The following is a 56,795-nucleotide window of genomic DNA, read 5'->3' on the forward strand; positions in this document are numbered from 1 at the left end:
GCGCGTCGTCCGAGGACGTCCGAAGGCGGCCGCAAACGGTCTGATTTTACGGGATCCGACCAGCCACAACCGCCATGGACGAGACTGCAAAACCCGTATTCGGCGGTTCGAATCCGCCCGGTGCCTCCAAAATCCCCAAAACCTTGTGTTATCTGGGGCCCTCTTCCGAATCTGGAAGGGGGCTTCCGTCATTACTGGCCTATCATCGACCCCCAGCCTCGGAGGGATCGGCCGGCACGCTCATCGTACGGGGCTCCAGGCCCAGGTTTCGGGGTTCCAGCGGGCGTCCACCTCGGCGCCCAGCACCGGGTCGAGGAACGCGCGGGCCGCCGCGGCGACGTCGGCGAGGGTGTGCCAGGGGAGCTCGTCCTCGACGGCGATGCGGGCGTATTTCGGGATCCACTCCTCCGGCGGATCCGGGACGGACCGCGGGACCGGGTGGGTATTTCTGAACGTGAAGGTCTGGTCGAGCGCAGCGCGGAGGCGGCGCGCCTCCCGGGTGCCGGTCAGGCCGAGCAGCGCCAGGTCCGGGAGATCCTTTACCCGCGAGTTCGGCGTCGGCCGCGGCATCGTGTAGGCGTGGAGCTTCTCGGCGATGTGCGACTCGACCGGGTAGACGCGCAGCTCGGGTGCGGTGATCCCGGCGAACTCGAGGAGGTCGTCACCACGCATGATCTCCGGCTCGCCGAGGATGGGATCGCCCATGCCCACGTCTACGCCGAAGGGATCGCCGAAGCGCTTGCCGGCGATGCGGCACTCGGCGCGAAATCGCTGGCCGTCGTACCGCGCCGCGTCCCCCGTGATGCCCGGATGCTCCGGATCGAGCGCGATCTCGAACGACATGAAGTCGCCCAGGTCCAGCCGGCCTGCCTCCTGGAGACGGAGCAGCAGGTCTTCCGGCGACCCGACGATTCGAAGATCGACGTCCTTGGTCGTCCGCGCGCGCTCGAGCCGCAGCTCGAGCACGAGCCCGCCCTTCAGCGTGACGGCGTTCCCCAGGACGCGCACGACGCGCGCGAGATACCGATCGAACACGAGGAGCTGCCGGCGCCGCGAGATGCCGATCGCCGGCTCCGCCGCATTCCGGAGGCGCTGGTCCAGAGCGGCCTTGAAAGCGGCCGGCGTGGAATAGATGCGCGGCTTCATCCGGGCACCCCGAAGACGCCCGCGGCGCGCGAGATCTCGTCGAGCCGCGCGGGCGCGAGCAGTCCGCGCGACCTCGCCTGGCGGAACGCCTGGGCGAGCAGGTCGGGCGAGAGATGGGCCTGGGCGCAGTCGAGGAGGGTGCGGCCCGGCTCGGTCACCGGCACGGGCCCGACCCACGCCCGCTCCTCGGGATGGATGGTGCCGTGGTGCAGGACCACCCCGCGTGGGACCGCCAGGCGCCGGCGCTTCCAGTCGGCGGGAACGGTGAGGTGAACGCGCTTCGGGAGGACGTCCGAGAGGCCGTGCAGCGAGAGCGCCGTCTCGTGCGAGAACACGCCTTTTTCCTTGGACCAGAGCCACAGCTCGGACAGCTCCTCGTGCTCGCCCGGGGGATAGTGGACGATGCGGTAGATGCCGCGCCGGACCCGCCTCACCCGACCGGATTCCAAGTAGCGGCGGAGGAGCTGCCGGTAGTAACCGGCCGCCGCCGCCTGGGACGCCGTGAACAGGCCTTCCTGGCCAGATGCCACCTCGAAGAGCTCGTCCCAGCTCGGTTTCTTCGTCTGCCCCATCGCGCACGAATGTAAACGTTACGTTGTCTTTTCTGCAAGCGCCGCGGCCGGGCTCCGGGTCATGCTTCTGGAACTTCGCCGGCGGAAGTGGCAATCACCTCCTCGCCCGGACGCTCGAGGGGATCCTCGGCGAGAAGGTGTCCAGCTCGAATGTGTCGGTCGGGTTCCGGGAAGGGGCCGCGAAGAGCGAGATCGCGATCCGGCAGGCCCTGGCTCGCCTCGCCTCCGAGGGGCAGGCCGGACGCGCGGGACGCGATCGCCTACGCCGCCGGCCTCGAGAACGTCCGCCTCTCGAGGATGTACTTCCCGTTTCCGAGCGCGAGCTTGCGGTGGTTCTCCTCGGAGTTCATTCCGGCGTCGCCCACGAACATGCAGCGTCCGAGGCGCCAGTCGCGCAGGTCCTCTTTCACCTTCTCCACCGTGGTCACGTCGGCCGTGTCGCCGGAGAAGACCCACGAGCGTACTGGCAGGCCCTCGCGCGTCACGGCGAGGCCGACCACGATCTGCGGCGCATCCTCGCGTCCGTTCTTCGAGTAGCCACGCTTGCGCAGCGGCCCGTACTCACGGTCATCGCGCTTCCGCGCGATCTCGTCCTCCTCGTCCACCTCGAAGTGCAGCGAGGTGGTGTCGTAGAAGATGAGGTCCACGGGTGAAGGCCCAAGCCTCGCTTCCAGCCGAGGACTCCGCCCTCGTGAATGTCCGCTAAATAAGACAGTCATCCGTTATCCGCTTGATCGGAGAAACATCCGTGAACTAGGATGCTCGCCGTGGCCGCACCCGCGGCTTCGGAAGGCACCATGTCTGTCGCGCTTCGGACGCTGGACACCCGTACGACGGCACCTCCCCACGAGCCGGCCTCGACTGCACGGCCGGAGAGCGCCGTCTCCTTCGCGGGGGTCACGAAACGTTTTCGCATCGCTGGCGGCGGCCCGGTGGTCGCCCTCGAGGAGGTGTCACTCGAGGTTCGTCCGCATGAGTTCGTCTGCCTCCTAGGGCCGTCGGGTTGCGGGAAGTCGACGCTCCTGAGGATGGTCGCCGGGCTGGAGCGCCCCTGCGCGGGTCAGGTCACGGTGGGGGGCGTCGCCGTCTCCGGGCCGCACTCCAGCCGCGCGATGGTGTTCCAGGATCACGCGCTCTTCCCCTGGCTCGACGTCGCCCGGAACGTCGCGTTCGGGCTCGAGATGAATGGTACGCCTGGGCCGGAGATCCGGCGGCGGGTGGCTCACTTCATCCACCTCACCGGGCTCGGAGGCTTCGAGCGCGCCTACCCGCACCAGCTCTCGGGAGGGATGAAGCAGCGGGTAGGGATCGCGCGGGTCCTCGCGCTCGCACCCGAGGTGCTGCTCATGGACGAGCCCTTCGGCGCCCTCGACGCGTTCACGCGGATGGAGCTCCAGGGCGAGCTGGTCTCGCTATGGCAACGGGAGCCCTTCACGACGCTTTTCGTCACGCACGACGTGGACGAGGCCGTGTTCCTCGCGGACCGGGTGGTCGTGATGAGCCGTCGGCCCGGCCGAGCGAAGGCCGTCCTGTCCGTCAACCTCCCGCGGCCGCGCCGGCGCACGGACCCGGCCTTCGCCGCGCTGCGCACGCGCGTGCTCGCGCAGTTCGACGCGGCCCCGGCCCTCGAGGACTGGTCGATCTGATGGGCGCCCGGACCACCACCCTTGGCGCGCTCCTCGCGGAGGCGGCGGAGCAGCGCCCCGACCTCGCGTTCCTGACCTCGCCGGACGCGGGTGTGCTCACGCTCGCCCGGGTCCACGCGGCGGCGAGGTCGGTCGCGGACGCCCTCCGGCGCGCAGGGGCCCGCCGCGGCGATCGGGTCGCCGTCGCCCTCGGGAACGGACCGAATCTCGTCGTCACGCTCTTCGGGGCCAGTGTCGCCGGGATCGTGGCGGTCCCGTGCGATCCCCGGCTGACCACCGAGGAGACCGAACGCGTCATGGAAGCGGCGGACGCGGCTCTCCTCGTCTCGGAGCGCCATCACCCCCTCGCCGTCTCGGGCAGCGCGATTGTCCGTCCGCTGGGCGGGCCGGACGTCGAGCCGAGTGGCCCGCTCGTCACGGTTGTCAGGCAGACGGCGATCGAGGCAAGGGGGGCTCCGAGCGCAGACCAGGAGCGGCTCGCCGGGCCGGACGACGTGGCCCTCATCCTCTTCACCTCCGGGACCACCGGCCGTCCCAAGGGCGTCCCGCTCACGCACCGCAACCTGCTTGCGGACGCCCGCGCTGTCGCGGAGGCCCACGCGCTGACGCCGCGGGACGTCGCGCTCTGCGTGCTCCCGGCGTTTCACATCAACGGCCTGGTCGTGACGGTCCTGGCGCCACTGGTCAGCGGCGGTCGCGTGGTGATGCCCCGTCGCTTCGACGCCGAGCGCTTCTGGGGCTGGGCCACCACCCACTGCGCCACGTGGTTCAGCGCCGTGCCGACGATCCTGTCGCTGCTCCTCTCGCGGCCGGCGCCTCCGCGTGCGGCGGCCTCGCTCCGGTTCGCCCGCTCGGCGTCTGCGCCGCTCCCGGTCGCGGTGCTCGAGGCCTTCGAGGAGCGCTTCGGGATCCCGGTCATCGAATCGCTGGGCATGAGCGAGGCGGGCGGACAGGTGACCTCGAACCCGCTCCCTCCCGCTCGCCGGAAGCCCGGCTCGGTCGGGATCGCGTTCGGGAACGAGCTCCGCGTAGTGGACGCGAGCGGGGCGCCGGTCGCCCTCGGCGAAGTGGGGGAGGTCGCGATCCGCGGCGAAAACGTCTTCGGCGGCTACCTCGGCCGTTCGGCGGGCGATCCGGACGGGCCGCGCGACGGCTGGTTTCGATCCGGGGACCTCGGCCGGCTCGACGCCGACGGCTATCTCTACCTCACGGGCCGCAAGAGCGAGCTCATCAACCGCGCCGGCGAGAAGATCGCTCCGCGCGAGGTGGAGGAGGTACTCCACCGGGCGGCGGGCGTCGAGGTCGCCTGTGTCGTCGGAGTGCCGGATGCGCTCTACGGCGAGGCGGTGGCGGCGTTCGTGAAGCTCAGGCCTGGAGCGACGACGACGGAACCCGCACTCGCCGCGCACTGCCGAGAGCACCTCGCCCGGTTCAAGATGCCGAGCCGGATCGTCCTAGTCGACGACTTTCCGCGCGGCCCGAACGGCAAGCTGCAGCGTCGGGGTCTCGTGGACGTCTACCGCAGCATCACCCGCAACGAAGGGGCCCCCCCGTGATCACCAGACGACTCCTCCTCCTCGCGGCGCTCGCCGCGCTCGTTCCCGCGACCGGCCTCCGCGCCGCCGAGCCCGCGCAGGTCGTCATCCGCGTGGGCACGAACCGCGCGCTCGGAACCGTGACGCCGTACGTGGGCCGCGCCCGGGGCCTCTTCCAAGCGCGGGGGATCACGCTGGAGTTGGTGGACTTCCAGGACGGCTCCACTCTGATGGAGGCGTTCGCGGCCGGGCGGCTCGACGTGGCGCTGCAGGGCATCGCCCCCGCGGCGATCTGGCACGGCAAGGGCGTGCCGCTGAAGGTCGTCGCCGCCGCGAACGGAGGCGGGCACGTGCTGCTCACCCGGGAGGACACGAAGATCGCGGACGTCCGTGGATTGCGGGGGAAGAAGGTCGGGACGCCGAAACCCGGCACGGTCGTCGACACGCTCTTCCGCGCTCACATCGCGAAGGAGCTGGCGAAACTCGATCCCGAAAGGGACCTCACCATCGTGCCGGGGTTGGCGCCCGCGGACATGCCCGCCGCGCTCTTCATCGCGCGTGAGGTGGACGCCGTCATCATGTGGGAGCCCTTCGCGTCGCAGGCCCAGGCCAGGTTCCCCGCCGCGCGGGTGCTCTTCGACGCGGCCGCGGCGTGGCGCAAGGAGCACCCCACGGGCCCGCTCTATCCCGTGAACGTGGTGGTCGCGCGGCAGGACTTCATCGACCATCGTCCGGAGGACCTCCGCCGCTTCCTGTCGGCGTACGAGGAGGCGATCCGATTCATCAACCAGAGGCCGGACGAGGCGAATGCCGTCATCGCGTCGGAGCTGAAGCTCGACCCGTCCGTCATCGCGGCGGCGCGCAAGCGCATCGACTACGCGTCGGTCGTGGACCCGAAGGCGGCCCTCCGGACACTCGGGTGGTCGAGGCAGCTCGGCTATCTGAAGGAGCTCCCCACCGAGGGCGCCCTGTTCGACCTGCGCTTCCTGCCGCCCGCGACCGGAAAGGCGAAGCGATGAGGAAGAGGGACGCGCTCGTCGGCCTCGCGGCGCTCGCCGCGTTCGCGGGCCTGTGGCACCTGGCGTCCACGACCGGGCTGTTCGGGCGCGTCCCGGCCGCCTATGCCGAGTTGCTGCTCCCCCCGCCCGCGGCGGTCGCTCGGGCGGCGTGGGAGTCGGCGCGAACCGGCGAGCTGTGGGGGCAGGTGTCGGTGAGCCTGGTGCGGGTCGCGATCGGGTTCGGCATCGCGGTGGCGGTCGGGATCCCGCTCGGCGTCGTCTCGGCGATGTCGCGCGCCGCGAACGCCGTCCTCGAGCCGTTCGTGCGCCTGTTCTCCCCGATCCCCGGCGTCGCCTGGGTGCCGCTCGCCATCCTCTGGTTCGGCCTCGGCGACGGCGCGGCGATCTTCATCATCACCATCGGCTCCGTGTTTCCGGTCATGCTCGCCACCGCCCAGGGGGCGCGGGCCGTGGACGGCCGCCTCGTCGAGGCGGCGCGCACGCTCGGCGCGCGGACCCCGGCGCTCCTGCGGCGCGTCTACCTGCCGAGCCTCGTTCCGTTCCTCGTCACCGGGTTCAGGCTCGGCCTGGGCTTCGCGTGGCGGGTGGTCATCGCCGCGGAGATGGTGGGGGTGCCGAAGGGCATCGGCTACATGCTCAACATGGGGCGCTCGACGGGCCGGACCGAGGTGACGCTCCTCACGATGGTCATGCTCGGCGCGCTCATGGTCGTGGCGGAGGAGCTCGTCTTCGCCCCGCTCGAGCGCCACACGCGCGCGTGGCGCGCGGTGGAGGCCGCGTGAGGCGCGTCTTCGACACGGGAAACGCCGCGATCACCGAGGCGGCGATCGTCGCGGGCTGCCGCGTGTTCGCGGGCTATCCGATCACGCCGGCGACAGAGATCGCCGAGAACATGGCGCGGCGGCTGCCGGAGGTCGGGGGCTACTACGTCCAGGCGGAGGACGAGTGCGCGGCGCTACACCTGTGCAACGGCGCCTCCCTCGGCGGGCTCAAGGCGATGACGGCGACGTCCGGGCCCGGCTTCATCCTCTTCGCGGATCCCTTCGGGTGGGCGGTCTCCGCCGAGATCCCGGTCGTGATCGTCGACGCGCAGCGCGTCGGGCCGGTGTCGGGCATCACGGGCGCGCCGGGCCAGGGCGAGCTGTACCTGTCCCGCTATCTCGCCCACGGCGGGAACTACGAGACGATCGTACTCGCTCCCTCGTCGGTCCAGGAGGCCTTCCGGCTCACGGTCCGGGCCTTCGCCCTCGCCGAACGGTTCAGGACCCCTGTGACGCTGCTCGCGGATCAGATGGTGACGGACGGGTGGGAGGCCCTCGCGATCCCGGAGACGTCCGACGAGCGAGCCGCCATGGGGCTCGAGGTCGTCCCGCGTCGAGCCCACCCCGGCCCCGACTTCTACCCGGCCAGCGACGCGATCGACGTGCCGCCGGTCGTGCTCGGGCGCGGAGCGGGCGGCGCCTGCTCCGACTGGACCCCCACCGAGCGCGGGCACGACACCGAGGAGGTGGAGGCGCAGCACAAGCACGCGCACCGGCTCATCCACAAGATCCGCCGCCATCGGCACCTCATCGATGAGCACGAGGCGTGGGGGCTGGAGGACGACCCGGAGGTCATCCTCGTCTCCTACGGCACGCCTTCGCGGGTCGTGAAGAGCGCGGTGGCCAGGGCTCGCGCGGAGGGGCTCCGGGTCGGCGGGCTGCGCCTCGTCTCGCTCTGGCCGTTCCCCGATCACCTCTTCGCGCGGCGCGCCCGATACCTCTCGGTCGAGCTCAACTGGGACGGCCAGCTCGTCCGCGAAATCCAGCGCGCGATGTCGCCCGGCTCGTCCGCCCACTTCTTCGGGCGCTGCGGGGAGCTGCCGCGCGTCGCGGAGCTCTGCGAGGCGAGCCGCGCCCTGCTTCGGGGCGAGCGGCTCGCGCGACGGGGCTGGGAACTGGAGGCGTACTGATGGACCCTCTCGCTGGAAAGTACCTTCGGCCGGAGAAGTGGCCGGGCACCGCGTGCCCCGGCTGCGGCCTCCGCCTCCTCCACCGCGAGGTGCTGACCGCGATCGACGCGCTCGGACTCGGCCCGTCGGACCTCGTGTGGGGGACGGCGATCGGATGCACCGGCCGGCAGACCTACGCCACGTGGAGAGGCGATACGTTCGCCGGGACGCACGGCAGGGTATACGCCCTCGCGACCGGGCTCCGGCTCGCGCTCCCGCGGGAGAAGCGGATCCTGCTCACCGTCGGCGACGGCGACGCCTTCACCATCGGCCTGCCGCACCTCCTCGCCGCCGCGCGACGCAACGTCGATCTCACCGTCGTGGTGGGCGACAACCTGGGGTACCAGTCGACCGGCGGACAGTACGGCGTGACGACGCCCGCCGGCTCGCGAACCGACTCGTCGCCCTACGGCACCTGGGAGCCCGGCTGGTCCGATGGGGGACTGGACGTCCTCGGCATCGTGCGAGAGGCGGGCGCGTCCTTCCTTGCGCGCCACACCGTCCTGCAGCGAGACGCGGTCGTGGAGAGCGTGAAGGCCGCGCTCGGCACCCGGGGCTTCTCCCTCGTCCAGGTGGTGTACGGCTGCCACGTCCACTACGGCGCACAGGCCCTCGGCGACGGCACCGTCGGCGCCATCCAGGGCTGGATCCGCGCCCGCACGGTGCCCCTCGAGCCCGGCCCGGCGCCGGAGGTCGCCCCGGCGGGGTTCCGCACGGGAGTGTTCCACGACGCGCGCGGCGCCCGGCCGGAGTTCACCGAGCGCCTCCGGGACCACGTCGCCGCGGTCCGGGCGAGGGCCGGGAGGACGTCATGAGCGATCGGATAGAGATCCTCCTCTCCGGCCACGGAGGGCAGGGCGTGGTCAGGCTCGGGCAGGTGCTGGGGCTGGCTGGTTCGCGACAGGGACTCGGCGCGACGATGCTCGTGTCGCACGGGACGGAGACGCGCGGCGGGTACGTGCGCAGCCAGGTGGTCCTCGCATCCGGCGAGGTGGACAGCCCCGTCGTCGAGCGGGCGGACTGCTTCTGCGCGATGACCGCGTCCGCCTACGAGCGGTTCCATCCCCTGGTGCGCGGCACCCTGCTGTACGACCCGGCCGTCGTCGCCCCGGGAGCCGACCGCGCCGCCCGCCGCGTCGCGGTCCCGGCCTCGGCGACCGCCGCCGGCGAACTCGGGAAACCGCTTCTCGCGAACGTCATCTTCCTCGGCGCCGTGTCGCGCATCCTTGCGGCAACGCTCGACCGCACCGCGGTGGTCGCAGCGCTCCGGGACCGGATCCCCAGGTACCCCGAGGAGAACGCGCGCGCGTTCGAGCTCGGCTGGGAGCTGGCGGGCTGAATACCCGGCACATGAGCACCACGCGGTAGAGGGTGTCTCCCGCAGTGATCCGTGATCCGCGCGGGGCCTCCCCGCGAGCCCATCGTCGAGACGCGGAGAACGAGGTAGCCTCGGGCGTTCCGCGGCATTCGCGACAGCCCGTCATGGCGCACAGAACGTCACGGTCCGTCTACGACCGGCTCACGGAGCGGCTCAACCGCTGCTCCCAGGGGGCGCCGCCCTCCGAGAGCCTCTTCCAGATCCTGCAGATCCTGTTCAGCGAGCGAGAGGCCGCGCTCGTCTCGGTGCTCCCCCTCAAGCCGTTCGACGCCGCGATGGCGGCGTCCATCTGGAAGACCAGCGAGGCGGACGCGCGCAAGGTCCTCGACCAGCTCGCCTCGCGGGCGCTCCTCGTCGACGTGGAGACCGAGGACGGCACCGAGTACGTCCTGCCCCCGCCCATGGCCGGGTTCTTCGAGTTCTCGATGATGCGGGTCCGCGAGGACGTCGACCAGAAGGCGCTCGCCGAGCTCTTCTATCAGTACCTGAACGTCGAGGAGGACTTCGTCCGCGCCCTCTTCGCGGGCGGGGAGACGCAGCTCGGCCGCACCTTCGTCCACGAGCCGGCCCTCTCCGAGGAGAACGCCCTCCACGTCCTCGACTTCGAGCGCGCCAGCGAGGTGATCCGGACGGCGACCCACCGCGGCGTCGGTCTCTGCTACTGCCGGCACAAGATGGAGCACCTGGGGCGCGCCTGCGACGCGCCGCGGGAAATCTGCATGACCTTCAACACGTCCGCCGGGTCGCTCATCCGGCACGGGCACGCGCGGGAGGTGGACGTCGTCGAGGGGCTCGAGCTCCTGCACCAGGCCCACGAGCGGAACCTCGTGCAGTTCGGCGAGAACGTGCGGGAGGGCGTGAACTTCATCTGCAACTGCTGCGGCTGCTGCTGCGAGGCGATGATCGCCGCCCGGCGCTTCGCCGCCGCGCACCCGGTCCACACCACCCACTTCCTCCCGGTGGTGGACGCGGAGGCGTGCAGCGGCTGCGAGCGGTGCGTGCGGGTCTGCCCGGTGGAGGCGATGAGCGCCGTCTCGGCCCACGATCCGCGGCGCCCCCGGCGCGGCGTCGCGCGGCTCGACGAGGCACGCTGCCTCGGGTGCGGCGTCTGCGTGCGGACCTGCGCGGAGAAGGCGCTCTCGCTCCGGGAGCGCGGTCCGCGCCGGCTCACCCCTCTGGACGGCGCTCACCGGGCCGTGCTCATGGCCCTCGAGCGGGGCAAGCTCCAGGACCTGCTCTTCGACAACCGGCTCCTCTGGAGCCACCGGGCGCTCGCCGCCTTCTTCGGCGCGATCCTGAAGCTCCCGCCGGCGCGGCGCCTCCTCGCGACCGAGCAGGTCCGCTCGCGCTACCTCGAGGCGCTCGTCCGGCGCTTCGCGTAGCGAGAAGCGCTCGCTCGCGCCCGACGCCAGCGTCCTCGGTCCGCGCGTTCCGGCGATCCGTCGCACTTCACCGGACGAACCCCGTTGCCCTGCTCGTGTCCCGTCGCCTCGGTGCACACTACAGGGCAAGAGGAAGCGGTCGCGAAGGAGGTCGTCATGCTGTGGACCATTGCCGTCGTCCTTCTCGTCCTCTGGGCGCTCGGTCTCGTGAGCTCGTACACCCTGGGCGGATTCATCCACCTCTTGCTGGTGCTGGCTGTCATCGCGCTGGTGGTGGGCCTCGTCCGGCGCCAGCGGGTCGCCTGAATCGCACAGAGAGGGGAAGCCATGAAGCCCAGCACGAAGGACCAGGCGAAGGGCAAGTTCGGGAACCTGAAGGGCAAGATCAAGGAGGCCGTCGGGATCATCACCGGGCAGCGCAAGCTGGAGGCCGAGGGGAAGGACCAGAAGCTCGCCGGCAAGGCTCGGGAGAAGCTCGGCCAGGTCAAGAAGGTCCTCGGGAAGTAGAGCGAAGCGTCGAGCAGGGGGTGGAGGTCCCGCCGCCACCCCTTCTCCGATCGCATCTGCTTCAGGTCGAGCCGGTCGCGCGATGGCGCCGGGACGGCTGCCGCCTGGAGGGGACCGGGAGCGGTCGTCGTCAGCGCGCGGGCGCGGGTGGCGCGTCACCTGGCGCGGATTCGCGGCGACGGTCAGCGTGAGGAATGGCACGAGCGAGAGCAGCGCGTCGTACCCGACGCCGCCCGCCAGCAGGATGCCCCGGTTCCTCGAACGCCTGGCTACTGGTTCGTCCCTGGCGGCGGCGTCGGCGCTGGAGGAGACGCCCCTTCGCTCGAGCTGCCCGTCCCGGTCGAAGGCGCCGTCGTGTCGGTCGCGCCCGAGCCCATCGCGGAGCCCGAGGCGCCAGCCGAAGGGTTCACCGCCACCGTCACCGCCGTCGGCCCGTTAGCAGACGGCTCGTAGACGACGCGTGCTTCGGCGCCCTCGCGGATCTGGTCCGCCGCCCCGCGCTGGCCGCTGATCTCGACCTGCGTCCGATCGTTCAGCTTGAAGCGCATGGCGTCGCCGGAGGGAAGCTGCAGCACGAGCTCGTCGGAGCGGACCTGCGTCACCACGCCCGCGGCGAGCTGCTGGCCGCGCACGCTGCGCTGCGTCTGCTGGGCGAGCCCGCTCGCGGCCGCCTGCTGCTGCCTCTTCGTCTCCTGCGTTGCCCGCGCGGTCTCCTGCTGCGCCAGCGCCTGGAGCTGCTCGGCCTTCAACTGCTCCTGCCGGGCCTTCGCCTGGTCCCGCTCCAGCTTCGCCTGGTCCTCCCGAACCTGCGCCTCCGCCGCGGCGGTCCTCTTCGCCTGATCGGCCGCGGCGTTTTGCGCGTCCTGCGCTCGCTTCAACGCCGCCTGGGATTGCTCCTGCGCCGACGCGACCTCCCGCGTCGCCGGATTCGGGCTCTCGTTGGCCTGCCGTGTACTCGCACAGCCCGCCCCGGTCAGCAACAACGCCGTGCCCGCTACCACGTAGCTCACCGCGCTCATGGCTCTGTGCCCCTGAGCACAAAGATGTGGCCTGCAACGGCGACGGTGAGCACCACGCGAGGGGCGCCCTGGCCCCGGCACGGCTCGCAAGGAACCGGGCGAGCGTCCGCTGGGCGGGCAATCAGCGCCCCACACGATCAGCACGAACGAGCTCCCGTCGGCGGGAGCCGCAATCTAGCTCGCCCCGTCCCCGGGGTCGTCCGGCACGGCCCGCGCCGCCGGCGTGACCCATGCCGGTCGCGCCTCGGCGCGCGCCCTGGGCCGACGATCCCGGGCGATGAGCACGTAGATGGCGGGCAGGAAGTAGAGCGTGAAGAGCGTACCGATGGTCATCCCGGCGACGAGCACCAGGCCGATGCTGTTCCGCGCCTTGGCGCCGGGGCCGGACACGAGCGTGAGGGGGAAGTGGCCGAACACCGTGGCCACGCTGGTCATCAGGATGGGCCGGAGGCGCGTCGCCGCCGCGTTCCGGACCGCCTCGAGCTTCGCCTGCCCCTGCTCCTGCAGCGTGTTCGCGAACTGCACGATGAGGATGCCGTTCTTCGACACGAGCCCCACGAGCGTGACGAGCCCCACCTGCGAGTACACGTTGAGCGTCGTCGTCCAGCCGTCGGTGAAGAAGTGGAGGTTCGGGTTCGGCATCTTGAGGAAGACCACGACGAGCGCGCCGAACATGCCGAGCGGCACCGACCCGGCGAGGATGACGAACGGATCCCGGAAGCTGTTGAACTGGGCGGCGAGGACCAGGAAGATCAGCACGACGGAGAGGAGGAACGCCGGCAGGAACCTGTTCCCCTCGCTCCGGAGCTGGCGCGACTCGCCGGTGTAGTCGAGGGTGTAGCCCCGCGGGAGGATCTTCGCGGCCTCGGCCTCGAGATAGCTCAGGGCCTGGTCCAGCGGCCGCATCGGCACGCCGGTGATCTTCACGGCGTTGAGCTGCTGGAACCGGTTGAGCGAGCGCGGCGTGACGGTGTTCTCGAGCCGCGCGATGGACGCGAGGGCGACGAGCTGGCCGCCGGGGCCGGTGACGTGCACGTCCGCGAGCTGCTCCGGGTTCAGGCGCTCGGAGCGCACGAGCTGCGGGATGACCTTGTAGCTGCGGCCGGCGATGCTGAAGCGGTTGACGAAGTTCCCGCCCGTCGCCGCCGCGAGGTCCTGGCCCACCGTCTGGAGGTTCAGCCCGAGCTCCGCCACCTTGTCGCGGTCGAGCACGATCTCCGACGACGGCTGGTCCAGCTTCACGTCGACGAGCGGCGGGAACGCGAAGATCTTGCTGGCGGTCGCCTTCTCCTGGATCCGCCGCGCGAAGTCGAGGACCTCCGCGGTCTCCGCGGTGGAGCCGATGACGAGCTCCACCGGGAACTGGCCGCCGCCGGGGAGCGCCGGGGGCAGGATCGGGAAGGTCTGGATGCCGGGGATGGCCCCGACCCGGGCCTGCACCTCGGGCAGGATCTGGAACGCCGTCCGACTTCGCTGCTGCCACGGCTTCAGGCCGACGCCCCAGAACCCCTCGTTCGGGAAGGTGATCTGGAACGTGAACTCGGACTCCGGCATCGCCATCACGGCCCGGTTCAGCTCGCGCGCGAACGGGGTGAGCTGGTCGAGCGTCGAGTTGGAGGGCGTGTTCACGACGCCGAAGACGACCCCCTGGTCCTCGAGGGGGGCGAGCTCCCGGGGCGCCTGCGTGAACATGACGATCGCGAGGACGCTCACGCCGATCCACGCTGCGTAGATGGCCGGGCGGGCGCGGAGGACGCGCTCGAGCTGCCGCGCGTAGGCCGCCCGGATCCGCTCGAAGCCGCGATCGACCCGCCGCGCGAGGCCGCGCTCCTCGTGGCGGAGGAGGTACGCGGACATCACCGGCGAGAGGGTCAGCGCGACGACACCGGAGAGGGTGACGGCCCCGGCGAGGGTGAGCGCGAACTCGCGGAAGAGCGAGCCGGTGAGCCCGCCCTGGAAGGCGATGGGCGTGTACACCGCCGCGAGCGTGATCGTCATCGCGACGATCGGGCCGACGAGCTCGCGCACGCCGCGCAGCGCCGCGTCCACCGGCCTCATGCCCTCCCTCAGGTGGCGCTCGGCGTTCTCGACGACCACGATGGCGTCGTCCACCACCAGCCCGACCGAGAGCACGATCGCGAGGAGCGTCAACAAGTTCACGGTGAACCCGAAGACCTGCATCAGGAACACGGCGCCGATCAGCGAGACCGGGATGGCGACGACCGGGACCAGCACCGACCGCAGCGACCCGAGGAACAGGAAGATGACGACCACGACGATGAGGAGCGTCTCGGCGAGGGTGGTCTCCACCTCGGAGATGGCGTCCCGGATGTACTCGGTGGCGTCGTAGGCGACCCGGGCCTGGAGCTGCTCCGGGAGCTCCTTCTGGAGGGCGTCGAGCTCGGTGCGCATCCGCGCGATGACGTCGAGCGCGTTCGCGTTCGGGAGGGCCCAGACGCCGACGAAGACCGCGGTCTGACCGGTGAAGCTCACGTTCGCGTCGTAGTCTTCCGCGCCGAGCGCCACGTCGGCCACGTCGCCGAGCCGGACGAGGGCGCCCTCCCTCTGGCGGATCACGAGCTGCTGGAACTCCTTCGGGGAGCGCAGGTCGGTGTTGGCGGTGAGGTTCACCTGCACGAGCGACCCCTTCGTCTGTCCCACCGCGGCGAGGTAGTTGTTCGCCGTGAGCGCCTGGCGGACCTGCGCCGGGCTCACGTCGAGGGCCGCCATGCGGTCGGGCTTGAGCCAGATCCGCATGGCGAAGGTGCGGGCGCCGAGGATGTCGGCCCGCTGCACCCCCGGGATCGCCGACAGCTTGGGCTGGACCACGCGGACCAGGTAGTCCGTGATCTCGTTCTGCGCGAGGAAGCCGGACGAGAAGCTCAGGTACGCCGAGGCGAACTGGCTGTCGGCGGACTCGACCGTGAGGATCGGGATCTCCGCGTCGGGAGGGAGATCGCGGCGGACCTGGTCGATCTTCGAGCCGATCTCCGCGAGGGCCTTGGTCGAGTCGTAGTCGAGGCGCAGCCGGGCCGTGATGATCGAGACGCCCTGCTTGCTCTGCGACTCGAGGTAGTCGATGCCGTCGGCCGCGGCGATCACGCGCTCGAGCGGCGTGGTGACGAAGCCGCGCACGAGCTCGGCGCTCGCCCCCACGTAGCGGGTCGTGACGATGATCTGGGCGTTCTCGCTGCGCGGGTACTGGCGGGCGTTGAGCGTGCGGATCGCCTGCACCCCGGCGATGACGATGACGAGGTTGACGACCACGGCGACGACCGGCCGGCGGATGAAGATCTCGGTGAGCGTCATCGGAGGCCCGGTCGGTCACTGCTCGGTCGGGGTCGGGGCGAGCTGCGGCCTCGGCGCGAGCGCGTTGTCCACCCGGACCGTGGCCCCGTTGCGCAGCTTGAAGGCGCCGGTGCTCACCACGGTCTCCCCCGCCCGGAGCCCGGCCTCCACCGCGACCAGGTCCCCCCGCCGCTCTCCCGTCCGGACGAACTTCTGGTGGGCGACGGTGACACTCCGCCCGCCGTCCGTCTTCTCCTCCAGGGCGAACACCGAGTCGCCGTAGGGCGCGAAGACGACCGCGGTCGCGGGGATGGTCAGGACCGGGCGGGTCTCCGACGAGAGCACCTCCACGTTGGCGAACATCCCGGGGCGGAGGCGGCCGTCGGGGTTCGGGAAGGTGGCCCGGACGCGGACGTTGCGCGTGGCGGGATCGACCTCCGGGTTGACGGTGGTGATCGCGCCGTCCCAGGCGGCGCCCCGGAACGTGTCCACGCGCATGCGCGCGCGCTGGCCGACGGCGAGCTCCGCGAGGGCCTGCTGCGGGAGCCAGAAGTCCGCGTGGATCGGGCTGACCGTCTGGAGCGAGGCGATGGGGCTCCCGGGGGACAGGATCTGCCCGAGCTCGATCTGCCGGATCGAGATGCGTCCGTCGAACGGGGCGCGGACGGTCTTCTTCGCGATCGTCGCCCGGAGGTTCGCGACCGTCGCGTTCGCCTGCTTCGCCCGCGCCTCGGCCGCGTCCAGGTCCGCCTGGGCGATCGCCTCCTCGCGGCGTAGCCTCCTCGTCCGCTCGAGGTTGAGCCGCGCGAGCGCCGCGTCCGCCTGCGCGGCGGCGAGCTGCGCCTCCTCGGCCGAGGTGTCGAGGCGGGCGAGCACCGCGCCGCGCCTCACCGTCGTCCCGGACTCGAACGCGATCTCGCGCACCAGGCCCGGGAGCTCCGCGCCGAGGGTCACCCCGCGGACGGCGACGAGGGACCCGATCGCGGCCCGCGTCGATGTCCACCGCGTCGCGACGACCCGCGCCGAGGTGACGACCTCCGGCGGTGGCACGAACGACTCGTTCGCCCGGACCATCCGGACGATCTGGGCGGCCTTCACCCCGGCGAGAACGGCGACGACGACCGCGAGCGCGACGGCGACGACGAGCCCCTGCCGGATGTCGCGTCTCATGCGAGCCTCCCGACCGGCCCGCGATCGTTAACGTGGGCGCGGCGCGCCGGCGACTCGGGACGCGCGGCGACTCGGGACGCGCGGCGACTCGGGACGCGCGGCGACTCGGGACGCGCGGCGAGAACGACGCCCGGCTGGGCGCCACCCCGCCTGGCTGCGCGGCGCGCCTTGCGGGGCGCGCCCCGTCGTGGCGGCCGGGCTGCCGTGCGATCGCGCGTATATGCGGCCTGCGCATATGCGGCGCGCATCGCATATCCGGGCGCGCTCGGACCTTCGCGGGGGGCGGGGATGACGCGATACGAGCAGGTGCGGGAGGCGCTCCGGGCGGCGCCACGGCGGTGGCTCGTCACGGGCGGCGCGGGCTTCATCGGCTCGCACCTCGTCGAGACGCTGCTCCGGCTGGGGCAGCGGGTGGTGGTGCTCGACGACTTCTCCACCGGACGACGCGAGAACCTGGAGGACGTCCGTCGCGCCGTGGGGCCCGCGGCCGCCGAGGCGCTCACGGTGATCGAGGGCGATCTCCGCGACCCCGCCGCCTGCGCCGCCGCGGTGGACGGCGCCGCGGTGGTCCTGCACGAGGCGGCCCTCGGGTCGGTGCCGCGCTCCATCGAGGCGCCCGTCCGGACGCACGAGGTGAACGTGACCGGCTTCGTCCGGCTGCTCGACGCCGCGCGGGTGGCCGGGGTGCGCCGGATCGTCTACGCGAGCTCGAGCTCGGTGTACGGCGACGCGCCGGAGCTGCCGAAGCGCGAGGATCGCGTCGGCCGGCCCCTGTCCCCTTACGCGGCGTCGAAGACCTGCGACGAGGCCTACGCCGCCGCCTTCGGGCGCTGCTACGGGCTCGAGCTCGTGGGGCTCCGCTACTTCAACGTGTTCGGGCCGCGCCAGGATCCCGCCGGGCCGTACGCCGCGGTGATGCCGCGCTGGTTCTCCGCCCTGGAGCGCGGGGACCAGGTGGAGATCTACGGCGACGGCGAGACCAGCCGCGACTTCTGCCCGGTCGCGAACGTGGTGCAGGCGAACCTGCTCGCCGCGACGGCGGAGCGGTCGGAGGCCCTCGGCCAGGTGTACAACGTTGCGTGCGGGGCGCGGACGACGCTGAACGAGCTGTTCGAGCTGATCCGTGACGAGGTCGCGCGGCGCCGGCCGGAGGCGGCGGCGGCGCGCCCCGGCTACCGCTCGTTCCGGGCCGGGGACGTGCGCCACTCCCTGGCGGACGTGAGCCGGGCGACCGCGCTCCTCGGCTATGCGCCGACGCACTCGGTGCGCGAGGGGCTGCGCGAGGCGGCGGCGTGGTACGCCGCCACGACGGCGCGCTGATTGTGAGCCGGGTCGCGGGCCGGCGGCGCGCCGACGGGCGCCGCCGACCCGGTGTCGTCGGTGCCGTCACGCCTTCACGACGCGCGGCCCCTCGCCCGGCGCGAACAGCGGGGCCACCGCGTTGCGCGTGTCCACCACGAGCCGGGCGCCGCGGTAGAGCGCGGGGTCCTTGAAGACGTCGTGCGCCGTGGAGACGACGATCGCGTCGAAGCTCGCGAACGTCGCGGCGTCGCACGGGACCGACCGCATCTCGAGCTGGTGGTGCCTCCCGCTGCGCGCCACGGGGAAGTGCGGATCGCAGTACTGGACGTTCGCGCCGCGCTCGGCGAGCAGCTCGAGGATCTCGTAGGAGGGCGACTCGCGGTCGTCGTCGATGTTGGCCTTGTACGCGAGGCCGAGCACGAGGACGCGCGCGCCCCGGAGCGACCTCTGCTCGTCGTTGAGGGCGAGCGCGACGCGGTCCACGACCCGCTCCGGCATGCGCGCGTTGATCTCGCCCGCGAGCTCGATGAAGCGCGCCCAGTCGCCGTGCTCCGCGGCCTTCCACGCCAGGTAGAAGGGGTCGAGCGGGATGCAGTGCCCGCCGAGCCCGGGGCCGGGGTAGAAGGGCATGAAGCCGAACGGCTTCGTCGAGGCGGCGCGGATCACCTCCCAGACGTCGATGCCCATCCGGTCGAGGATGACCTTCAGCTCGTTGACGAGGGCGATGTTCACCGAGCGGAAGATGTTCTCGAGGAGCTTGGTGGACTCCGCGACGCGAGCGTTCGCGACGCGGACGACCCGGTCGAGCGCGGCGCCGTAGAGCGCCGCGGCGGCGTCGGTCGAGGGCTCGTCCACGCCGCCGACCACCTTCGGGATCGACCGGGTGGTGTGGTCGGTCCGGCCCGGATCCTCCCGCTCCGGCGAGAAGGCCAGGAGGAAGTCCGTGGGGCAACGCAGGCCCGTCGCCTCCAGGATCGGCCGGACCTCCTCGTCGGTGGTCCCGGGGTAGGTGGTGGACTCGAGCACGACGAGCTGCCCGGGGCGGAGCCGCCCGGCGATCTGTCGCGCGGTCTCGTGGATGTAGGAGTTGTCCGGCTCGCGGTGGCGGCCGAGCGGCGTCGGGACGCAGATGAGGATGGCGTCGCACGCCGCGAGGCGATCGTGGTCGGTCGTGGCCGTGTAGCGCCCGCTCGCGACGGCCGCGGCCACGCGCTCGGCCCCGATGTGCCGGATGTAGCACTCGCCGCGCCCGAGCGCCTCCACCTTGGCGGGATCGCGATCGAACCCGATCACGGTGAACCCCGCCTCCTGGAACACGAGCGCGAGCGGGAGGCCGACGTAGCCCTGCCCGATCACCCCGACCACCGCGCTGCGCGTCGCGATCCGCTCGTCCCACGTCGTCACGGCTGCCCCCCTGTCGCGGTCTCCCCGGCGGCCATCCTTTGGTCTCCCGGCACGGCGTCGGCGGCCGGGGCCGCGCGCCGGGTTCGTCCTGCGCGGAGCACGCGCAGGACGGTGTCGATCACCTCGGCCTGGTCCTCCGGCGCGAGCGAGCTCGAGCTGGGCAGGCACAGGCCGCGCTCGAAGAGCTCCTCGGCCACCTCCCCGCCGTACCGCGGGCAGCCCGCGTGCAGCGGCTGGAGGTGCATGGGCTTCCACAGCGGCCGCGCCTCGATCTCGCGGGCCGCGAGGGCCCGGAGCACGTCGTCGCGCGAGGCGCCCGCCGCGTCCTCGTCCACGAGGAAGCAGGAGAGCCAGTGGGTGTGGAACCCGTACGGCGCCTCCGGCATCGGCGAGAGGCCGGGGACGCCCGCGAACGCCTCGCGGTAGCACCGCTCGACGGCGCGCCGCTGGGCGATCCGCTCGTCGAGCACCTCGAGCTGCCCGCGCCCGATGGCGGCGAGGACGTTGGAGAGCCGGTAGTTGTACCCGAGCTCGAGGTGGTGATAGGCGGCGCCGGGCTCGCGCGCCTGGGTGGACCAGTGCCGCGCGCGCTCCACCCACTCCGGCCGGCTCGCGACGAGCATCCCGCCGCCGGAGGTGGTGATGATCTTGTTGCCGTTGAACGAGAACGCCCCCACGTCGCCTAGGGTGCCGGCGGGGCGCCCGTGGTAGAGCGAGCCCAGCGCCTCGGCGGCGTCCTCCAGCACCGGGATCCCGTGGCGCCGGCAGATCTCGAGGATGGGATCGAGGTCCGCGCACTGCCCGAAGAGGTGGACCACCACCACCGCCCGGGGGCGTCGTCCGCGCTTCGCGCGATCCTCGAGGGCCTCGGCGAGCCGCGCCGGGTCCATGGTCCAGGTCGCGGGATCGGCGTCCACCAGCACCGGCGACGCGCCCAGGTACCGGATCGGGTTCACGCTCGCGACGAAGGTGAGATCCGAGACGATCACCTCGGTCCCCGGCCCCACGCCGAGCAGCCGCAGCCCGAGGTGGAGCGCGGCGGTGCCGGAGGCGAGCGCGACGGCCGGGCGCCCGACCCGGGCCGCGAAGGCGCGCTCGAAGGCCTCGAGCTGGGGGCCGGCGCTGGTGATCCAGTTGCTCGCGAACGCCTCGCGGACGTAGCGCTCCTCGCGCTCCCCGAGGTGAGGTACCGAGAGATAGACGCGCGGCACCCTCGCTCTCCTTTCACGCATGGTACGCCGTGAACCAGCGCGGCGGCGGCGTCCACGGACGCACCTGGCGGAGCCGCACCGGCGACCCGCCGGTCGCGCGCATCGCCGCCGGCGGCGAGGGCGGGAGCGCCACGAACGCGCGGCACCGTCGCCGCGGCGTCGAGGGCGTGCTTGACGAATGGCGAACGCCCCCCGGCCCGATCCAGCTCCCCGCCATCCGCGCCCCCGGCGTGTGCTGCAGCGCGGTGACGGTAGGCACGCGGCCCGGGCGCTCCAACGCCTGTCCGTCGCTCCGCCCCAACAGGCGGCGCCGTCGTCCTCGCGAGCGCGCGCGAGGCCCCGATGGCGCCCCTCGCTCGCCTTGACGCCACGGCGGCGCGCGGAGCGTGCCGCGGGTGGGCCACGCGGAGGGCGGATCGCCCTACCGCGGGCGCGCCGGAGCGCCGGCGACGGGGAGGCCGCCCACGGGGATGCCGGTCGCGGCGAACCCGAGGAGCGCGCCGGTCGCGAAGAGGGCCGGATCGCCTCCGCCGCGCTGCGCGAGGATCCACAGCCCGCTCGTGAGGGCGAGCCGCTCGCGAGGGAACCAGGTCGCGAGGAGGAACGTCTCGGCGACGTGGGTGGTGCGCCCGTCGGGGCGCTCGACGCGGGCCCCGGATGCGAGCACCGAGCCGTCCCAGGACCGGCTCAGCCGGGCGCGCGCCGACGCGCTCAGGTCGGTGCGCCAGGAGGCGTCGCCATCCCACGTGCTCAGCTGCGGCGCGAGCCGCAGATCGGCTCGGACCGACAAGCGGTCGTCGAGCGCGCGGAGCGAGGCCCCGGCCGCCGCCGAGGGACGGACCCGGAGCCCCGAGGTCGCCCCGGCCGCGTCCTCGTGGAGGAGGCCCAGGCCCACCGAGGCCTGCGCGTCCACGGTCGGCGTCAAGCGGCGCGAGAGCCCTCCGAGCGCGGCGGCGGCGACGGAGGTCCGCCCGACGTCCGACCGGGAGCCGGACGCCGCCACGGCGACGTCGATCCGATCGAGGCGCGTCGCCGTCCAGCCCAGGGCGGAGGCGAGCCGCGCTCCCCACACCCACGGGGCGACCGTTCGCGATTCGGGATCGAGCCCGCCGCTCGCGAGGACGGTCAGCTCGGAGCTGACGCTCGTCCGGGGATCGAGCAGCCCGCGGACGATCGCCTTCACCTCCGTCTGGGAGCGGCGGACGAGCCGCAGCGCCGGCGCCGCCTCGAGCGGCTCGTCGAGCATGGGGCGGGCGGAGACCGTCGTCCCCGCGGCCGCCGCCGCCAGGAGCCACGCTCGCCAGCTGTGCGAGATCGCGCGCTCCGCGCCGAGATCGAGGCGATGGAGGACCCCCATGGCGTCGCTCGAGCCGTCATGCGAGAGCACGAACCGAGGCTCGTACGTCGCCGAGAGCCGGGTGCGTGGGTACCCGAGCGAGAGCCCCACGCGCGGGCGGGCCTCGACCATCGGCTCGTCGATGGGCGCGGGGACGCTGGTCGAGATGGAGTAGGTGCGCGTCTCGACGCCGGCGCTCACCTCGACCTGCGGCGCCGCGGCGAGCGCCCAGAGCGCGACGGCGGCGAGGCCGGTCGGGCCCATCGCATCACTCGAAGACGACGATGTCGCCCGGCGAGAGCAGGAACGCGGCGGCGCGGCCGCCGCGCGAGAGCGCGTCGTAGCGGAAGCGGATGCGCGCCCGCTCCTGCCGCCCGTCCGTGAAGTACCCGCTCCGGAGGACGTAGATGCCGTCCGACGACGCGAAGGCCGTGAACCCGCCCGCCGCGGCGAGCGCGTCGAGCACGACCGCCCCGGCCTCGAGATCGTACCGCCCCGGTCGCGCCACCTCGCCGACGACGGTGACGCGCAGCGGCGAGGTCTCCTCGACCGTCACCGTGACGATCGGCTTCGCCACGAAGCTCTTCAGCTTGGCGGCGACCTCGCGCGCGGCGCCGTCGGGCGTCGAGCCGACGACCTCCACGTCCTGGATCAGCGGCAGCGAGATCCTGCCGTCGGTGCGGACGCGCGCGCGGGTCGTCGAGATCGCGTCCTGGTCCCAGACGCGGACGCTCAGGACGTCGCCGCGCTGGATGGCGTAGCCGGCGTCCGCGCGCCCCGGCGTCGGTCGCGCGTCCTCCGCCCAGATGAACTCGCCGGGCGCGGCGTGGCGGCAGCTCGCGAGCGGCAGCGCGAGCGCCGCTGCGAGGCAGACGGTTCGGACGGATGCGCGTGCGGCGACGGTCATGGGTCGCATGGGCGCGAGCGGCGCTCGCGTTCCCCCCCTGAGGTGCAATGGGCTTCTCCCGAGCGCGGCAATCCTAGCGCGGGGCTCCGAGGTGTGCGGAGCGGGTCGGTGGGGTCCACCGTCGGAGCGACACGGCTCGAGGCCGTGAGCGCAGGGAAGGGGGGCGGCTCCTGCGGGGAGGTGTATCTTCCCGGGCTCGGGGCGGCGCGGCCTCGAGCGGGGGCGGCGCGCGCCGGCCGGGAGACGACGTGGAACGCGACCGCGTGGAGCCGGACCGGATCCCGCCGGGAGTGTGGGTCCTCGGCGGCGTCAGCATGCTGATGGACGTCTCCTCCGAGATGATCCACAGCCTGCTGCCCCTGTTCATGGTCACGACCCTCGGCGCCGGCGCGCTCGTCGTCGGCGTCATCGAGGGGCTCGCCGAGTCCACCGCGCTCGTGGTCAAGGTCTTCTCCGGGGTGCTGAGCGACTACCTCGGCCGGCGCAAGGGGCTGGCGGTGCTCGGGTACGGCCTGGGCGCCCTGACGAAGCCCCTGTTCGCCGTCGCGCCGACCGCGAGCGTGGTGCTCGCGGCGCGCCTGCTGGATCGGGTCGGCAAGGGCGTGCGCGGCGCCCCCCGCGACGCGCTGGTCGCGGATCTCACGCCCCGGCACCTGCTCGGCGCGGCGTTCGGGCTCCGGCAATCCCTCGACACGGTGGGGGCCTTCGTCGGCCCGCTCGTCGCGGTCGGGCTGATGCTGCTGTGGGCGGACGACTTCCGGCGGGTGTTCTGGGTGGCCGTGATCCCGGGGCTCGCGGCGGTCGCGCTGCTCTCCTTCGGGCTACGGGAGCCGGAGCCCCGCGGGGGCGAGCGGCGCCGCAACCCGATCCGGCGGGAGAGCCTGCGACGGCTGGACGCCCGGTATTGGTGGGTGGTGGCGATCGGCGCGGTGTTCACGCTGGCGCGCTTCAGCGAGGCGTTCCTGGTGCTCCGCGCGCAGCAGGGCGGCATCCCGATCGCCCTCGTGCCCCTGGTGATGGTCGCGATGAACCTCGTCTACGCGCAGTCGGCGTACCCCTTCGGCAAGCTCTCGGACCGCGCGAGCCACACGCGCCTCCTCGCGCTGGGGCTCGTGGTGCTGATCGCCGCCGACCTCGTGCTCGCCGCGGCCGGCGGCTGGGGCGTGGTCCTCGCCGGCGTGGTGCTCTGGGGCGTGCACATGGGCATCACCCAGGGGCTCCTCGCCAGGATGGTGGCCGACGCGGCCCCCGCGGATCTGCGCGGCACCGCGTTCGGCTTCTTCAACCTGACGAGCGGGGTGGCCATGCTCGTCGCGAGCGTCCTCGCCGGGCTCCTCTGGCAGCGGCTCGGCCCGGCCTCGACGTTCCACGCCGGGGCCGTCTTCTGCCTGCTCGCGCTCGCCGGGCTGGCGTGGCGCCCCGCGCCCCGACCCGCCGCGGGTGCTTGAAGGCACGACGGCTGCTCCGTCGATCGCGGTGCGTTCCGCACGACGGCGTTGCAGTCCCCGCGTCCCCCGGGGTGCGCGCCGGCGGCGCGCGGGTTAAGAGACCGGCGATGGCGACCGAGCTCTGCCAGTACTGCGGCGTGGACCTGGACGCGACGCCCCCGCGCCAGGAGATCGGGTACGTGTACGGGATCGAGTGCAGCGCGTGCCCGCCCGACCGGCGGCGCTCGCTGGTCCTCGCGCGGCCGACCCGCGTCGCCGAGCTCACCTGTCCGGTGTGCGGCGCGCGCCTCGCGCCGGCGGACGAGCACCCGGATGTCCTGGTGGTGAAGGAGCTGACCTACGAGGTCTGCGACGCGTGCGGCGAGCGCTGCGGCGTGGCGGCGGTCCGAAAGCTCCGCGACGTGTCGGGCGGGACGATGTAAGGGACGAGCGGATCGGCGCGGCTCAGCGAGGCGCCAGCTCGGCGAGCGTGGCCGGACGCGCCTTGCCGCGGACGTGCTCCTCGAGCCAGCGCACCGTCTCGAAGAGCGTGTCCTGCGGGTCCCGGGCCTGGAAGCCGAGCTCGGCGACGGCCTTCGAGGAGTCGCAGTACCAGAACCGCTCGCCCATCTCGACGGAGTGCGGGTCGATGGGGGGCTCGGCGCCGCGCCAGCCCGCGAGCCGCTCGAGGAGCCGGGCGCCGGCGACGTTCAGGCGGGAGGGGAGGGCGACCCGCGGCGCCGCGACGCCGGTGAGCCGCTCGAGCCGACCGAAGAAGTCGCGGAAGGTCATGTTCGCGCCGCCGAGCAGGTAACGCTCGCCGGGGCGGCCGCGGACGAGGGCGGCGGCGAACGCACGGGCCGCGTCGCGCACGTCCACGAACGAGAGGCCGCCGGACGCCATCGCCGGGATGCGCCGCTCCATGAACTTGAAGACGACGTCCGTCGAGGAGAGGCGCGCGTCGCCGGGCCCGAGCAGGAGCGAGGGGTTGAGCACGACCAGGGGGAGGCCGGTGTCGCGGTGGATCCGGAGCGCCGCCTTCTCCTGGTAGATCTTCGAGAGGTAGTACGGCCAGTCGCCGACCACCGCGATGGGGTAGGGATCCGCCTCGGTCCCGATGCGCTCCTCCTCGAAGACGGCGGTGGTGCCGGACGACGAGGCCAGCACCACCCGCTTCACCCCCGCCGCGACGCACGCCTCGAGGAGGCGCCGCGTGCCCTGCACGTGCAGCTCGTACAGCCGCTCCGGCTCCTCCGGATCGAACGAGACCTGGCCCGCGAGGTGGAGCACCGCCTCGACGCCGTCGAGGGCGGCGCGGATCGCGTCCGCGTCCGCGTCTTCCAGGGACGCGCGCACCACCTCCGCGCCGAGCCGCTCGGCCTCGGGCGCGGCGGAGCGCTGGAGGAGGCGGAGCCGGTGCCCGCCGGCGGCGAGGAGCGGCACCAGCGTGGAGCCGAGGAAGCCGGTGCCACCGGTGACGAGGAGGTTCACGGATCCTCCCGCTTCGCGTTCGGGTCGTCCGCGGGCCTCGCCCCGGCCGCCTCCGCGGAGTCCGCCAGCCGAGCGCCCTTCGACTCCGCGCGCGCGTGGCGCGCGCTACGCTCAGGGCGAGCGGGGGTGGTCGCGGCCTCGGCGCCCGCTCCGGCGGGCTCTTCCCGAGGGAGGTGCGAGGCCGGAGGACTGCTCTTCGCGTTCGGGTCGTCCGCGGGCCTCGCCCCGGCCGCCTCCGCGGAGTCCGCCAGCCGGGCGCCCTTCGACTCCGCGCGCGCGTGGCGCGCGCTACGCTCAGGGCGAGCGGGGGTGGTCCGCCACGCGTCCCGCAGGGCCCGCACCGCGTCCTCCATCACCTTCGTCGCGGTCCGGTACGCCTCGCTCCTGGGCATCGCGGCGGTCCGCCGGCGCAGCTCGGCGACGGAGATGGGCTGACCGAACCACACCTCGAGGTCGGTGCGCTTGGGCAGGGTCGCGCCGGGCGGGAGCGCCTCGTGGGTGCCGGCGAGGAACACCGGGAGCACGTCCACGTCGCCCTGCAGGGCGAGGTAGCCGGCGGTCGGGTAGAACGAGGCCATCTCGCCGTCACGCGAGCGCGTCCCCTCCGGGAAGATGAGCAGGTGGTGGCCGCGCCGCAGCGCCTCGGCGGCCGCCCCGAGGCTCGCGCGGAGCGAGCCCTCGCGCTCCATCGGGATGAGGTTCGTGAAGTTCTCGAAGTAGGCGCGCTTGAGGGGGGTGTCGAAGAAGTAGTCCTTCGCCGCGAGGGCCGCGAGCCGCTCGCCCTCCTCGCCGAGCGCGACCTTCACGAGCCCCATGTCGAGGTGGCTCGAGTGGTTCGCCACCACGAGCACGTTCCGGTCGTGCGGGATGAACGCCTCGCCGACGACCCGCGTCCGGTACAGCTCCTGGTACAGGGCGCGCTGGCCCATCGAGAGGAGCCGCCGGCCGAGGGCGGCGAGCGGCCCCGGCACCGGGATCTCCTCGTCGTCGTCATCGTCCGCGCCGTCCTCGCGCTCCGGCGCGCGGCGCGGCGCCTCGGGCGCGTCGCCCCGTCGCACCTTGCCGCCGATCGCCCGGGCGAGCTCGCCGACGGTCTGGACCGCGTGCAGGTCCTCCGTGGCGGCCGCGGGCACGCCCGCCGTCTCCAGCGCCGCGGCGAGCTCGGTGAGCATGAGCGAGTCGAGCCCGAGATCCACCTGGAGCCGCGCGCCGGGCGTGATCTCCGCGCGCGGGCGCCGCGACACCTCCGCGAGGAGGTCGAGCAGCCAGCCGTCCTCGCCGGCGAGCTCGCCGGCCCGCTCCCGCGCGAGGCGCCCCTTCGCCGCGGCGGCCTCGAGCCGCTGCAGCTCCTCGCGGACGAGCGGACGGCGCACCTTGCGGGTGGAGGTCTTCGGCAGGTCGCCGTCGAAGAGGTGCCACGCCTTCACGCGCTGGTGGAAGGGGAGCGAGGCGGAGACCGTCCGGACGTGCGCCTCGATCGCGGCCCGGACCTCGGCGCGAACCCGGTCGCCGTACTCGGGCACGACGATCATCGCGACCTTCTCCGCGGCCCCCTCCGGCAGCCCGACGACGCAGAGCTCCTTGATCAGCTCAGGATCGCGGTAGCGCTCCTCGACCTCGTCCGGGTAGACGTTCTTCCCGTTCGCGTCGATGATGACGTCCTTCTTCCGGCCGACCAGCGTCAGGTTCCCCGCGGCGTCGAGCTTCCCGAGGTCGCCGGTGCGCAGCCACCCGTCCTCGAGCGCCTCGCGGGTCAGCGCCTCGTCCAGGCCGGGCGCCTCGCCGCCGCGCCAGTAGCCCATCATCACGTTGGCCCCGCGGGCGAGCACCTCGCCGACGCCGCTCGCGTCGGGGTCCGCGATCCGGAGCTCCACGCCGGGCAGCGCCGGACCGACGCTCCCCGCGGGCGCGCTGCCGTCGGGCTTGGAGACCGCGAGCACCGGCGCCGCCTCGGTGAGCCCGTAGCCCTCGTACAGGTCGAAGCCGAGCTCGCGGAACGCGCGCTGCACCTCGGGATCGAGCGCCGAGCCGCCGGAGATCAGGATCCGGAGCCGGCCTCCGAAGCGGCGGTGGACCGGCCAGAAGAGCACCTTGCCGAGGTTCCAGCCGAGGGCGGAGTCGCGGAGCTTCGCGTTCGCCTTCAGGAGGGCGTTCATCGCCCCCTCGACGATCCCGGGCTTCGCCGCGATCTCCTGGGTGATCCGGCGGTGCAGGAGCGACCAGAGCGCCGGGACCCCGATCATCGCGGTGACGCGCCCGTTGCCCAGCGCCTCGCCGATCCGGTCCGCGGTGAGCTCGTCGAGGTACTCGACCTCCGCGCCGCGGGAGAGCGGGACGAGCAGCCCGGCGGTGAACTCGAAGGTGTGGTGGAGCGGGAGCACCGAGAGCATCCCGTCCCGCGGGCCGAGGTCGAAGATCCCGACGAGCTTCGCCACCAGGCTCGCGAAGTTCCGGTGGGTGAGCATCACGCCCTTCGGCGTGCCGGTGGTGCCGCTCGTGAAGATGATCGACGCCACGTCGTCTGGACCGGCGCGCACGGCGGGCGCGACCCCACCGCCGGCGAGCGCCTCGCCGAGGAGCGCGACCCGCGCGCCGGGGACCGCCGCGGCGGCGCCGGCGGGGAGCCCGGGGAGCTCGGCCGCCGCCTCGTCGGAGAGGAGCCCGAGCCGCGCCCCCGCCGCGCGCCAGAGGTTCAGGAGCTCCGCCTCGGAGAGCTTCGGGTCCACGGGCACCGCCGCCGCGCCGGCCCGGAGGATCCCGAAGTAGGCCGCCGCCCACTCGGGCCGGTTCTCGGAGGCGAGCATCACCCGGTCGCCGTGGCCGACGCCGGCGGTGGCGAGGAACGCCGCGATCCGGTCGGACAGGGCGCGCAGCTCGCCGTAGGTGACCCGCTCCTTCGCGCCGCCGGCGAGCCGCAGCGCGGTCCGGTCCGGCCAGCGGGCGCAGGCCGCGTCCAGGAGCTCCAGGAGGTCGCGGTGCGGCTTCGTGGGGCGCGCGCCCCGCTCGGCCTCCTCGTCGAGGCCGGGGAAGACCCACTCCTCCATCCCCTTCATGTGCACGTCGAGCCAGTAGCGCCGCCAGTCCAGCGCCTCGGGGTCCCACGGGATGCGCGCGCGATCCGCCGGGGAGAGCCGGTCGCGGAGGGCGCGGATCCCGGCGCAGCGGAACACGTACCGGTTCTCCCAGACGAAGGGCAGGTACAGCTCCCAGAGCGCCTCGACCTGCTCGAGCCGCCGGGTCCACTCGTCGAGCCCCTCGTCGAGCTCGTGGGCGAGGGCGGAGAGCCGCGGCGCGCCCCAGCGCGGGACGTGCTCCCGGAGCAGCCGCCGCGCGCCCCGGGCGAGCCCGGCGAACGCCGGCGCGGAGAAGGCCTGGTAGTGCGCGCGAGAGATCGCGTACGGCTCGATCCGGGCGACGAGCTTGTTCCAGGTGGCGTTCCCCTCCTCGCGCTCCCGGTAGAACTTGCGGCGGTAGAGGGCGGTCAGCTCGACCGCGCGCGTCGCCCAGAGCGGGTTCGTGTCGCCGCTCGCGAGGTGGTAAACGCGGCCGAGCGGGGCCCCCTCCGCGCCCGCCGTCGGCCTGCCCGCGGCGGCCGTCGCGCGCAGCGCGTCGCGGCGCTCGAGCAGCTCGGCCGAGATCGCGAGGAGGCCGGCCGCGACGAGATCCACCGGGACGACGTCGAGGATCGCCTGGTCGGAGATCGGGAAGGCGCGCTGCCCCCGGAGGCCCATGAACGCGAGCGGCGCGCTGGTGGTGAAGCCCTCGTTCCAGCCCGGGAAGGGGTACCGGAGCGCGCTCTCGACGATCGACGGCCGGACGATCGCGTGGAGGACGCCGCTCGCCGCGATCGCCTGCTCGCCGAGCGACTTCGTGTAGGTGTACGTGTTGGGCCAGCCCCAGTGGCGGGCCCGCTCCATCCCGACCTCGACGAGCCGCTCGGACAGCCACAGCCGCCTCTCGCGCCCCATCGCGAGGCGGAGCGCCTTCTCGTCGTCGCGCGGGCGCCCCTCGGCCTCGAGCCGCTCCAGCGCGCGATCGCGGAACCGCGACTGCTGGACGCGGTCCTCGGCGGCCGCGCGGACGTCGGCGATCCGCCGCTCCGCGTCGGCGAGCTCCGCGTCGAGGTCGAAGTCTGCGCCGTCGAGCGCGGGCGTGCGGGGCCGGCCCTGCACGCCCCCGCGCCGGGGGCACTAACCCCCGCTCGGCGCCTCCGCCCACAACCCCCCCGCGCCGGTGCCGGCGACGAAGCAGGTGGAGACGTGGACGAGCGCCGCCCCGGTCCGGCGGCAGAGCTCGAGCGCGTGCCGCGGACCGCGCACGTTCACCCCGAGCGCGAGCTCGAGCGACGGGTCGAAGTCCACGAGCCCCGCCGAGCCGAGGACGAGGTCGAGCCCCTCGAGCCGGGCGAGGTCGGCCGCCGGGATCCCGAGGAGCGGAGCGGAGACGTCGCCGGCGATGGGGACGCACTTCTCGTGCACGAAGGCGTCGAAGCCCGCGCCGTGACGCGCGCGGAGCGGGTCGAACGGCCGGCCCGAGACGACCTTCCCGAAGAAGCGGGCCTCGGGGGTGCCGCCGGTGCCGGGGCGGACGAGGACGAAGACCTTCCCGATCCCGGGGTAGCGGTCGAGCAGCAGCGAGAGGGCGACCTTGCCGACGAAGCCGGTCGCGCCCGTGACGAGGATCCGGCGGCCGGCCAGGAGGCGCGCCACGTCGAGGGGCGGCCGCGCGACCGGCGCGGTCGAGTCGGGCCGGCGCGTCGCGGGGGCGGCGGGGACGTGGGGACCGTGGGCCCCGTTCTTCCCGTGCGGTCTCATCCGAGGTTCTGGGTCATCACGATGGGCGGGTGGTGCATCATCGCGATCTCCGCGCCGCGCCCGTGGGTGGAGCGCGCCATGTCGATGGCCTCGGCGAGGGTCTCGGCCGTGTCCCAGCCGAGGATCCGCGGTACGTGCGCGTTGTCGGCGCCGACCGCGATGATCCGGCCCATGTGCTGCCGACCGTTCTCGCCCCAGTACCACATGAAGAAGGGGTGGGCGCCGTGGTACGCGTGGCCCGTCCGGTACAGGTGGACGTAGGTCGGGTTCTCGGCGAACTCGCGCTCGTACTTCGCCTCGAGCACCTTCGAGTCGCGCGTCTCCGGCAGGATGCGGTGGAAGAACTCGATGTAGCTCGGGTGGTGGACCGGGTCGAAGACGTCCGAGCAGGGGTGGGTGAGGATGAGCGTGCCGCCCTTCTTGAGGAGCGGCTTCCCCCGGTAGAAGTTGAAGAAGTACCCGCAGGCCATCACCTGGACGAGGAGCGGGTTCAGGATCGAGTTCACGTTGTACGGCGAGATGAACGGCACGCCGAACACGAGCACGTCGGCCTGGAAGTCCACGTCCACCGCGTACTGCGCCCAGCTCGCCTTCAGGATCTTTGCGTGCGTCGGCTCCGTCTTCCCCGCCGCCACCGCGATGACGTCGTAGGCCGCCGGCACGGCGTGGAACATCTTCCGCTTCGCCGCCGCGGGCAGGCGCGCGAGGGTGGCCTTCATCGCGGCGAGCTTCAGCCGGTCCACCTCGCCGTAGGCCTCCTCGCGCTTCATGAGGAAGTCGAGGGGGCCGTCGAACATCCGGTTGTTGACCGTCGTCTCGATGTGGAAGACGTTCAGGTGCTCGTCGACCACCTTCCCGATCCGGTCGATCGAGCGGTGCATCTCCGAGCGCTCCGGGTCCATGTACGAGTCGCTCTTCGCGATGTGCTCCGGCGTGTGGTGCGCCTTCACGCCCGCGTAGTTCGTGAGCCCGGTCCCCACCGACTTGTGCCCGCCGTCCATCGGGACGAAGTTCACGTTCACGTAGATGACGAGGTCGGACTCGGCCGCGCGGCGGTTCACGACGACCTGCTCGCCGTGGCGGGTCTCCCCGAGGACCACCAGGCCGTCGGGATCCTCCGCGTCGTGGTTGTAGTAGCGGTCCGGGTAGAAGGCGTCGAAGATCTCCGCGCCGACCATCCGCTTCATCTCGCCCTGCGTCATGTGCCGGTGCAGGCACACCGCGATGACGAGGTGCACGTCGTCCACGCCGGAGTCGGCGAGGAGCGGGAGGATCACCTCGAGCACCTGCTGCCGCACGTCGGGCGTGCGCATGGGGGGCAGCGGGAGCGAGATGTCGTCGAGGGCGATCGTCACCTTCATGCCCGGCCGGAGCAGGGCGTGGAGCGGCGGCGACTCCTCGGGCCGGTTGATGGCCTGGCGGATCGCGGCCTTGACGTTGGGGAGCCCCTCGATGGGCGGCTTCGGGAAGACGATCTTCGTCCCGACCGGCAGGTCTTCGACGAGCAGGTCCTCGCCCGAGAAGAGCACGCGCGGCGGCGAGTCGGTGTCGGTGGTGACGATCTGCTCGGTCGTCTCGTAGAACCGCTCGAGGCTCCGCGGCGTGCGCATGGCGATCTAGGCCTCCGTGGTGCGCAGGATCGGCCACTCGTACGCCCGGGCGACGCGGGCGAGGCGCGCGTCGGGGTTCACCGCCGCGGGGTGGCCGACCACCGCGAGCATCGGGTAGTCGCTGAAGGAGTCGGAGTACGCGAAGCTGTGCTCGAGGGCGACCCCGCTCCGCACGCACCAGTCGCGGATGACGAGGGCCTTGTGCGCGCCCTCGATGATGGGCGGGACGACCTGACCGGTGGCGTGCCCCTGGACGAACCGCATCCGGTTCGCGATGAGGTCGTCGGCGCCGAGGTGGGCCGCGAGGCGACGGACGGTGAAGTCGAGCGCGCCGGTGACGAACACGATCCGGCACCCCGCCCGCCGCGCCTCGTCCACCAGCCGCCGTGACCCAGGGTGAATCGCCGGCTCCAGGACGTCCTCGAACAGCTCGTCGGCGAGCGTCTCGAGCCGGTCCTCGCTCTGGCCGCGGTAGTACGAGTAGAAGAGCTCGTTGAACGCCTTCCGGTCGAGCCGGTCGGCGGCCATGAAGAGCGGGACGGAGAGGAGCGTCTTCGCCGTCTTCCAGGCGGTCCCGAACAGGGACCCCTGGTTCATCGCGTAGAACGCGAAGGCGTGCACGATGTTCGTGCGGACGAGCGTGCCGTCCACGTCGAAGAACGCGGCCTTTTCGCGATCGGTCATCCGGATTTCGAGAAGTAGACCGCCCCGGCGGCCGTTGGCAAGGTCGTTTGCACCCCCTTCGGGGGCCCTGGCGGGCGCGTCATAGCCACCCGGCCTGACGGTACCAGTCGGCGGCGCGACCGATCGACACGGCGAGGGGGGTGGCGGCGACGAACCCGAGCCGCTCGCGCGCCTTCGCAGGGTCGCAGCGCCACCCCGGGGCGAGGACCTGGGCCGCGAGCTTGCGGTTGAGCGGCAGGCGACGCCCGGTGATGCCCGTCACGAGCTCCGCGAGGCGCGCCGCGCCGCGGACGAGGAGGGCAGGGACCGGAACCCGCCGCGCGCGCACGCCGAGCGCCCGCGCCGCCTCCTGCATGAGCCCGCGAGCGGTGGTGGCGTCGGGCGAGGCGAGGAAGAAGACCTCGCCGCGCGCCTCGGGGCGGTCCGCGAGGAGCAGGAACCCGCGCGCGCAGTCGTCCACGTCGATCCAGGAGAGCGGGCGGTCGCCCAGGTCGAGCACGAGGCCGGCGCGGGCGATCCGGAAGAAGAAGAGGTTCTCCCGGTCGCCCGGCCCGACGATCCGCGGCGGCCGCGCGACCGCCACCGGGAGCCGGTCCGCGTACGAGAGGGCGATCCGCTCCGCCTCGGCCTTCGACGCACCGTACGGCTCGACGGGCGCGAGCGGCGCGTCCTCCCGGACCGCCTCGCGAGACGGGGCCACGGCGGCGCGGGAGCCGGCGAGGACGAAGCGCGAGAGCCCGGGCGCCGCGGCGAGGCAGGCGTCGAGGAGGAGCCGGGTGGACCCCGCGTTCACCCGGAGGAACTCCGCCGGATCGGTCGCGCGGCGCACGCCCGCGAGGTGGTGCACCACGTCCACCCCCGCGACCGCCCGGCGGAGCGTCGCGGGATCGGTCGCGTCGCCCACCACCGGCTCCGCCCCGAGCGCCGCGACGGCCTCCGGCGCGCGGCGCACCAGGGCGCGGACCGCGTCCCCGCGCGCGACCAGCGCCCGCACCAGGGCCTGTCCGAGGAAGCCTCCCGCGCCGGTGACGAGCGTTCGCATGGTTGCCGTGGGTGAAGCACGCGCTCGCGCGGGCGTCAATCAGAGTTCAGGGCTGCGAGCGAGCCATGACCGTGACCGTGACCGTCTTCCGTCACCGTTCCCCGTGCCCGCCTCCCGTGTCCCGTGGCCCGTGGACCGTGAAGCCGTCGGACCACGGGGATCGGGCCACGGGCGACGGGAAGCGGTTCACGGATCACGGAGAAGCCGGTGACGGTGACGGTCACGGGCACGGGCACGGGATAGCCGGGTTCGGGTTCGGGTTCGCGTTCGGGTTCGCGTTCGGGGGCGGGCGTGCCTCCCTCGGGGCTCCCTCGCGTCCCCCTCACCGCTCCGGGTATCCTCCGCCTCGATGACCACCATCGCCCGCTCGGTGTGCCCCTTCGACTGCCCGGACTCGTGCGGGCTGCTCGTCGAGGTGGAGGGCGGCCGCGCGGTGAAGGTGCGCGGCGACCCGGCGCATCCGTACTCGCAAGGCACCCTCTGCCCCAAGATGAACGGGTACGATCGAACGGTCCACTCGCCCGACCGGCTCCTGCACCCGCTGGTGCGGACCGGCCGCAAGGGCGCGGGGGAGTTCCGCCGGGCGAGTTGGGAGGAGGCGCTCCGGCTCGTCGCCGGGCGCTGGAAGGCGATCCTCGCCGAGAGCGGCGGCGAGGCGCTGCTGCCGTACTCCTACGCCGGGTCGATGGGGCTCGTGCAGCGCAACGCGGGGATGGCGCTGTTCCACCGGCTCGGCGCGACCCGGCTCGAGCGGACGATCTGCACGCCGGCCCAGGGCGCGGGCTGGAGCGCGGTGATGGGGCGGACGCCCGGCCCGTCGCCGGACGTCGTCCTCGACTCGGACCTGGTGGTCCTCTGGGGCTGCAACGCGGTCGCCACGAGCCTCCACTTCGCGCGGCGCGCGCAGGAGGCGCGCCGGCGCGGCGCGCGCGTGATCCTCGTGGACACCTACGCGAACCACAGCGCGGCGATCGCCGACGACGTGGTCCTCGTCCGGCCGGGCGCCGACGCGGCCCTCGCCCTCGGGATCGTGCACGTGCTCGCGCGCGAGGGGCTCGCCGACGAGCGGTTCCTCGCGGCGGAGGCGGTCGGGTGGCCGGAGCTCCGCGCCCGGGCCCTCGCGGAGTACGCGCCGGAGGCGGTGAGCCGCGTCACCGGCCTCGCGCCCGCCGCGGTGGAGGCGCTCGCGCGGACCCTCGCCGCGGCCCGGGCGCCGTTCCTCCGGATCGGCGGCGGCCCGTCGCGGTACGGCAACGGGGCGATGACGATCCGCAGCGTCGTCGCCCTCGCGGCGGTGCTCGGCGTCCACGGGCGAAAGGGCGGCGGCTGCCTCGTCTCGACGTCCACCTCCGCCGCCTTCGATCTCGCGCCGTTCACCGGCGAGGACCTCCTCCCGCGCCCCACCCGGCAGGTCAGCATGAACCAGCTCGGGCGGGCGCTCGCCGAGCTCTCGGACCCTCCGATCCGGGCGATGTACGTCTGGGGATCGAACCCGGCGGCGGTGGCGCCGGACCAGAACGCGGTGCTCCGCGGCCTCGCCCGGGAGGACCTGTTCCTCGTGGTGCACGAACGGTTCATGACCGACACGGCCCGCCACGCCGACGTGGTGCTCCCGGCGACGACGTCCCTCGAGCACGCCGATCTCTACCGGTCCTACGGGCACTACGCGGTCCAGCGGGCCCGGCCGGCGATCCCGCCGCTGGGCGAGGCGCGGTCGAACTGGGACGTGTCCCGGGCGCTCGCCGCCGCGATGGGGCTCGAGGAGCCGCTCTTCCGGATGAGCACGGACGAGGTGATCGAGCTCCTCCTCGCCCGCGCCGCTCCGGAGTGGGTCTCCGCCGCCGCCCGCGCCCGGCTCGACTCGGGCGAGGCGGTCACGCTCGCGCCGCCGCCCGGCCCGCGCTGGAGGACGCCCTCCGGCAGGATCGAGCTCCTGAACCGGGCGGAGCCCGAGCCGCTCCCGCGCTACCTGCCCGCCCACGCGGACGGCGACCCGCTCCCGCTGCGCCTCGTGACGGCGCCGGCGCTCTACACGCTCAACTCCTCCTTCCAGGAGCGGCCGGAGCTCCGCGAGAAGGCCGGCGGGATGGCGCTCCAGCTCGGCCCCGCGGAGGCCGCGCGCCGCGGGCTCGCCGACGGGCAGCGGGTGGTCGCCTGGAACGCGGTCGGCGAGGCGACGTTCGTGCTCCGGGTCCGGGAGGGCGTTCCGCCCGGGGTCGCGGTCGCCGAGGGCGTGTCCTGGCTCGCGCACGCCCCGGGTGAGCGCAACGTGAACGCCCTCACCTCGCAGCGGCTCACGGACCAGGGGCGGGGCTCGACCTTCTACGACAACAGGATCGACGTGCGGGCGGGGTGATGTGCGCGGCTCGCGGCCTGATGGCGAGACCCGCTCGCATCGAGCTCGCGACGCTCGACGCAAGCGGGTGAGGCCATGAGTTCGATCGGGGTCGAGGTCGGGCCCGGCGGTCCGAGGTCGTGTCGCTCCGCGAGGCCGCCGCCTCGCCGCGGCAATGTGGACCGGTGAAGTCCCAAAAAGCCGCGTCGTTCCGGGGGCTTCTGGAGGTGGGCGCGGCTGACACCCAGGGGGCGCCCGTGCTATAGGGCATCGCTTCCGAACACTTCACCCCGCTGTCCGATACTCCGAAGGAGGAGCCAGTGATCGAGGCGTACCTGAAGCACGAGGCCGAGCGGAAGGCGCAGGGCATCCCCCCGAAGCCCCTCGATCCCGAGCAGACCCGCGAGCTCGTCAAGCTGCTCGAGAACCCGCCGAAGGGGCAGGAGCAGTTCCTGCTCGGGCTGATCCGCGATCGCGTGTCCCCCGGCGTCGATCCGGCCGCCGAGGTGAAGGCGGCGTTCCTCGCCGACGTCGTGGCCGGCAAGAAGAAGTGCCCGCTCATCTCCCGCAAGGACGCGGTGGAGCTGCTCGGCACGATGATGGGCGGCTACAACATCCCGGCGCTCGTCGCCGCGCTGAAGGACGCCGAGCTCGCCGACGCCGCCGTGAAGGCGCTGTCCCACACGACCTACGTCTACGCTGCCTTCGACGACGTGCTCGCGCTGTCCAAGACCAACGCGGCCGCCAAGAAGGTGGTGGACTCCTGGGCGAAGGCCGAGTGGTTCACCAACCGCCCCGCGTTCCCCGAGACCCTGAAGCTCAAGGTCTTCAAGGTGGACGGCGAGATCAACACCGACGACTTCTCGCCCGCCGGCGACGCCTCGACGCGCCCGGACATCCCGCTCCACGCCCTCGCGATGGGCAAGACCCGCTTCAAGGGCGGCCTCGCCACGATCGCGCAGTTCCGCGCCGACGGCTTCCAGGTCGCCTTCGTGGGTGACGTGGTCGGCACCGGCTCCTCGCGCAAGTCGGCCTGCAACTCGGTCCTCTGGCACATCGGCGAGGACATCCCGTTCGTCCCGAACAAGCGGCGGAGCGGCGTGATCATCGGCGGCGTCATCGCCCCGATCTTCTTCAACACCGCCCAGGACTCCGGCGCGCTCCCGATCCGGACCGACGTCACGAAGCTCAAGACGGGCGACGTGATCGTCGTGGACACGAAGAAGGGCGAGGTCCGGTCCGAGAAGGGGGAGGTCCTCTCCAACTTCAAGATCGAGCCGGTCACCCTCGCGGACGAGTTCCGCGCCGGCGGCCGCATCCCGCTCATCATCGGCCGCGCCCTCACCGACAAGGCCCGCAAGGCCCTCGGGATGCCGGCGATCACGATCTTCGCCGAGGTGAAGAACCCGCAGCCGAAGGCGGGCCAGGGCTTCTCGCTCGCCCAGAAGATCGTCGGCCGCGCGTGCGGCATCCCGGGCGCGCTGCCCGGCGGCTACTACGAGCCGAAGATGACGACGGTCGGCTCGCAGGACACCACCGGCCCGATGACGTCCGACGAGCTCAAGGAGCTGGCCTGCCTCAAGTTCCAGGCGCCGATGGTGATGCAGTCGTTCTGCCACACGGCGGCGTACCCGAAGCCGGCCGACGTGAAGATGCACAAGACGCTGCCCCAGTTCATCCAGGAGCGCGGCGGCGTGGCGCTCCGGCCCGGGGACGGCGTGATCCACTCGTGGCTCAACCGGCTCCTCCTCCCGGACACCGTCGGCACGGGCGGCGACTCCCACACGCGGTTCCCGATGGGCGTCTCCTTCCCGGCGGGCTCGGGCCTCGTCGCGTTCGGCGCGGCGCTCGGCTTCATGCCCCTCGACATGCCGGAGTCCGTGCTGGTCCGGTTCAAGGGCCAGCTCAACCCCGGGATCACGCTGCGTGACGTGGTGAACGCGATCCCGCTCTGGGCGATCAAGAAGGGCCTCCTCACCGTCCCGAAGAAGAACAAGAAGAACGTCTTCAACGGCCGGATCCTCGAGATGGAGGGGCTGCCGGATCTCACCGTCGAGCAGGCGTTCGAGCTGACCGACGCGGCCGCGGAGCGCAGCGCCGCGGCGGCCTCGGTGGACCTCTCCGAGAAGAGCGTCGCGACCTACCTCCGGTCGAACGTGGCGCTCATGCGGAAGATGATCGCCGACGGCTACGGCGCGAAGGAGACCCTCGAGAACCGCATCGCGGCCGTCGAGGCGTGGCTCGCGAAGCCGCAGCTCCTCCGCGCGGACAAGAACGCACAGTACGCGGCGGTCATCGAGATCGACCTCGCGGAGATCACCGAGCCGATCCTCGCCTGCCCGAACGACCCGGACGACGTGAAGGTCCTCTCCGAGGTCGCCGGGACGAAGATCGACGACGTGTTCCTCGGCTCCTGCATGACCAACATCGGCCACTTCCGTGCCGCCGGCGAGATCTGGCGGGGCGGCAAGTTCACCGGCACCGTCCGGACCTGGCTCTGCCCGCCGACGCGGATGGACCAGGCGGAGCTCAAGGGCGAGGCGTACTTCTCGGTCTACAGCGCCGTCGGCGCGCGGGTCGAGATCGCCGGCTGCTCGCTCTGCATGGGCAACCAGGCGCGCGTGCCGGACGGCGTGAACGTGTTCTCCACGTCCACCCGTAACTTCGACGACCGGATGGGCAACGGCGCGCGGGTGTTCCTCGGCTCCGCCGAGCTGGGCGCGGTGACGGCGAGCCTCGGGAAGCTCCCGACGCCGGCCGAGTACTTCGCCGCGTACCGCGAGAAGATCGCGCCGAAGGCGGCGCAGCTCTACCGGTACCTGCAGTTCGACGAGCTGCCCGAGTACAAGGGCCTCCGCGTCGTCGCGTAGCGCGAGGCGGACGAGCTGAAGCGGGGGGCCGCGTCCGGCGACGGGCGCGGCCCTCTTGCTTTACAGCTAGATCCCCGCTCCCCGATCGAGCTCCCACAGCCGCTCGTCGAGCGCCCGCTCGATCCAGGCGAGGTGCCGCTGCTCGTCGGCGGAGCCGCGGCGGACGACCTCGAGCACGTCCGGGGGGAACGGCCGCGCGAGTGCGCGGGCGTAGGTCGAGGTGGTGAGCTGCTCGTTCGAGCGCATCGCCTCTAGGGCCTGCTGCGTCCCCAGGCGCGCCCGCAGCCCCGTCATCCCGCCGAGGAGCGTGCCCTTCACGTCCGGCTTCAGCTCGGGGGGCTCCCTGTTCATCCGGAGCAGCACCTGGGAGAGCTCCACCACGTGCCGCTGGTGGTCGAGCTTGAAGGTGGCGAGCTGGTGCGGGACGGTGCCCTCGCCGAGGGCACCGAGGGCCCGGTCGTAGGCGAGCACCGCGTCGGTGTCGAGCTGGAGCAGCTCTTCGAGCGCCTCGGCGATCTCCTGGTTCGTCATCGGCCCCTCCCTCCTCGCGCGGTCCGAGGAGAAGCTGGGAACGCCGGCGACGCGGTGCAGCCCGCCGCCGGCCGCGCGGAGGGAGCGCCTCGCCGGAGGGCGGCGGCCGGCGGTGCACGGGCGCCGGGCCGCGCGGCGGACGGACGTGGGGAAGCTCGGCCGCATCCGCCCCCCGTGACCGTCACCCGTGACCGTCACCGTCACCGGCCTCTCCGTGACCCGTGAACCGGGTTCCGTGGCCCGTGGCCCGGCTTCCGTGGTCCGACGGCGTCGGATCACGGGCCACGCGCCACGGGAGGCCGGAGGCGGGCACGGGAAACGGTCACGGTGACGGGCACGGGCACGGGTGCGGAAGGCCCCTTCCCGCGACCGCGTGCGGCGTGCACCATGCACGCATGCCGAAGGTGCGCGCCATCGAGATCGTCGAGGATTGCACGTCGCGGGCCCGTCTCGACGAGGGCTTCCTCCGGCTGAAGCGCCTCCGCGCGGTGAACCGCCGCGAGGACGGGAGCGCCTCGCCGGAGTACCGGATCGACGTCATCGACCGCCCGACGCTCGACGCGGTGGCGGTCTGCGTCTGGGCGCGGACCGCGCGAGGCGTGGAGGTCCTCACGCGCCGCGGGCTGCGCCCGGCGGCCTATTTCCGGCGAGGAAAGCGCACCGCGCTGCCGGAGCGGGAGTACCTGCTCGTCGAGGAGATCGTCGCCGGCGTGCTCGAGCCGGGCGAGCTCGGGCTCGAGGCGCTGCGGCAGCGAGGCGCCGAGGAGGTCCGCGAGGAGGCCGGCCTCGAGGTCGCGCCCGGCGCGCTGCGACCGCTCGGTGGCCCGTTCTTCGCGCTCCCCGGGATCTCCTCGGAGAAGATCCACCTCCTGGAGGTCGAGGTCCCCCGGCCGTCCGGACCGGACCGCCTCGACGCGCCGGGCGACGGCGACGGCTCGCCGCTCGAGGAGGGCGCGTCGCTCGAGTGGCGGACGCTCTCCGCCGCGCTCCGCGCGTGCGACGCCGGCGAGCTCGAGGACGCGAAGAGCGAGCTCGCGTTCCGGCGGCTCGCGGCGCGCCTCGGGGCCGGCTGAGAGCTCGTCGAAGAATTCGACGAGCTCTCAGGCCGACCCGCGTGAGCGGGGCGGCGGGGAGGACGCGAGAGGGCCCGACCGCGTGCGCGGCCGGGCCCCCCTGCGCCCCCGGTGGGGGATCCCTACTGCGTCGTCACCGCCGCGGGCTCGGCGACCGGGTGGACCTTGTCCACCGGCGCCACCGCTCCAGCCCCCGTGCCGTGGCAGAGCTGGCAGTTCTGGTCGTTCGCCTGCGGACCGCCGGAGTGGTTGCAGTCCCCCGTCGCGGTGGCGTTGCACAGCCCGAGCCCGGCCGTGTTGTCGAAGTGCACGCGGTCGTGGCACGCGGTGCAGACCGCGATGGTCTTCGGGATCCGGGTGTTGTCGGCGGGATTCGCGACGTCCGCGCCGGTGTCCACCGTCGTGTCATGCGCCACGGCCGGCAGCGGCGGCACGAACGTGGTGCCCTGGTGGCAGATCAGGCAGTTGCCAGGGTCGTTCGGGAAGCCGACCGGGAACGTGTTCGTCGAGCCGCCGAAGCCGATCACGACGAACGGGTTCTGGCGGATGCGATCCCCGTGGACGGCGTGGATCAGGACCTTGAAGTCGATCGGCGCCTCGGGCTTGAGGGGCGGCGGGCTCGACGCCGACTGGCTGGCGAGGCGCTGACCCTCGTCCGTGGCGTCGGGGTTGTGGCAGACCGCGCAGACCTGGGTCGTGCCGGTCCGGTTCGAGCCGTGCGCCGTGAGGAGGCTGTGGCAGGCGTTGCACTTCGCCGTCGCCACGACCACGCGCCGGGCGGGGCCGTTGGCCGCGCCGCTCGCGTCGTAATACTTCACGTCGTTCGTCACGGTGAGCCGGAGGAACGTCGTCGGGTTCACCTGGAACGCCGGGTGCCCCTCGATCGCGACCGTGAAGGAGCTCCCGGCGGGGACGGCCGTCGGCGACGTGACCTGGAACACACCCGCCTGGCCGGAGACCGGCGTCGCCGTGGCGAGGGCGTCGATCTGCACCGCCTGGCCGGGCGAGGGGCTGCTGCCGGTGAGCGTGCCGCTCCCGACGTTGGTGTAGTCCTCCGACGGCCAGCCGATGTCCACGAAGAGCCGGCTCGAGCCGGAGCCCGGGGTGGGCGGGGTCACCGTGGGGAACGCCCAGGGCGGGTCCACCGTGCCGCCGCCGGAGGCGTTGATCACGTAGGGCTTGTTGTTGTTGGTCGGATCGACCACGTGGAACTGGACCACCGGCTTGCGGTCGGCGCCGAGCGAAACGGACGTGATCTCGTACTTGAACTTGGCGCTCTGGACCGCGACCTGGTTCGTGTGGACCGTCTTCACCTCGTCCGGCGTGTGGCAGTTCGTGCACGCGGTGGCGGGGGTGATGTCCACGGGGTGGCGGCAGGGCGCGGTCACGCCCACCGCACAGACCGTCGTCGGGCCGCTCCCCGCGGTCGCGAACACGTTGTTGTCGTGGCAGGACGTGCACGCGGCCTCCGAAGGCGCGGTGTTCCAGCGATCGGCGTTCGCGCCCTGGTGACACGCGGTGCAGTCGTCGATCGACCGCGGGAAGACGACGTCGCTGAAGTCCTGGACCGCGGAGGCCGGGATCGTCGCCGGGTTGCCCGGCGCGAAGCCCACGATCTCGAACTTGCCGCCGCTCACCACGGACGGGAGGCTGCTGCCCCGGTGGATCTTGTGGACCATCACCTTGAAGTTCACGGTGTTGCCGGTCTCGGGGTCGGTGGTCTGGGGCGAGTGGCAGGTGATGCAGAGCTGCGTGCCGGTGCGGCGATCGTGCGCCTCGAGCGTGCCGTGGCAGACGTTGCACGCGCTGTCCTTCACCACCTCGAGCTTCTGCGCCGTGCCGCCGTTCGGGACGAAGTTGAAGGTCGAGTTCGCGGGGTGGCCGGGGTCGTTCGCCGTCGCCAGGGTCCGGGTCGCCCACATGCCGGCGGTCCAGGTCTTGGCGCGGTCGAGATCGGTCCGGGTGGGCGGCGCCGAGAACGTGTACTTGAAGACGCCGCTCCCCTGCGACACGAGCCGCGCCGAGAGGTCCGGGTCGGCCGTCGGCGCGGCGTCCGCGATGGCCTGGTTCGCGCTCGGGAGCGCCGGCTGCTGCGCCGCGGCCCCCTCCTCCGGGATGAAGGGCTTGCCGGCGGTGCTGCGCTCGTACGCGGACAGGTAGTCACCGCTGTCCTGGAGCTGGGCGAGCATGAACCGGGGCGCGGTGGTCCTCGGCGCGACCGCCGGGGACGCGGCGCCGTTCTTGATCTCCTGGATGAGGTCGATCGGGTTGCCGGACTTGTCGGTCACCTTGAACGTGACCGAGGGTGCGCCGGTGGCGGGGACGTCCACCGACTGGATCGCGAGGTTCAGCTCACCGGGTTGCGCGGTCGGCGGGGGAGGCGTCGGCGGTGCGCCGCCGCCTCCTCCTCCGCCGCCGCAGCCGCCCAACGCCACGGCCGCGAAGAGTGCCCCCACCGTCGCCAGGAACGCGAATCCGCGCCACCATCGGTGTTGCATGCGTCCTCCCTTCAGGTCCGGCCGTTCCACGCGCACGCGCACGACGGGCGCGCAGCGCCTCGTGCCAGGGTGCCTCTCGGCCGCGCGGGCGGCACCTCTCACGGTGGGGGCGCACACACGAGGGCGTTGCGGAATACGATGGAAGAACCTGACGAAGGTCACGCCCTGGCGGCTCGCGGCTCGCGGCCCGGCCGACGGCACGGGCGCTCGCCCGGCGCCTTTCGCGGCGCGGCGCTCCGAACGTCCGCGCCTCTCGGCGCGCCTTCCCGTACACTGCGGGAGAACGGAGGACGCCGATGACCGATCGCCGCCGCAGCCCCCGCCCCGCCCCCCGCACGCGGCTCGAGCGCGACACGATGGGAGAGGTGCCCGTCCCGGCGAGCGCGCTGTACGGCGCGCAGACGGCGCGGGCGGTCCGGAACTTCCCGATCTCCGGCCTGCGGGCGCACCCGGCGTACGTGGACGCGACGGTGCGCGTGAAGATCGCGGCGGCGCGGACCAACGCCCGGCTCGGCCTGCTCCCGCGCAGGAAGGCCCGCGCCATCGAGCAGGCGGCGAGGGAGATCCTCGCCGGACGGCACCGCGACCAGTTCGTGGTGGACGTGTACCAGGCCGGCGCGGGGACCTCGCACAACATGAACGTGAACGAGGTGCTCGCGAACCGCGCCGCGGAGCTGCTCGGCGGGCGGCGCGGGGACCGGGCGCTCGTCGATCCGAACGACGACGTGAACATGGCGCAGTCCACGAACGACGTGGTGCCGACCGCGATCCGGCTCGCCGCCCTCGAGCTCGCCCCCGAGGTGCTCGCCGCGCTCGCCGCGCTCTCGGCGACGCTGGAGGAGAAGGCGCGCGCGTGGGACGGGATCGTGAAGTCCGGCCGGACCCACCTCATGGACGCGACGCCGATCCGGCTGGGGCAGGAGGTGTCGGGGTGGGCCTCCGCGCTCGCGGCGGCCGCCGGGCGGGTGCGGGACGCGCTCCCCGAGCTGTCGGTGCTCGGGATCGGCGGGACCGCGGTCGGCACCGGGCTGAACGCGGATCCCCGCTACGCCCGGCGCGTCGTCGCCGAGCTCGAGCGGCTCACCGGGATCCCGCTCACCCTCGCGTCCAACCCGTTCTACGCGATGCAGTCGCTCGCGCCGTTCGTCGCCCTCTCGGGCGCCCTCCGCGCCGCGGCGCTCGAGCTCGTCCGGATCGGCGGCGACGTCCGCCTCCTCGGGAGCGGCCCGAACACCGGCCTCGGGGAGCTGCGGGTGCCGGCGGTGCAGCCGGGGTCCTCGATCATGCCCGGGAAGGTGAACCCCTCGATGGCGGAGATGCTCGCGATGGTGTCGTACCAGGTGATCGCCCTGGACGCGGGGATCGCCTGGGCCGCGAGCGGCGGGCAGCTCGAGCTGAACGTGATGATGCCGCTCGTGGCGGCCGACCTCTGCCACGCCCTCCAGATCCTGGCGAACGCCGTCCGGGCGTTCGAGGAGCGGTGCGCCCGCGGCCTCGAGGCGAACGCGGAGCGGGCGCGGCACTACGCCGAGCGGACCGTCAGCCTCGCGACCGCGCTCGCCCCGCGGCTCGGCTACGCCGCCGCCGCCGAGATCGTGAAGACCTCGATCGCGACGGGGCGCTCCATCGTCGAGCTGGCCGTCGAGGAGGGAGGCCTCGCGCCCGCGGAGGCGAGACGGATCCTCGACGCGGCCCGGCTCACGCGTCCGGGGAGGGCGTGAGCAGGGGGGCAGGCGCCAGCAGGGACTCGCGAACGCGACCCTGCCCCGACCCCGACTCCACCCCGCGATCCATCGCGAAGTCCACCCGGGCGCGAACGGATGGTAGGCTCCGCGTCCCATGGCCGCGACCATCCACTACTTCATGCTCCCCGAGGACGAGCGGGCGGTCTTCCGGCACCTCGCGCGCCGCGACCTCACGCTGTACCCGGAGCTCGTCCCTCCCGGCTGGACGCCCCTGCCGGTCCGGGAGGAGTCGCTCGCCCAGCTCGAGGGGACGAGCTGGTACATGGCCGCGGAGCGGTTCGGGCCGGTGATCGTGCACCCGGTGAAGCGAGGGCCGGACAAGGGGCTGCTCGCGATCGAGGAGATCCCGTCCCCGGTCTTCCACTACGAGCGGTCGGTCCGGAACGACGCCGGTGAGCTCGTGGAGGGACGGCTCTGGGCCGAGCTCGACGTCACCGACGACCCGGGGGACCGCCGGGGGAAGCCGCACGCGCTCAAGGCGGTCTTCGAGGAGGTCCACCACCTCTTCCGGAAGAGCTGGCGACGGAGCGATCCGAAGGGCTTCTGGGTCGGCCCCGCCGCCGCCGCCGCCTGGAAGCGCGGGGAGCTGGTCCTGCGCGAGGCGGGGCACAAGGGGCGCGAGATCGGGGTGTGGCGGTGACGCCGCGCCCGCCCGCGGCGCGCTCGCCCGCGCCGCGCTTGCCCGGGGGCGCGGAGGCCGGGCGTTCCGCCCTCCGGATCGGGCGATCTCCACGGTTGACGCCGGGCGCTCGCCCCGGTACACGGTGCTTGACTGTGCCCCGTTTTGCTCGCTATAAGGCCGCCCTCGTCGCGGTCTTCGCGGTGGTCCCGGGGCTCGCCCTCGCCGAGGTGAAGGTGGCGGGCGCGATGCTCCCGGACGGCGCGGAGAAGGTCGCGGTGAACCGGTACCGGGTTCCCAGGACCTACGAGGAGACGCTGAAGTTCTTTCGCCAGACGTACGGCGCCCGGTACACGAGAAGGCCGATCGCCGATCAGCCCGGCGTGAAGGCGGTGCACATCGACAACCCGGACGCCAGACCGGGGCAGTGGGAAGGGCTGAACGTGTACGAGCTGAAGGGCGAGACCCGCGTCTTCGTGCTCGTGAAGGAGAGATGAGTATTGGGGGATCGTCTAATGGCAGGACGCCAGACTCTGGATCTGGCTATCTAGGTTCGAATCCTAGTCCCCCAGCCACTTCATGCAGCATCGGACGTTGACTGCCACAGCGTCCGAGGATAAAGAAGCGAAACCTCTGGCCCGTTAGTCTAGCGGTCAGGACGTCGGCCTCTCACGCCGAAAACATGGGTTCAAATCCCGTACGGGTCACCATCTGTGCCCCGCCAACTTCGTCCGGTTGGCGGGTTTTTTTTTGTCCGTTACCGGAGAGCCGGGCGATCCACGGGCGGCCGGCGCGTCGCCCGAGCGCGCGCGATGCGCCCCCGGATCGAGCGTCCTACCTTGTTGCTCGACGGCGACCAGCTCCCGCGGCCCCCGGGCACGAGGTGTTCGTGCCTTCGTCAGGCCGCGCGAGGCCGGGTGTGAACGACGAGGCGCGGCGGTCCCGGATCGACGGAGGTGCTCTCATGTGGAGCGCGGGCCTGATGACGAGTCGTGCGGTGCTCGCCACGCTGCTGCTCTCGGGAGGCGCGGCGCTGGCGCCGCGCGCCGAGGCGCAGGCGCAGCGGCCGGCGGGCGATCGGGCGTTCCTGGAGCGAGCGCTCGGAGTGAACGAGCTGGAGGTCCGGCTCGGGCACCTCGCCGCCGAGCGTGGCGTGTCGCCCGAGGTGAAGGCGGCGGGCCAGAAGATGATCGCGAACCACACCGCCCTGCGGCAGGAGCTGAGCGCGCTCGCGAAGCGCGCCGGCGGGACGGGCGTGGCGGAGCTGACCCCGGAGCAGCGGGCCGCCTTCGACCGGGTGGCGTCGCAGCCGGCGAGCGGGTTCGACGCAGAGTTCCGGCGCACCGTGGACGCGGGCCACGTCCGGGAGCTGGCGATGTACCGCGACGAGGCGGGTCGCGCCTCGAGCCCCGAGCTGCGCGCCTTCGCGGAGCGGCGGGTCGCGTCGCTGGAGCAGGCGGTGCGCGCCGCGAAGGCGGCGTCGCCCGGGGGCGGCTCGATGGGGGCCGGCGGCGGCCCGTAGCGCTCGCCTCCCTCGCGGCGCGGGCGCTGCTCAGCGCCGGGCCCGCTCGCGGGCGAGCACCTCGCGCGCCACCGCCAGGAACCGATCCACGACCGGCAGCGGATCGCCGGGGCGGCCCGCGCCCCTCGCTCGGCACGGGCCGCACCGGCCAGATCAGCGGACAGCTCCGATGCGTGGGAGGATATGTCCAGATGGCCGAAGAGGCCCCGGCTCCGCGACGGCTCCGTGTGCCTCCCGAGGCTCAGCGCGAGCGGGTGGCGCCCCGCGTCCCCGCGATCGCCCGGTCGAGGGCGTCGCCGGTGCAGAGGAAGCCGAGGAGCCCGCCCGCGCGGCGGGCCTCCTCGAGCGCGGGCAGCGCCCGCGGGTCCCGGAGCTCCGCGAGCTTCGACGCGGCGGCCCGCTTCGTCTCGCAGCTCGAGCCGCGCTGCAGGTCCTTCACGTACACGAGCGCGTAGTCGATCCGGCCCGCCTCGCCCCGGGCCTCGAGCGCGCGGACCGCGTTCCAGCGGACCCAGTAACGGCCGTCGCGGGTGCGCTCGGCGAGGGCGTCGTCGATCCCGTCGAGGCGGGCGGCGACGCGGACGAGGGCGAGGCGGTGGTCCTCGCGGGCGAGGAGGCGGAGGGCGTTGGCGCGGAGGAGCGGATCGGAGCGGAAGGCGGCGCGCGCCTCGAGCGCGGCGCGGTACCGGCGGAGGCACTCGCCCCCGTCGCCGCGGGCGCAGGCGAGGTCGCCGCGGAGCTTCTCGACGTACGGGTCGCGCGGGTGGCGCCGCGCGGCCGCCTCGAGGGCGGCGCGGGCGCGGGGGAGGTCGCCGGCCGCGAGGAGCGCGGAGACGTCGCGGGCGAAGGCGGGCTCCCGGAGGGGGAAGCAGAGCAGCGCCGCCCCGGCGACCGGAGCGGCGACGAGGAGGGCGCGGCGCGCGGCGACGGCGAGGCGCGCCGCGACGTTGCCCTTCGACTTCGTCCGCGCCTCGCGCGGCCTGCGCTCGGGGGGAGCGGCCGGGGGAGCCGAGGTCCGGGGCGTGGTCGGGGGCGAGGGCGGCCGCCCGTCGACCTCCCGCTCGACGGCGGGGGCGGGGCTGGCGGTCCCGGCGGGCACCGCGCTCCGGGCGCGCCGGAGAGGTCTCGCGGAGGATCCCGAGCCCGGCGAGGTGGCCGCGCGCCCGTCGTGGGCGCGCGCCCCCGCGCACCCGCGCGCCCGCGCCCGCGCGTCGTCGCGCCGCCTCGGGCGCCGGTCGAGCGCTCGCGCCAGGGCCGCGCCGAGCGCCGTCGGGAGGTCCGGACGGACCACGGCGAGCGGCGCCGGCGCCTCGAACAGCGCGCGGCGCAGCGTCTCGAGCGCGTCGTCGGTCCGGAGCGGCAATCGCCCGGCGAGGAGCGCGTGGACGAGAACGGCGAGCGAGAACGCGTCGGCGCGCGCCGAGGCGCGGCCGCCGCGCAGCACCTCCGGCGCGGCGCAGGCGACCGCCGACGGGGCCCCCGGATCGCCGGGATCGGGCGGCAGCCGGAGGGGATCGACTCCGTCCACGAGCGCCACGGCGCCGGCGGCGCCCACGATGACGTTGCCGGGGTGGAGCGCGCCGTGGGCGACGCCGCGGGCGTGCAGCGCCGCGACCGCCCGGGCGACCGCGCCCGCGAGCGCGAGCGCCTCGCCCGGCGCCGGGGGGGCGGCGAGCACCTCCGCCAGCGGACGCCCGGGCGCGAACGGCCGCAGGACGAGCGCGGCACCGGGGCGATCGATCGGGACGAACGGACCGTGAAGCACGCCCCCCGCCCGCTCCAGCGCGCGGAGCCGCCGGGTCAGCGCGGGGCCGGGGAGGGCGACGCGCCGGAGCACGGCGAGCCGCCCCGTCCCGCGGTCGCGGACGAGCGACGAGCGCCCGCCGGCGAGCGGGGCGACGAGGTCGTGGTCCGGGCAGATCGTCTCGGCCATCGCGCCGCTCAGAAGAGGAGCGCCGCCGACAGCGCGCCCTCGTAGCGCGCGTACACGTCTGCGACGCGCTCGGCGCGCGCCTCGGCGCCGAGCCGGAGGCGGTCCCCCACCCGGCGGGCGAGGGACGCGCGGAGCTCGCCGCCCGCGCGGACGCCGCCGCGAGGTCCGGCGACGTACTGGAGCGCCGGGCCGGCGTCGATCTCGACGCGCCCGACCGGCCCGGCGTCCTGGACGGCGGAGATCCGGGGCGAGGCGACGAGGAAGAGCGGCGGGCTGAAGAAGCGGGCCGCGAGCGGGTCGGTCGCGTCGCCCAGCCCGGAGCGATCCCGGGCGTACCCCTCCGCCCGCGCCGCGAGCCCGCCGGACACCGTCCAGCCGCCCGCGCGCACGACGGCGAGCATCGCCCGGAGCCCCGCGCCGCCCATCGCGTCCGCGGGGCCCGAGGCGGCGAGCACCACGCCCGCCCGCGCGCTCCCCTCGAGCCGCAGGGCGCCCAGGTTCCGGACCACCTGGAGCTCGAGGACGTGATCCGACGCCGCTCCCGCGACCCGTCCCCCGACGAGCTCCCCGGCGAAGGCCCGGAGCGAGTCGCGCCGTGGCCGCCGGGCGAGGGTGAGGGAGAGCGCGCCGCCGTCGTCCTCGTGCCCCAGGGCGAGCTCCCCGGTGACGCCCTGGCCGGCGCGCCGCGCCGCCTCGTACGCGATCGCGCCGTCGAGCTTCCAGCCGGCCTCGGGTCGCCACTCGCCGCGGACCGAGAGGTAGGTCCCCTGCGCCCGGGTGCCCGCGCCCCGGAGCGTCTCGAGCCCCGCCTCGACGGCGCTCGAGGTGAACGGCGTCGGCTCGGCGCTCCCGGCCACGAACGCGGCGAGCCCGGCGAGCCCGTACCCGCTGCCGCCCGGCTGTACGACCGCGCGGGCGCCACTCCCCGCGGACGGCTCGCGGCCGACCCGGAGGTCCCGCTCCAGCTGGGCGATCTCCCTCCGGCGCGGGCCGTACCGGTCGGCCAGCGCGCCGTGGGCGAGCGCCTGGTCCGCGTCCCCGGCCCAGGCGTAGGCCCGCGCCAGGCCCCGGTGCGCCTCCGGATCTCGCGGCGCCTCGGCCAGGACCTGCTGGTACTGCGCGATCGCCTCCCGGCTCGTCTCCTTGCTCGCCCCGAGCACGCGGGCGTACCCGAGGCGCGCGCGGCGCGAGCGGGGCGACTCGCGGAGGATCGCCTCGTACTCCGCGCGCGCCGCGGCGCGGGAGCCCGGCTCCCCCGCGAGGAGGTCCGCGTACTCCAGCCGCGCGTCGATCGATGGCCGGGCGGCGAGCGCGCGGGCGTACTCCTCGCGCGCCTCGGCGCGGCGCCCGGCGCGGGCGAGGGCGCGCGCCCGGGCGAGGCGCAGGGACGCGTCGCCCGGGTGCCGGGCGAGGAGCGCGCCGTACCGGTCGGCGGCCTCCGCGGCCCGCCGCGGGTCGTCGCCCACCAGCCGCGCGAGCTCCCTCTCCACCAGCTCGTCCCGCGGGTCCTCCGCCGCGCGGCGCTGGAGCTCCGCGATGGCCTCGTCCCGGTGGCGCCGGTCCCAGAGCAGCAGCTTCAGGTACTCGTCCCGGAGGGGGCGATCTCCGGGGCGCGCGGCGAGCAGCTTGCGGTACTGCACCAGCGCGTCGTCGAGGGTGGCCCGGTCGCGGGCGAGGAGCCGGGCGAGGTCGCGCCGTCGCTCGGGATCGTCGCGGACCTGGAGCCCCATCGCGAGGTAGCGGATCGCGTCCTTCGCCCGGTACCGGTACCGCGACCACTGGAGGATCCGGGCCTGCTCGAACGCGAGCGCGGCGTCGTCGGGGAAGCGCGCGAGGTGGCGGTCGAGCTGGGCGACCGCGCGGTCGGTCTCGCCGTTCTTCTGGTACGCGATCCCGAGCTCCCGCGACGCCTCGCGGCTCGACGGGTCGGCCTCGACCGCCCTCTGGAACGCCTCGATCGCCGCGCCGTAGTTCGCGATCCGCATGTTGGCCCGGCCGCGGGCGAGGTACCAGGACTCGGCGGCGCCCGCCGCGCCGATCGCGGGCAGGGCGAGCGCCGCCGCGATCCCGAGGACGAGCGCGGCGGGGACGGCGACGCGCAGCACGTGAAGGGCCCTCCCGGTGTTCGGTCCGTCAGGCGGCAAGGTAGCCATGCGCCTGCTCCGCCGGGAGCCGCCCGTCGAGGAGCGCGGCGCCGGCGCGCCAGACCCCGGGGAGGAGCCGGCGGGCGTGGACGATCCGCGCCCACCGCAGCGGCGCCCCGCGGGCGAGCACCGGCACGAGGTCGCCCGGCGCGGGCGGGGCCCCGAGGAAGAGGAGCCCCACGCCGCGGGCCGAGCGGTCGAGGATGACGGCGCGCACCGCGCCCTGCGCCCGGACGAGCACCGCCGGCCGGAGGGCCCGCGCGCGGGGCTCCTGCCTCCGCCGCGACCGGAGCGGCGCGAACGCGGCCGCGATCCCCGCGAGGAGCCGCACGGCCATCCCGAGCTGGGACCGCGCCCGGCCGGCGTGGGCTCCGGCGAAGGCACCGTCGTGGGAGAAGCAGATCCGCACCAGGGCGCGCCGCTCGGCGGGCGCGATCTCCGGGAAGGCGAGCCCCGCGCGCAGCGCGTGGCCGACCCGCTCGCACCAGACCACCCGCGCGCGCAGGACGAGCGCCTCGGGGGGGCCGAAGGCGAGCTCCACCTCGCGCGGCAGGGGCGCGGCGCCCTCGAGCGCGACGCCGGCGCCGGCGGCGGCGAGGTCCACCGTGGCCGCGTCCACGGCGAGCCCGGGCGCGGAGACGCGGACGGGCAGGCGGCGGCGGACGCGCTCGTCCCCCCGCCGCTGCGGCCGCTCCCACGCGACCGCGAGCGCGGCGAGCACCGCGGCGAGGTTCACGGCGCACCAGCCCAGGTTGAAGGCGTAGGCCTCCACCTCGATCCCGAACAGCCGCAGCTCGACGCTCCCCTTGACGAGCGCCCCGACGGCGACGAGCGCGGCGGCGAGCGTGAGCCGCGAGGAGGAGGCGTCGAACCGTCGCCGGTCGGTGACGATCCCCTTGGGCGTCACCTTGAACCCGAGGCGCCTCGGCAGGACGAGGTCGGCCGTCGCCCGGAACAGCGGGAACGCCACGAGGCTCTCGTACACCGCGCCCCAGAGGAGCCTGGGCCACCCGGGGAGGATCACGGAGGCGGCGAGCGGGGTGAGGACGAGGTGCGGGACGAGGTAGGCGAGGAGGACGGAGAGGTCGGCGAAGAGCGGGTGGAGGTGGAAGAGCAGGTACCAGAGCGGCGTCGTGAAGAACACGACGCGCGCCAGCGGGAAGAGGAAGTACCAGAGCGAGGCGAAGTAGCCGAGCCGGTGGCGGAGCGGCAGGCCGCGCTGGAGGAGCGGGTTGTCCCGGAGGAAGATCTGCATGCACCCGAGCATCCAGCGCCGCCGCTGCACCAGGTACGAGGCGAGGTTCTCGGCGGAGAGCCCCGCGGCCAGGTCCTCGTCCACGAACGCCGAGCGCCAGCCCTTCGCGTGGAGCTTCTGGCTGGTGTGGATGTCCTCGGTGATGGACAGCAGGTTGAACCCGCCGACCGAGTCGATCGCGGTCCGCCGGAACACGGCGCCGCTCCCCACGAAGAACGCGCCGCCCCAGCCGTCGCGCGCCCCCTGGATGGCGTGGTTGAAGAGGTCCTGCTCGTTCGGCACCGCCGCGCCGCCGCCGAGGGCGCGCTGGAAGATGTCCGGGTTGTAGAAGTGGTGCGGCGTCTGGACGATCCCGAGCCGCTCGTCCCGGAACAGCGGCACGGTGCGCTCGAGGAACGCCGCCGAGGGGACGTGGTCGGTGTCGAACACGACCACGAGCTCGCCGGAGGTCCGGGCGAGGGCGTTGTTGAGGTTCCCGGCCTTGGCGTGCTCCCTGGGCCCGGGGATGTAGCTGGCCCCGTGCGCGGCGGCGAGCCGCGCGACCTCCTCGCGGTGGGAGTCGTCGCAGACGTGGACGGCCTTCGCCGGGTAGCGCATCGCCGCGCACGCGGTGAGGGTCCGCTCCAGGATCTCGAGCGACTCGGAGTAGATCGGGACGAGGACGTCGACGGTGGGGTGGCGCTCGCCGGGCGCGAGCGGCGGCGCGGGGGGGCGGCGGCGGCGCGGATCGAGCCCGACCCCGACCTGGACCAGGAGGAGCACCACGGTGGAGAAGGCGTAGAGCTCCGCCGCGAGCAGCGCGAGGCTGATGACCGGCCCGAGCGGCTCGAGGAAGTTGAGGGTCTCCCGCGCGCGCCAGAGCAGGTAGCGGCCGGAGAGCGCGAAGGCGAGCGCGAGGAAGGGCGGCCTCGCCCACCGGCACCGGCGCGCCAGCGGCCACAGCAGGAGCGCGCCCGCGAACGGCAGCAGCGGGAACCGCGCCGCGAGCTCTCTCCGGTCGAGCGAGCCGAGGAAGGCGAGGGGCTCGTCGAACCGGCGCGCCGTCTCGAGCTCCAGCGCCCGTCCGAACCAGAGCCAGTTCTGGAGGTAGTAGGGCGTATCCACGCCGGCGAGGGCGCGCTCCCAGAGCGCGTCGAGCCGCTCGGTCCGGATCTCCGCGGCGAGGTCGGGGTCCACGACGAGGGCGAGGGCGTGGACGGAGGCGAGCTGGGGGAGCCCGTCGAGCTGGGAGAGCGGCCGGCCGCCGGTGGTGTAGCGATCCCGCACCCGCCGCTCCTCGCGCCAGGCCTCGCGCGGGAAGCGGAGCATGCGCGCGCGCAGGTCCCGCTCGCCGCGGCCGAACCAGCGCGCGTCCAGCGCGACGCGCCAGAAGATCGGGACCGCGTCGTAGCCGAACGCGGCGGGCGCGGCGCCGGGGCGCTCGAGCAGGAACGCGCCGGTCCGCGGATCGACGTGGACGACGTCCGGGGGCAGGGCGACGCCCCGCTCGACGTAGAGGAACCTGAGGAGGTCGTAGCTCCCCGCGACGAGCGCCTTCCACGGGTGCCGCCGGTCCACCGCGGCGAAGACCTCGTAGGCGTACGGCGCGAGGTAGGCGACGTGGATCGTGGGGTAGCGCTCCCCGGGGGCCCAGTTCCCGGCGCTGGGGAGCCAGCGGTCCCCGGCGCGGACCACCTCCCGCTTCCAGATGTCGTCGAGGAGCGCGAGCGCGTCCTCGAGGTAACGCGGCTCCCGGAAGCGGCGCGACGCGAGCACGAGGGCGAGGGCCGCGTCCTGGTCGGCGTCGGTCGCGGCGTTCGCGTCGAGGACCCGGCCCTTCCACTTCCAGGCGAGGAGCCGGTCCGCGCGCACCTGCAGGTGCTCGCGCGTCCAGCGCCACACCTGGTCGAGCGCGGCCCGGTCCCCTGCCCAGACGGCGCGGAGCATGGCGTAGGCCTGCCCCTCGGAGGTGGTGATCCCGCCCTCGTCCAGCGCGACGACCCGGCCGTCCTCCACGAACTGGTACTTGTAGAAGCTCCACAGCGCGGAGAGCTCGTCCCGCTCCCTCGCGCGTGCGTCGCGCGTTCGCGCCGCCGGCCCGTGACCGCACGAGAGGAGCCCCACGAGCAGGGGGAGGAGGGTCCAGGCGACCGGCCGCATGCGCCTCGTCGATGTGGCGCCGCGCGCGCCGTGACGCCAGGGTGCTCGTTGGGGCGGGGACCGGGGGGGCGACGCCCTCGCGGGGCTCCGGGCGGTGCGTGGCGGCGAGGCGACGCCGCCGGCGGGCGGCTCGGAGGGGGCCGGCGGCGGGCCCCGAGCGGTCGCGGTCCGCGGCCGTGCGGGTCAGCGCGGCGTCCGCGAGCGGGCGAGCACCTCGCGCGCCACCGCCAGGAATCGATCCACGACCGGCAGCGGATCGCCGGGGCGGCGCAGCGCGATGAGCTTCGTCCGGGGCGCGGGGGCGGCGAGCGCCCGGTACGCGATCCCCTCGCGCTGCACCTCCTGCACGGAGGCGGGGACGAGGGTCACGCCGCTGCCCGCCGAGACGAGCGCGATGGCGGTGGCGATCTCCGGCGCCTCCTCGACCGTCTGCGGCTGGAAGCCGGCCTCCCGGCAGAGCCCCAGCACGAAGTCGTACCAGCCCGGGCGGAGATCGCGGGGGAAGAGGACGAACGGGTCCCCGGCGAGCGCGCGGAGCGGCACCGTCCGGCGCGCCGCGAGCGGGTGGCCCGCGGGCAGCGCCACCACGACCGGCTCCTCCTGGAGCGCGTCGGCGACGAGCGTCTCGTCGCCGAAGGGCGGGCGGGCGACGCCGAGGTGGATCTGGCGGGCGCGCAGCGCGGCGACCTGGGCGCCGGTGCTCATCACCTGGAGCGAGAGGGCGACGTCCGGGTGGCGCGCCCGGAACGTCCGGAAGACGCGGGGCACCAGGCCGTAGGTGGCCGACACCACGACCCCGACGGCGAGGGCGCCGGTCTCCCCGTGCGCCGCGCGGCGCGCCGCGATCGCCGCGGAGCCCGCGCGCTGGAGGACGTCGCGGGCGCGGTCGAGGAAGACCCGGCCGGCCTCGGTGAGCGCGACGCGGCGGCGGGCGCGCAGGAGGAGCGCGACGCCCAGCTCGCCCTCGAGCTGCCGGATCTGCTGGCTGAGCGGGGGCTGCGCGATGCCGAGCCGGGCGGCGGCGCGGCCGAAGTGCAGCTCCTCGGCGACGGCGACGAAGTAGCGGAGGTGGCGGAGCTCCATCCTTCGATACGTAATGCGTATCGATACGAGAGCAAAGATATATTGGACATATGGAGGCCGGACGCGCACCTTCTCGCCCGTGATCTCCGCTCCTCCCACCTCGTTCGCCAGGGCCTCCGCGCCCGGCACGGCGGCGCGCCTGGGCATCGCCCTCGCGGGCTTCTGCGCGTTCCTCTCCGTCTACGCGACCCAGCCGCTCCTCCCCATCCTCGAGCGCATCTTCGGCGTCTCCAAGGCCGAGGCGGCGCTCACCGTCAGCGCCCCGACCATCGCCGTCGCGCTCTGCGCGCCGTTCGCCGGGGTCTTCGCGGCGCGCCTCGGCCACCGCCGGGTGATCGTGGGCGCCCTGTTCGCCCTGGCGGTGCCGACCCTGCTGGCGGCGACCGCGCCGAACGTCCCGGTGCTCGTCGCGTGGCGCTTCGCGCAGGGGCTCGCCGTCCCCGGGATCTACGCCGTCGGCGTCGCCTTCATCGCCGAGGAGTGGCCGGCCGAGGGCGTCGGCCGGGCGATGTCGGCCTTCATCACGGGGAACGTGGTCGGCGGCTTCGTCGGCCGGGCGCTGTCCGGCCTCGTCGCCGAGCGGGCCGGCTGGCGGGCATCCTTCGTCGTGCTCGGGATCCTCACCGCGCTGGGCGCGCTGGCGGCGTCGCGCGCGCTCCCCCGCGCCGGGGCCGCGCGCCGCCGCGCCGCCGGGGCCCCCGGCGTCCCCGCCCCGCCCCGGCTCGGGCGGCTCCTCTCCGATCCGCGCCTCGTCGCGACCCTCGCGGTGGGCTTCAGCGTGCTCTTCGCGCAGGTGGCGGTCTTCACCTACGTGACGTTCTACCTGGCCGCGCCGCCGTTCCACCTCGGCGCCGCCGCGCTCAGCGGGATCTTCGCCGTGTACCTCGTCGGCGCCGTCGTGACGCCGTTCGCGGGGCGCTGGATCGACCGGGTCGGCTCGCGGCGGACCCTCGCCACCGCCCTCGGCGGCGCGCTGGTCGGCAGCGCCCTCACGCTCACGCACTCGATCTGGTCGGTCGAGCTCGGGCTGGCGGTGATCTGCACCGCCGTGTTCGTGAGTCAGTCCGCGTCCACCGCGTTCCTGCGGATCGCCGCCCCCGCCGGGGGGCGGAGCGCGGCGTCGGGGCTCTACGTCGCCTCCTACTACCTGGGCGGCGCGGCGGGCGGC

At 73.9% G+C, this 56,795-nt stretch carries 43 protein-coding genes and 2 tRNA genes (1 of these 45 running past the window's edge); 23 read left to right on the top strand and 22 right to left on the bottom strand.

Features of this window, described 5'->3' with window-relative positions; genetic code table 11:
* Positions 1-240: 240 nt before the first annotated feature.
* From MNZ27_RS08750 to MNZ27_RS08760, 3 genes are all read right to left on the bottom strand, one after another.
* Positions 241-1,146 carry a nucleotidyl transferase AbiEii/AbiGii toxin family protein gene (locus tag MNZ27_RS08750; RefSeq protein WP_242393665.1) on the bottom strand — a complete coding sequence of 302 codons (906 nt, stop codon included), beginning with the start codon at positions 1,144-1,146 and terminating at the stop codon, positions 241-243.
* Complete coding sequence (locus tag MNZ27_RS08755) at positions 1,143-1,718, bottom strand: type IV toxin-antitoxin system AbiEi family antitoxin domain-containing protein (RefSeq protein ID WP_242393666.1); 576 nt, start codon at positions 1,716-1,718, stop codon at positions 1,143-1,145. The genes MNZ27_RS08750 and MNZ27_RS08755 overlap by 4 nt, the downstream gene beginning before the upstream one ends.
* Before the next feature lie 260 nt (positions 1,719-1,978).
* Positions 1,979-2,437, bottom strand: coding sequence for an IS1634 family transposase (locus MNZ27_RS08760; protein ID WP_277957746.1), 459 nt, complete (start codon positions 2,435-2,437; stop codon positions 1,979-1,981).
* Positions 2,438-2,515: 78 nt separating this feature from the next.
* Between MNZ27_RS08760 and MNZ27_RS08765 the strand changes: the two genes are divergently transcribed.
* The 10 genes from MNZ27_RS08765 to MNZ27_RS08810 all read left to right on the top strand — a co-directional run bounded on the left by MNZ27_RS08765 (position 2,516) and on the right by MNZ27_RS08810 (position 11,175).
* A complete protein-coding gene (locus MNZ27_RS08765; RefSeq protein ID WP_242393668.1) occupies positions 2,516-3,364 on the top strand; it encodes an ABC transporter ATP-binding protein in 849 nt (282 codons plus the stop codon).
* Positions 3,364-4,920, top strand: coding sequence for an AMP-binding protein (locus MNZ27_RS08770; RefSeq protein ID WP_242393669.1), 1,557 nt, complete (start codon positions 3,364-3,366; stop codon positions 4,918-4,920). Before MNZ27_RS08765 ends, MNZ27_RS08770 begins: the two co-directional genes overlap by 1 nt.
* Positions 4,917-5,918 carry an ABC transporter substrate-binding protein gene (locus MNZ27_RS08775; protein WP_242393670.1) on the top strand — a complete coding sequence of 334 codons (1,002 nt, stop codon included), beginning with the start codon at positions 4,917-4,919 and terminating at the stop codon, positions 5,916-5,918. Before MNZ27_RS08770 ends, MNZ27_RS08775 begins: the two co-directional genes overlap by 4 nt.
* Positions 5,915-6,700, top strand: a complete 786-nt coding sequence (locus MNZ27_RS08780; protein ID WP_242393671.1) for an ABC transporter permease — start codon at positions 5,915-5,917, stop codon at positions 6,698-6,700. The genes MNZ27_RS08775 and MNZ27_RS08780 overlap by 4 nt, the downstream gene beginning before the upstream one ends.
* A complete protein-coding gene (locus MNZ27_RS23970; protein ID WP_242393672.1) occupies positions 6,697-7,869 on the top strand; it encodes a 2-oxoacid:acceptor oxidoreductase subunit alpha in 1,173 nt (390 codons plus the stop codon). Before MNZ27_RS08780 ends, MNZ27_RS23970 begins: the two co-directional genes overlap by 4 nt.
* The gene (locus MNZ27_RS08790; protein WP_242393673.1) at positions 7,869-8,723 is read left to right on the top strand and encodes a thiamine pyrophosphate-dependent enzyme; all 855 of its coding nucleotides are present in this window, start codon (positions 7,869-7,871) and stop codon (positions 8,721-8,723) included. Before MNZ27_RS23970 ends, MNZ27_RS08790 begins: the two co-directional genes overlap by 1 nt.
* Positions 8,720-9,247 (top strand): 2-oxoacid:acceptor oxidoreductase family protein, encoded by a 528-nt coding sequence (locus MNZ27_RS08795; RefSeq protein WP_242393674.1) that lies wholly within the window; start codon positions 8,720-8,722, stop codon positions 9,245-9,247. The genes MNZ27_RS08790 and MNZ27_RS08795 overlap by 4 nt, the downstream gene beginning before the upstream one ends.
* A gap of 143 nt (positions 9,248-9,390) precedes the next feature.
* The gene (locus MNZ27_RS08800) at positions 9,391-10,668 is read left to right on the top strand and encodes a 4Fe-4S dicluster domain-containing protein (RefSeq protein ID WP_242393675.1); all 1,278 of its coding nucleotides are present in this window, start codon (positions 9,391-9,393) and stop codon (positions 10,666-10,668) included.
* A 156-nt stretch (positions 10,669-10,824) separates the two neighbouring features.
* A complete protein-coding gene (locus MNZ27_RS08805; protein WP_242393676.1) occupies positions 10,825-10,974 on the top strand; it encodes a lmo0937 family membrane protein in 150 nt (49 codons plus the stop codon).
* Positions 10,975-10,995: 21 nt separating this feature from the next.
* Positions 10,996-11,175 (top strand): CsbD family protein, encoded by a 180-nt coding sequence (locus MNZ27_RS08810; RefSeq protein WP_242393677.1) that lies wholly within the window; start codon positions 10,996-10,998, stop codon positions 11,173-11,175.
* Positions 11,176-11,444: 269 nt separating this feature from the next.
* Here the strand turns inward: MNZ27_RS08810 and MNZ27_RS08815 are convergent, their stop codons facing one another.
* From MNZ27_RS08815 to MNZ27_RS08825, 3 genes are all read right to left on the bottom strand, one after another.
* Positions 11,445-12,053, bottom strand: a complete 609-nt coding sequence (locus MNZ27_RS08815) for a hypothetical protein (protein WP_242393678.1) — start codon at positions 12,051-12,053, stop codon at positions 11,445-11,447.
* Positions 12,054-12,368: 315 nt separating this feature from the next.
* A complete protein-coding gene (locus MNZ27_RS08820; protein WP_242393679.1) occupies positions 12,369-15,503 on the bottom strand; it encodes an efflux RND transporter permease subunit in 3,135 nt (1,044 codons plus the stop codon).
* Between the two features lie 15 nt (positions 15,504-15,518).
* Positions 15,519-16,652 carry an efflux RND transporter periplasmic adaptor subunit gene (locus MNZ27_RS08825; protein ID WP_242393680.1) on the bottom strand — a complete coding sequence of 378 codons (1,134 nt, stop codon included), beginning with the start codon at positions 16,650-16,652 and terminating at the stop codon, positions 15,519-15,521.
* Positions 16,653-16,940: 288 nt separating this feature from the next.
* Here MNZ27_RS08825 and MNZ27_RS08830 point away from each other — a divergent pair, with 288 nt between their 5' ends.
* Positions 16,941-17,972: an SDR family oxidoreductase gene (locus MNZ27_RS08830; protein ID WP_242393681.1), complete on the top strand. Its 1,032-nt coding sequence runs from the start codon at positions 16,941-16,943 to the stop codon at positions 17,970-17,972.
* 66 nt (positions 17,973-18,038) lie between these two features.
* Here the strand turns inward: MNZ27_RS08830 and MNZ27_RS08835 are convergent, their stop codons facing one another.
* The 4 genes from MNZ27_RS08835 to MNZ27_RS08850 form a co-directional block, all read right to left on the bottom strand.
* Positions 18,039-19,358 (bottom strand): nucleotide sugar dehydrogenase, encoded by a 1,320-nt coding sequence (locus MNZ27_RS08835; protein WP_242393682.1) that lies wholly within the window; start codon positions 19,356-19,358, stop codon positions 18,039-18,041.
* Entirely contained in the window at positions 19,355-20,569 is a 1,215-nt protein-coding gene (locus MNZ27_RS08840; protein WP_242393683.1) for an aminotransferase class I/II-fold pyridoxal phosphate-dependent enzyme, read from the bottom strand. The genes MNZ27_RS08835 and MNZ27_RS08840 overlap by 4 nt, the downstream gene beginning before the upstream one ends.
* A 421-nt stretch (positions 20,570-20,990) precedes the next feature.
* Entirely contained in the window at positions 20,991-22,169 is a 1,179-nt protein-coding gene (locus tag MNZ27_RS08845; protein ID WP_242393684.1) for a hypothetical protein, read from the bottom strand.
* A gap of 4 nt (positions 22,170-22,173) precedes the next feature.
* Positions 22,174-22,812: a polysaccharide biosynthesis/export family protein gene (locus MNZ27_RS08850; RefSeq protein ID WP_242393685.1), complete on the bottom strand. Its 639-nt coding sequence runs from the start codon at positions 22,810-22,812 to the stop codon at positions 22,174-22,176.
* 248 nt (positions 22,813-23,060) lie between these two features.
* On the opposite strand from MNZ27_RS08850, the gene MNZ27_RS08855 reads away from it, so the two are divergent.
* Together MNZ27_RS08855 and MNZ27_RS08860 are read left to right on the top strand one after the other, a co-directional pair.
* Positions 23,061-24,260 carry an MFS transporter gene (locus MNZ27_RS08855; RefSeq protein ID WP_242393686.1) on the top strand — a complete coding sequence of 400 codons (1,200 nt, stop codon included), beginning with the start codon at positions 23,061-23,063 and terminating at the stop codon, positions 24,258-24,260.
* A 107-nt stretch (positions 24,261-24,367) separates the two neighbouring features.
* Positions 24,368-24,682, top strand: coding sequence for a hypothetical protein (locus MNZ27_RS08860; RefSeq protein ID WP_242393687.1), 315 nt, complete (start codon positions 24,368-24,370; stop codon positions 24,680-24,682).
* A gap of 22 nt (positions 24,683-24,704) precedes the next feature.
* Here MNZ27_RS08860 and MNZ27_RS08865 read toward each other — a convergent pair whose 3' ends face one another.
* The 6 genes from MNZ27_RS08865 to MNZ27_RS08890 all read right to left on the bottom strand — a co-directional run bounded on the left by MNZ27_RS08865 (position 24,705) and on the right by MNZ27_RS08890 (position 33,880).
* Positions 24,705-25,730 (bottom strand): NAD-dependent epimerase/dehydratase family protein, encoded by a 1,026-nt coding sequence (locus tag MNZ27_RS08865; protein WP_242393688.1) that lies wholly within the window; start codon positions 25,728-25,730, stop codon positions 24,705-24,707.
* Complete coding sequence (locus MNZ27_RS08870; protein ID WP_242393689.1) at positions 25,727-29,902, bottom strand: AMP-binding protein; 4,176 nt, start codon at positions 29,900-29,902, stop codon at positions 25,727-25,729. Before MNZ27_RS08870 ends, MNZ27_RS08865 begins: the two co-directional genes overlap by 4 nt.
* A gap of 18 nt (positions 29,903-29,920) precedes the next feature.
* On the bottom strand, positions 29,921-30,544 hold the full coding sequence (locus MNZ27_RS08875) for an SDR family oxidoreductase (RefSeq protein ID WP_242393690.1): 624 nt from the start codon (positions 30,542-30,544) through the stop codon (positions 29,921-29,923).
* Complete coding sequence (locus tag MNZ27_RS08880; protein ID WP_242393691.1) at positions 30,541-32,154, bottom strand: lactate racemase domain-containing protein; 1,614 nt, start codon at positions 32,152-32,154, stop codon at positions 30,541-30,543. The genes MNZ27_RS08875 and MNZ27_RS08880 overlap by 4 nt, the downstream gene beginning before the upstream one ends.
* A gap of 6 nt (positions 32,155-32,160) precedes the next feature.
* On the bottom strand, positions 32,161-32,838 hold the full coding sequence (locus MNZ27_RS08885; RefSeq protein WP_242393692.1) for an HAD family hydrolase: 678 nt from the start codon (positions 32,836-32,838) through the stop codon (positions 32,161-32,163).
* Positions 32,839-32,917: 79 nt separating this feature from the next.
* Positions 32,918-33,880: an NAD-dependent epimerase/dehydratase family protein gene (locus MNZ27_RS08890; RefSeq protein WP_242393693.1), complete on the bottom strand. Its 963-nt coding sequence runs from the start codon at positions 33,878-33,880 to the stop codon at positions 32,918-32,920.
* 349 nt (positions 33,881-34,229) lie between these two features.
* Here MNZ27_RS08890 and MNZ27_RS08895 point away from each other — a divergent pair, with 349 nt between their 5' ends.
* Together MNZ27_RS08895 and acnB are read left to right on the top strand one after the other, a co-directional pair.
* On the top strand, positions 34,230-36,236 hold the full coding sequence (locus tag MNZ27_RS08895; protein ID WP_242393694.1) for a molybdopterin oxidoreductase family protein: 2,007 nt from the start codon (positions 34,230-34,232) through the stop codon (positions 36,234-36,236).
* Between the two features lie 299 nt (positions 36,237-36,535).
* The gene (gene acnB, locus MNZ27_RS08900; RefSeq protein ID WP_242393695.1) at positions 36,536-39,085 is read left to right on the top strand and encodes a bifunctional aconitate hydratase 2/2-methylisocitrate dehydratase; all 2,550 of its coding nucleotides are present in this window, start codon (positions 36,536-36,538) and stop codon (positions 39,083-39,085) included.
* Between the two features lie 66 nt (positions 39,086-39,151).
* Here acnB and MNZ27_RS08905 read toward each other — a convergent pair whose 3' ends face one another.
* Positions 39,152-39,616: a ferritin-like domain-containing protein gene (locus MNZ27_RS08905; protein WP_242393696.1), complete on the bottom strand. Its 465-nt coding sequence runs from the start codon at positions 39,614-39,616 to the stop codon at positions 39,152-39,154.
* A gap of 395 nt (positions 39,617-40,011) precedes the next feature.
* Here MNZ27_RS08905 and MNZ27_RS08910 point away from each other — a divergent pair, with 395 nt between their 5' ends.
* Complete coding sequence (locus MNZ27_RS08910) at positions 40,012-40,689, top strand: NUDIX hydrolase (RefSeq protein ID WP_242393697.1); 678 nt, start codon at positions 40,012-40,014, stop codon at positions 40,687-40,689.
* 122 nt (positions 40,690-40,811) lie between these two features.
* Here MNZ27_RS08910 and MNZ27_RS08915 read toward each other — a convergent pair whose 3' ends face one another.
* A complete protein-coding gene (locus MNZ27_RS08915) occupies positions 40,812-43,187 on the bottom strand; it encodes an OmcA/MtrC family decaheme c-type cytochrome (RefSeq protein ID WP_242393698.1) in 2,376 nt (791 codons plus the stop codon).
* A gap of 296 nt (positions 43,188-43,483) precedes the next feature.
* Here MNZ27_RS08915 and MNZ27_RS08920 point away from each other — a divergent pair, with 296 nt between their 5' ends.
* From MNZ27_RS08920 to MNZ27_RS08945, 6 genes are all read left to right on the top strand, one after another.
* Complete coding sequence (locus MNZ27_RS08920; protein WP_242393699.1) at positions 43,484-44,908, top strand: aspartate ammonia-lyase; 1,425 nt, start codon at positions 43,484-43,486, stop codon at positions 44,906-44,908.
* A gap of 118 nt (positions 44,909-45,026) precedes the next feature.
* Positions 45,027-45,572, top strand: coding sequence for a hypothetical protein (locus MNZ27_RS08925; RefSeq protein WP_242393700.1), 546 nt, complete (start codon positions 45,027-45,029; stop codon positions 45,570-45,572).
* Between the two features lie 134 nt (positions 45,573-45,706).
* Positions 45,707-46,048: a hypothetical protein gene (locus tag MNZ27_RS08930; RefSeq protein ID WP_242393711.1), complete on the top strand. Its 342-nt coding sequence runs from the start codon at positions 45,707-45,709 to the stop codon at positions 46,046-46,048.
* A gap of 4 nt (positions 46,049-46,052) precedes the next feature.
* Positions 46,053-46,126, top strand: a tRNA-Gln gene (locus tag MNZ27_RS08935).
* A gap of 60 nt (positions 46,127-46,186) precedes the next feature.
* Positions 46,187-46,261, top strand: a tRNA-Glu gene (locus tag MNZ27_RS08940).
* Between the two features lie 272 nt (positions 46,262-46,533).
* A complete protein-coding gene (locus MNZ27_RS08945; RefSeq protein ID WP_242393701.1) occupies positions 46,534-47,073 on the top strand; it encodes a DUF4142 domain-containing protein in 540 nt (179 codons plus the stop codon).
* A 241-nt stretch (positions 47,074-47,314) separates the two neighbouring features.
* On the opposite strand, the gene MNZ27_RS08950 is transcribed toward MNZ27_RS08945, so the two are convergent.
* From MNZ27_RS08950 to MNZ27_RS08965, 4 genes are all read right to left on the bottom strand, one after another.
* On the bottom strand, positions 47,315-49,006 hold the full coding sequence (locus MNZ27_RS08950) for a protein kinase family protein (protein WP_242393702.1): 1,692 nt from the start codon (positions 49,004-49,006) through the stop codon (positions 47,315-47,317).
* An 8-nt stretch (positions 49,007-49,014) separates the two neighbouring features.
* Positions 49,015-51,111 (bottom strand): tetratricopeptide repeat protein, encoded by a 2,097-nt coding sequence (locus MNZ27_RS08955; protein ID WP_242393703.1) that lies wholly within the window; start codon positions 51,109-51,111, stop codon positions 49,015-49,017.
* Positions 51,112-51,139: 28 nt separating this feature from the next.
* A complete protein-coding gene (locus MNZ27_RS08960; RefSeq protein WP_242393704.1) occupies positions 51,140-54,544 on the bottom strand; it encodes a glycosyl hydrolase family 8 in 3,405 nt (1,134 codons plus the stop codon).
* Between the two features lie 183 nt (positions 54,545-54,727).
* Positions 54,728-55,627 (bottom strand): LysR substrate-binding domain-containing protein, encoded by a 900-nt coding sequence (locus tag MNZ27_RS08965; RefSeq protein ID WP_242393705.1) that lies wholly within the window; start codon positions 55,625-55,627, stop codon positions 54,728-54,730.
* A gap of 79 nt (positions 55,628-55,706) precedes the next feature.
* Between MNZ27_RS08965 and MNZ27_RS08970 the strand changes: the two genes are divergently transcribed.
* Positions 55,707-56,795 carry the 5' portion of an MFS transporter gene (locus MNZ27_RS08970; protein WP_242393706.1) on the top strand. Its footprint extends 147 nt past the window's final position, so only the first 1,089 of its 1,236 coding nucleotides appear in the window; it begins with the start codon at positions 55,707-55,709; its stop codon lies off the right edge, out of view.

The sequence above is a fragment of the Anaeromyxobacter oryzisoli genome, from assembly GCF_022690765.1.
GTDB classification, from domain to species: Bacteria; Myxococcota; Myxococcia; order Myxococcales; family Anaeromyxobacteraceae; genus Anaeromyxobacter; species Anaeromyxobacter oryzisoli.

What these genes read in the sequence shown, in the direction of transcription:
- MNZ27_RS08750 (WP_242393665.1), bottom strand. Translation starts at nt 1,146, where the DNA reads ATGAAGCCGCGCATCTATTCCACGCCGGCCGCTTTCAAGGCCGCTCTG.
- MNZ27_RS08755 (WP_242393666.1), bottom strand. Translation starts at nt 1,718, where the DNA reads ATGGGGCAGACGAAGAAACCGAGCTGGGACGAGCTCTTCGAGGTGGCA.
- MNZ27_RS08760 (WP_277957746.1), bottom strand. Translation starts at nt 2,437, where the DNA reads ATGACTGTCTTATTTAGCGGACATTCACGAGGGCGGAGTCCTCGGCTG.
- MNZ27_RS08765 (WP_242393668.1), top strand. Translation starts at nt 2,516, where the DNA reads ATGTCTGTCGCGCTTCGGACGCTGGACACCCGTACGACGGCACCTCCC.
- MNZ27_RS08770 (WP_242393669.1), top strand. Translation starts at nt 3,364, where the DNA reads ATGGGCGCCCGGACCACCACCCTTGGCGCGCTCCTCGCGGAGGCGGCG.
- MNZ27_RS08780 (WP_242393671.1), top strand. Translation starts at nt 5,915, where the DNA reads ATGAGGAAGAGGGACGCGCTCGTCGGCCTCGCGGCGCTCGCCGCGTTC.
- MNZ27_RS08790 (WP_242393673.1), top strand. Translation starts at nt 7,869, where the DNA reads ATGGACCCTCTCGCTGGAAAGTACCTTCGGCCGGAGAAGTGGCCGGGC.
- MNZ27_RS08795 (WP_242393674.1), top strand. Translation starts at nt 8,720, where the DNA reads ATGAGCGATCGGATAGAGATCCTCCTCTCCGGCCACGGAGGGCAGGGC.
- MNZ27_RS08800 (WP_242393675.1), top strand. Translation starts at nt 9,391, where the DNA reads ATGGCGCACAGAACGTCACGGTCCGTCTACGACCGGCTCACGGAGCGG.
- MNZ27_RS08805 (WP_242393676.1), top strand. Translation starts at nt 10,825, where the DNA reads ATGCTGTGGACCATTGCCGTCGTCCTTCTCGTCCTCTGGGCGCTCGGT.
- MNZ27_RS08810 (WP_242393677.1), top strand. Translation starts at nt 10,996, where the DNA reads ATGAAGCCCAGCACGAAGGACCAGGCGAAGGGCAAGTTCGGGAACCTG.
- MNZ27_RS08820 (WP_242393679.1), bottom strand. Translation starts at nt 15,503, where the DNA reads ATGACGCTCACCGAGATCTTCATCCGCCGGCCGGTCGTCGCCGTGGTC.
- MNZ27_RS08825 (WP_242393680.1), bottom strand. Translation starts at nt 16,652, where the DNA reads ATGAGACGCGACATCCGGCAGGGGCTCGTCGTCGCCGTCGCGCTCGCG.
- MNZ27_RS08830 (WP_242393681.1), top strand. Translation starts at nt 16,941, where the DNA reads ATGACGCGATACGAGCAGGTGCGGGAGGCGCTCCGGGCGGCGCCACGG.
- MNZ27_RS08845 (WP_242393684.1), bottom strand. Translation starts at nt 22,169, where the DNA reads ATGGGCCCGACCGGCCTCGCCGCCGTCGCGCTCTGGGCGCTCGCCGCG.
- MNZ27_RS08850 (WP_242393685.1), bottom strand. Translation starts at nt 22,812, where the DNA reads ATGACCGTCGCCGCACGCGCATCCGTCCGAACCGTCTGCCTCGCAGCG.
- MNZ27_RS08860 (WP_242393687.1), top strand. Translation starts at nt 24,368, where the DNA reads ATGGCGACCGAGCTCTGCCAGTACTGCGGCGTGGACCTGGACGCGACG.
- MNZ27_RS08875 (WP_242393690.1), bottom strand. Translation starts at nt 30,544, where the DNA reads ATGAGACCGCACGGGAAGAACGGGGCCCACGGTCCCCACGTCCCCGCC.
- MNZ27_RS08880 (WP_242393691.1), bottom strand. Translation starts at nt 32,154, where the DNA reads ATGCGCACGCCGCGGAGCCTCGAGCGGTTCTACGAGACGACCGAGCAG.
- MNZ27_RS08885 (WP_242393692.1), bottom strand. Translation starts at nt 32,838, where the DNA reads ATGACCGATCGCGAAAAGGCCGCGTTCTTCGACGTGGACGGCACGCTC.
- MNZ27_RS08890 (WP_242393693.1), bottom strand. Translation starts at nt 33,880, where the DNA reads ATGCGAACGCTCGTCACCGGCGCGGGAGGCTTCCTCGGACAGGCCCTG.
- MNZ27_RS08895 (WP_242393694.1), top strand. Translation starts at nt 34,230, where the DNA reads ATGACCACCATCGCCCGCTCGGTGTGCCCCTTCGACTGCCCGGACTCG.
- MNZ27_RS08905 (WP_242393696.1), bottom strand. Translation starts at nt 39,616, where the DNA reads ATGACGAACCAGGAGATCGCCGAGGCGCTCGAAGAGCTGCTCCAGCTC.
- MNZ27_RS08910 (WP_242393697.1), top strand. Translation starts at nt 40,012, where the DNA reads ATGCCGAAGGTGCGCGCCATCGAGATCGTCGAGGATTGCACGTCGCGG.
- MNZ27_RS08915 (WP_242393698.1), bottom strand. Translation starts at nt 43,187, where the DNA reads ATGCAACACCGATGGTGGCGCGGATTCGCGTTCCTGGCGACGGTGGGG.
- MNZ27_RS08920 (WP_242393699.1), top strand. Translation starts at nt 43,484, where the DNA reads ATGACCGATCGCCGCCGCAGCCCCCGCCCCGCCCCCCGCACGCGGCTC.
- MNZ27_RS08925 (WP_242393700.1), top strand. Translation starts at nt 45,027, where the DNA reads ATGGCCGCGACCATCCACTACTTCATGCTCCCCGAGGACGAGCGGGCG.
- MNZ27_RS08945 (WP_242393701.1), top strand. Translation starts at nt 46,534, where the DNA reads ATGACGAGTCGTGCGGTGCTCGCCACGCTGCTGCTCTCGGGAGGCGCG.
- MNZ27_RS08950 (WP_242393702.1), bottom strand. Translation starts at nt 49,006, where the DNA reads ATGGCCGAGACGATCTGCCCGGACCACGACCTCGTCGCCCCGCTCGCC.
- MNZ27_RS08960 (WP_242393704.1), bottom strand. Translation starts at nt 54,544, where the DNA reads ATGCGGCCGGTCGCCTGGACCCTCCTCCCCCTGCTCGTGGGGCTCCTC.
- MNZ27_RS08965 (WP_242393705.1), bottom strand. Translation starts at nt 55,627, where the DNA reads ATGGAGCTCCGCCACCTCCGCTACTTCGTCGCCGTCGCCGAGGAGCTG.